Raw genomic sequence first — 57671 nt, forward strand, 5'->3', positions numbered from 1 at the left:
TTGCGATGGTTGGTACACGGGCTTCATGCCAACCTATACCGGTATTAAAAATATCGACACCTGCTTGTTCAAGAGCTAAAGCCTGTTGTTTTACTTCATCAGGCGTTGATCCATTAGGAATTAAATCCATCACTGACAAGCGAAATACTATAATGAATTTTTGACTCACTTTAGCGCGCACCGCTTTAACTATATCCAAAGCTAAGCGCATTCGATTTTCTAAACTACCACCATACTTGTCTGTTCTTTTATTGGTGTGGTTAGCCATAAACTCATTAATTAAATAACCTTCAGAACCCATGATTTCAACACCATCATAGCCTGCTTTTTCAGCTAGTTTTGCTGAGTGTGCAAAGTCTTTTATGGTCTTTTTAATTGACCCTAACGACATCTCTTTAGGTTTATAAGGATTAATAGGAGCTTGAATTGCACTTGGCGCTTGATTAAATGGATGATATGCGTAGCGACCTGCATGCAATAATTGTAAGCAAATTTTACCGCCATGTTGATGTACGGCTTCTGTATAAGCTTTGTGTTTAATCACATCATAAAATGAATTAAATGTTGATGCGAATGGTGAGAGCTTACCGCGTAAATTAGGGCTATAGCCCCCTGTAATTATCAAACCCGTGCCACCTTTGGCACGTGCTTCGTAAAATGCACGTAAGCGTTTACGGTTATGCCAGCCTTCTTCTAAGCCAGTGTGCATTGAGCCCATAACCAAACGATTACGAAGTTCGGTATGCGGTAATTGTAATTTTTGTTCTAACATTGTGTGCCCCGTTAACTGGTCGAACCTCTATTAGAAATAGATTCTGCGGCAATAACTTAGAATAATCAACTTTTCGCTATTAATTAATCTGTAGCAAATTGTGGTTTTAAACACTCTGTTACTATTTAACAGTTAATTTTAAAGTTATTCTAAGCTAAGATAAGTTCACTACTAAGCTGTACTGAATTAAGGATTTATTTTGCTAGCAAAGATATTTAAAGGCATTTGGACCGGGATTAATTTTTCCCGCCGTTTGGTCCTAAACATATTATTTTTATTACTAGTAATTCTCTTCTTTGTAGCCATCACTGGTGAAGAAGACCAAGTAAAGGTAGCAGATGGAACCGTGCTACGCCTAAACTTAAACGGCCCAATTGTTGAAGAAAAAACCTATGTTGATCCTGTAGAAGCAGCTATCAACGATGCAACAATGGGCAAAGAAGCACCATCAGAGATCCTTCTTGATGATGTTGTTGAAGTGATCAACGAAGCGACCAAAGATGATCGCATCACTGTAATGCTACTTGACCTGCAAAAAATGCCTAGCGCGCACATCAATAAGCTAAAACAGATAACCAAAGCAATTGATGCATTTAAAGCTGCTGGAAAACAAGTTATTGCTACAGGTTACTACTACACACAAGCACAATATTATATTGCTGCCCATGCTAATGAAGTATCAATGCACCCATATGGCGGTGTTAGCATTGAAGGTTACGGCATGTTCCCGCTTTACTTCAAAGATGCCCTTGAGAAATTAAAAGTAACTCAACATATTTTCCGTGTTGGTACTTATAAATCAGCTGTAGAACCGTTTATTCGTAATGACATGTCAGATGCAGCAAAAGAAGCTAACCGTGTCTGGTTAACAGCTCTTTGGAACGAGTATAAAACTGATGTTGCAGCGAGTCGTCCATTCGATGAAAGCAATTTTGATGAGGATATGGAAGTATATCTAACAAAAATGCAAGCAGTTGACGGTAACTCAGGTCAGTATGCGTTAAATAATCAATGGGTTGATTCTTTAAAAACAACACAACAAATTCGCCAGCAACTTATTGAGTTAGTGGGTGCAGAAGAAACGGGTAAAACTTTTAAACAGGTTAGCTTTCGTGAGTATTTATCACTTGTAAAACCACCCGTTGAGTTCGATAACCCAATCACTGAAAAAGTTGCCGTTGTTGTTGCTAAAGGAACGATTGTAGATGGCGAGCGCAAAGCCGGTGAAATTGGCGGTGATTCGACAGCTGCCCTACTTCGTAAAGCACGCCTAGATGACAAAGTAAAAGCTGTTGTACTTCGTATTGACTCAGGTGGTGGTAGCATGTTCGCCTCTGAAGTGATCCGCGCTGAAGTATTAGCTCTAAAAGCAGCAGGTAAACCAGTAATTGCATCAATGAGCTCAGTGGCAGCATCAGGTGGGTACTGGATTGCATCAGCTGCCAATGAAATTTGGGCTGCTCCTAGCACAATCACAGGTTCAATCGGTGTATTCGGTACTTTCATGACTTTTGAAAACACCATGGCTGAATTGGGTATTTATTCAGACGGCGTTGCAACAACGGACCTTGCTGGTTTTTCTATAGCTCGCCCTCTTGATGAGAAAATGTCAGATATCATTCAAATGAGCGTTGAAAATGCATACAAACGCTTTTTAAATGTGGTGGCTGAAGCACGTAACATGACCCCTGAACAAGTTGATAAAATTGCCCAAGGCCGTGTATGGATTGCAACTCAAGCAAAAGACCTTGGTTTAGTTGATAAGTTAGGTGATAAACAAGATGCAATTAAAGCAGCAGCCGAGCTTGCTAAGCTTAAGCATTATGATGTTAAAACCATCAAACAGTCATTAACACCTCAAGAGCAGATGCTACAAGATATCTTAGGCACAGCGGCTATTCAGAGTTTCTTTGCTAAATCTGATTCATCTACATCAGTATTGGCTACGCAAGCTAACTTACAAAGCCTAATAAATCAGTTAAGTAGTGAAATTGATAACCTAAAAGATTATAACGATCCTCAAGGCGTTTACGCTCGTTGTTTAGTATGTAACGTAATTCAATAAGTTACTTAGCAAAGCAATTTTAGGTATACTAAGCCCAGTTGTTTAACTGGGCTTTTTTTATGAAACGTAAACGTATATATATCGCCTATACAGGTGGTACTATTGGTATGAAAAAATCGAGCCGAGGCTATGTTCCGGCAGAAGGTTTTTTAACAGAAACAGTGGTCAATAATGCAGAGTTTAATCGTGATGAAATGCCTTTGTTTGATATTCACGAATATTGCCCGCTTATTGATTCTTCTGATATGTCCCCTGCCCACTGGCAATTAATCGCTGACGATATCAAAAGTAAATACCAAGACTATGATGGTTTTGTAGTGCTACATGGTACCGATACCATGGCATATACTGCTTCGGCCCTGTCTTTTATGTTCGAAAACTTAACGAAACCTGTAATTGTGACTGGCTCGCAAATACCGCTCTCTCAACTGCGTTCTGATGGCCAAGTGAACTTACTAAATGCGATGTACTTAGCAGCTAATTATCCTATTGCAGAAGTAAGCCTATTTTTCAATAACCAATTGTTTCGTGGTAACCGTGCTACAAAAGCGCATGCCGATGGCTTTGATGCATTTGCTTCACCTAATCTTGAACCACTAGCACTTTCAGGAATCAATATTCAACTGATCAAAGGTCAACTTAGCCCATACGTAGATAATGAACTACAGGTATCAAATATCACACCTCAGCCAATTGGTGTGCTTTATCTATATCCCGGGATCAGTCCAAAAGTCGTGAAAAGTTTAGTTAATGACGACATTAAAGCACTTGTTTTATTAAGTTTTGGTGTGGGTAATGCCCCACAAGATCCAGCGTTTTTAGATATACTTAATGACGCAAGTAAACGCGGCATGGTAATAGTTAATTTAACACAGTGTTTAAAAGGCCAAGTAAATATGGGCGGTTATGCAACAGGTAATGCATTATTAAATTGTGGTGTCATCAGTGGCTACGATATGACATTAGAAGCCTGTTTGACTAAATTACATTACTTATTCAGCCAAAAGCTCGAGGTTGAAACTATTCGTCACTTGATGCAAGACAACTTACGTGGTGAGTTAAGCCGTTAAAATAAAATCATCAAATACAAAAAAGGCACCAATTGGTGCCTTTTTTACGCTTTTTGATAATTAACGAACTTTTTCGTCAATCTCAACTAAGTCTGTTAAATGGCATATCTCACCACTATGCGTTTTAATACCATGTTCGCCAAAATAGTCACGTTGTGCTTGTACAAGGTGACCATTACTTGGTGTAGTTAACGTCGCGATGTAAGTTTGCGTTGCTGTTAACACAGGGAAAGCAAGACCCGAAGCAACTGCAGCACCTGTTACTTTTCGTAATGCTGCTGATTCACGCTGCATAGAATCGATAAACTCTACACCATCAGCTACATTATCTAAGTAATCAGCACGGATGATACAACCTGCACGCCATGTTTGTAGCGTTTTCGAAAGGTCAACTTTCCATTGATGAGCACGTGATGCACCTTTGATAAGTGCTAAGCCTTGACGATAAGCAAGTAAACTTGCCAGTGTGAATGCATCTTTTAACTCATCCAAATCTAAGTCAACTGAGTCAGTTGATTTAGCAGCGTAAGTCATTTCTTTAGCTGCATGTGTATCACAAGTATTTGTTAAGTGACGAGCTTGCACAGCTGCGACTAATGATGGTACTGCAATACCCAGTTCTAAAGCATTTTGTGCAGTCCATAGGCCTGTGCCTTTAGCGCCAACCTTATTGTCGATTAAATCAACTAGAGGTTCACCTTCAGTTGTTTCAAGGCTTAAGATATGGCTAGAGATTGACAGCAAGTAGCTATTTAAAGTTCCCTCTGACCATTCATTGAAAATATCAGCAACTTCTTTTGGTGAACGATTAGTACCTAAGCGAAGTAGTTGATACATTTCAGCGATTAATTGCATTAACGCATATTCGATACCGTTATGTACCATTTTCACAAAGTGGCCACTTGCAGATTGGCCTACTCGTGCAAAGCATGACTCACCTTTGTAGCTTGCAGCTACTTTTTCAAACCACGGCTCAACACGCTCCCAGCCGCCTTCTGAACCACTTGCCATCATAGCTGGACCATGACGTGCGCCCTCAGCACCACCAGAAATCCCCATAGTGGCAAATTCAAATTTGTTTTGATATTTAAGCTTACGGCTAATACCATCTTTATAGTTACTGTTGCCGCAATCTACGATAATGTCATCACAGTCAACACCTGCCTCTGCAAGCTCTGTACATACTTTATCAACCAATTCACCAGCAGGAACTAAAAGTAGAATTGAACGAGGTGGCTCTAAGCGTCTTACCATATCATTTAAATCTGACACAATGTGTAAACGGTCTGCTAAACCGAGTGTTTTTGCACAGCTTAGTAACTCGGCACCCGCATCTGGGTTTTTATCATAAGCTACTAAAGTCAGCCCTTTTTCAATCAGGTTGAGGGCAAGATTTTTACCCATAACGCCTAACCCTACTAATGCAACTTGCATTTAGTGTCCTCCTCGGTAACAACTATTGGTTAGTTAATCAAAATAATTACGCGCGCATTATACCCAAGCAGCCCAAAAATGCGAGCTTGAGAGCCAACTTGAGAGAAATCTAAGAAATCATGAAGCGACGTTTCGCTCAGTATATCAAAATTACTAAGGCATCGGACCAGATTTTTATAATACCCTTTAAAAAGGTATGTGTATTGACGCTACCTGACACCGGTGTCATAATAACGTCATTCATACTTTGTAAACTTTAAAATTCATACAAAGAGCCAGATTCTCATAAGTAAAAACAATCATTTTTTACTTATGAGTTCTACATTGTGCTTATGTATAAGCCTATAATTAAGGTTTATAGCACGACATTTTAATAGATAACCATCAATTCGCTTAATATATTTGAGCGCACAGGAGAATTTGATGCTAAGACGCACAAAAATTGTTGCGACCCTTGGACCGGCAACTGATCGCGATAACAACCTAGAAAAAATTATTCGTGCAGGTGCAAATGTGGTTCGTTTGAACTTCTCACATGGCGTTGCACAAGATCATAAAGACCGCGCAGAAGCGGTACGCAGCATTGCTAAGCGTTTAGGCAAACACGTTGCTATCCTTGCAGACTTACAAGGTCCTAAGATTCGTGTATCTACGTTTAAAGACGGCAAAGTAAACCTAGAAGTTGGCGCAAAATTTACCCTTGATGCAAAAATGGAAAAGGGCCAAGGCGACGTTAATGCAGTAGGTATCGACTATAAAGAGTTACCTAACGATGTTAAAACAGGCGATTTATTGTTATTAAACGACGGTTTAATTCAATTAACTGTTGATAGCGTTGATGGTGACCTAGTTCACACGACTGTTACTGTAGGTGGCGTACTTTCAAACAATAAAGGTATCAACCGTCTAGGTGGTGGTTTAACAGCCCCAGCTTTTACCGAGAAAGACAAAGAAGATTTAATCACAGCGACTGAAATTGGTGTTGATTATATTGCTGTTTCATTTCCGCGTAGTGGCGATGATATGCGTTATGTTCGATCTTTGGCAGAAGCTGCAGGCTCAAACGCACAACTACTTGCAAAAATCGAGCGTGCAGAAGCGGTTGAAACCGTTGAAGCAATCGACGATATCGTACTTGCTTCAGACGCAGTTATGGTTGCTCGTGGTGATTTAGGTGTAGAAATTGGTGATGCAGCCCTTGTTGGTAAACAAAAGCTAATTATTAGCCGTGCGCGTTCACTAAACCGTACTGTGGTTACAGCAACTCAAATGATGGAATCAATGATCGATAACCCAATGCCAACACGTGCTGAGGTTATGGATGTTGCAAACGCAGTTTTAGATGGCACTGATGCAGTTATGTTATCTGCAGAAACAGCGGCTGGTGACTACCCTGAAGAAACAGTAGCTACAATGGCTCGTGTTTGTTTAGGCGCAGAATCACAAAAAGAAACTCACGTTTCTAAGCACCGTTTAGACAGCCGTTTTTCATCAAATGCTGAATCAATTGCGTTATCTGCTATGTATGCAGCTAACCACCTAGATTCTGTAAAAGCGATTGTGACACTAACTGAATCAGGTAGCACAGCTAAACTAATGTCGCGTATTAGCTCTGGTTTACCAATTTATTCACTATCACGTCATGCTAACACACTTGGTCAGACAGCGCTTTACCGTGGTGTTTACCCTGTATTCTTCGATTCAACAAAATGTGAAGATGACAGTATGGTTCGTGACGCACTAAATACGCTTGTTGAGCAAGGTGCTCTTGTAGCAGGTGATACTGTGATTTTAACTCACGGTGATGCGATGGAAACAATTGGTGCTACCAACACAATGAAGATTGTAACAGTTTAAACTTTTTAATGTTCATTAAAAAAGGCGCAATAGATTGCGCCTTTTTTGTTTGTATTTAATTAGTTAACTAGCAAGTGCTGCTTTAACTTTGTCGCGGTAGCTGCGGCTTACTTTTAATTCTTGACCGTTATCTAACACTAAAAGGTATTCTCCACTTACTTGAGTAACAAGCTTGCTAATTTGCTTTGTATTCACTATTGCACTGCGATGAACACGGACAAATAATTGCGGATCAAGCTCTTGTTCAAGCTCTTTCATTGTTTTGCGCAGTATGTGAGTTTGTCCATCTTGGCAATGTAAGCACATATAATCGCCTGCTGCATCAACCCATTGAATTGTAATTACTGGCACACGGACAATTTCGCCCTGCTCTTTTACAGCTAATGATTCTGGATAACGACGATCAGCAAGGCTATCGCCCGTTGCTAACTTCTTTAGAATTTCTTCGCAATTATTGCCTGTAATACCTGCAACGAAGCTCGCTAGTTTTTTCTTATGGGCGTTATCTTGTTGCGTTTTTAAATAGGTATGCACTTTTTCTACCGCCTGTTTTAGTCTGTTGTCATCGACTGGTTTAAGAATATAATCCAACGCATGAATCTCGAATGCTTTTACTGCAAACTGGTCAAAAGCTGTTACAAACACAATAGCTGGTAATGGATTTACGCTCTCGCTAAGTGCTCTTGCTACTTCAAAACCGTTCATATTTGGCATTTGAATATCTAAGAAAACCAATTGAATGTTGCCTGATAAGCATTCTTCAATTGCTTCCTGACCATTGCTACATAAACGAATGACTTCTAAATCGTCAAACTCAGAAAGTCGAACAGCTAGGCCTTTTCTTGCTAACGGTTCATCATCAACGATCAAAGTTCTAATTTTGCTCATTTCTTAACAGCCTTTTCAAACGGAACGCGCAGATTAACTTTTAACCCACTTGGCGTATTGTCAGAGAGAACAAACGAGTAGTTGTTCTCATAAAGTGTTTTTAAGCGGTCCTGTGTATTTGCTATGCCAACGCCATGTGAATTAACTAGTTGACCATTTTTTAGCTCAGTGCCAGGACCATTATCGCCTACTTCCAATAATAGTTCATTTGCAAAAACTTGTGCTTTAATATCAATCACACCGCCTTCATTTAATTGCGCTATCGCATACTTAATCGAGTTTTCGATTATAGGCTGAAGGATTAAGCTTGGTACCAAGGCTTCTTTTGCTTGCTCGCTTACATCAACATTTACTTGTAAGCGCTCATCGAAGCGAACTTTTTCGATTTCAAGGTACAGCATCAATGCATGAATTTCTTGTTCTAACGGCACCTTTTTAATGGGGTCGGTATTAAGTGTATAACGTAAGAAATCACTCAATTTAGACACCATTAAATTCGCATCTTTATTCTCTTTTACCAAAATCAACGTGGAGATTGCATTTAAGGTATTAAATAAAAAATGTGGGTTAAGTTGATAACGCAGCATTTTAAGCTGTGCTTCATGAGCCATAGTGGTTGCTTTTAAAGCTTTTTGACGCTCACTTTGCAATAGCTGATAATACTTAATCCCAAAATACAAACCACTCCAACAAAGAATGATATAAACCGAATCTAAACCTTGCTGAAAGTAATAAAACCACTCATTTGGGCGGTAACCGTGACGGTAGATTTCCCATAAATTGAATTTTTGTACTACAGCCCAAAGTGTCCCAGTAACATATGAAGCACCAAAAACCACGAGCATCAATACCCAAGGTGAAGCATTCCACACTTTACGGTACATATAACGCAATGGTACTGTCATTAAACAGCCTGCATAGGCGTTTAACACAATAACAAATACGTAAATATCACGCATTTCAAAGACTTTTGAGCCGATATAATTAACTAACGCATACCCTATCCAGCCTGCAATTTGCAAAACCCAGAAAAAGCGTTGTCGATTATCAACTAATGATTGCCAATTCAAAATATAAGATTACCTTTCATAATTATTTTTATTATACCGATAGTCACGAGAACAAAGCACTGCCGCCTATCTTAATTTTTTATAGCCTTACCGCATTATTCAGACATTAAAAAAGCGAAGACCTTGTGAGCCTTCGCTTTTTAAACGCTTTATTTTTAAGCTAATTTATCTGAAGCAACTTTATAGTTTGGATCTTCAATTACATTAACTTCAACTAAGTCACGTGCTTTATGTAATAACTGAATACAGTCTGGGCTTAAGTGACGCAAGTGTAATTGTTTGCCTGCTTTAGCGTATTTATCAGCAAGACTATCAATTGCTTCAATTGCACTGTGATCAGCTACACGGCTGTGTTTGAATTCAATGATCACATCATCAGGGTCATTTTTAACATCAAATAACTCAGCAAAGTTCTTAACCGAGCCAAAGAATAATGGACCATGAAGCTCATACACTTTAGAGCCTTGTTCATCGATGTAGTTACTCGTGTAAATGTGTTTCGCATGCTGCCAGGCAAATACTAAAGCCGATACAATGACACCCACACATACTGCAATTGCAAGGTCTGTTACTACGGTTACACCTGATACAAGTACAATCACAAAGGCATCAGACTTAGGCACACGCTTCATCATTTTGAAGCTTGCCCACTCGAAAGTACCTAAAACAACCATAAACATAACACCAACAAGCGCAGCAAGTGGGATCATTTCAATTAAACTGGCCGCAAATATAATAAATGCTAGCAGTATTAGCGCCGCACTGATGCCTGATAAACGAGAGCGACCACCCGAGTTAATATTGATCATTGATTGACCAATCATGGCACAACCACCCATCGCTCCGAAGAAACCACAAGTAATATTTGCTGCACCTTGACCAATACACTCTTTATTACTGTGGCCACGAGTTTCTGTGATTTCATCAATCAAAGTTAATGTTAATAATGACTCAATTAAACCAATTGCCGCTAAAACTAACGCATAAGGGAAAATAATTTTAAATGTTTCTAAGTTGAACGGCACCATTGGGATATGGAACTCAGGTAAACCTCCGGCAATAGTAGCTTGCTCGTTGCCAGTCATCCCTTTTAAGAAATCAAGAACTGTACGTGCTTCTAAATCAAAGCCAATCACAATCGCGGTCACGGTTACAATCGCAGCTAACGATGAAGGAACTGCAGTGGTTAACTTAGGCAAGAAGTGAATGATAGCCATAGTTAACGCTACTAAACCAAGCATAATATATAGTGCTTGCCCTTCCATCCACTGTTGACCACCCATACCATCGGGTACTTTAAATTGACCTAGTTGGGCTAAGAAAATCACAATAGCAAGGCCGTTTACAAAGCCCAGCATTACTGGATGCGGGACCATTCGAATAAACTTTCCAAGCTTAAAAATACCCGCGAGCACTTGCAGTATTCCCATCAATAAGACGGTTGCAAATAAATACTCTACGCCATGATCTAATACTAAACTTACCATTACAACGGCTAGTGCACCGGTAGCACCAGAAATCATACCTGGACGACCACCAAAAATAGCCGTAATTAAGCCAACAATAAATGCGGCATATAAACCAACTAATGGTTCTACATTAGCAACAAAAGCAAACGCAACCGCTTCTGGTACTAACGCCAACGCAACTGTCAGGCCTGATAGAATATCGTTTTTAGCAGAGCTTGGCGCTTTGCTGAGTAGGTTAAACATTAAGATCCTCTTTATAGTGAATGCATTTCGGCAAGGCGCAGAATTCTAGCAAAATCTGCAAAAGTTAACAATTATTAACAACAAAACGGCTAGTGCCTAAAAGCACTAACCGTTTTCGAAAAAATAAAACGTAGTAGAAAAAGACTAAAGAGGTAGAGACGTACTACGCTTAACACAAGTCATTGTTACGTTCGAGTGAACCTCTTGTACAAATTCAAGGTTTAATAAGTTATCACGTACGAACTGCTCGTAACCCTCTATGCCTTTCGAAATAATTCGAAGCATAAAATCCATAGTACCTGCCATGCTGTAGCACTCAGTTACTTCATCATAGCTCATAATTAAACGCTCAAATTCAGCTAGATTTGTTCTACCGTGGTTAGATAAACGAACATGGGCGTAAACCAACATATCAAAGCCAAGCTTTTTCTCGTCAAGCAAAGCAACTTTACCTTTGATATAGCCATCTTGCTCAAGCTTAGCAATACGACGCCAACATGGAGATTGAGATAAACCAACTTTATCGGCAATTTCTGCCGTAGATAAGCTAGCATCCTGCTGTAATAATGCCAAAATTTGGCGATCTACTTGGTTCAGAGACATTTTATTTCTTTTTCTGTAAAAATACTGGTTAAATTATATAACTGATTTAAAAATCAGTCTGCCTATTTTCTACTATTTATGCAAAAAAATTGCAATTTTATACCAACCCATTTAATAAAGTACTTAGCAAATATTACGAGTTGGCATTAACCAAAACGTCCACTAATAAATGGATTTGTTTTTCGCTCATGCCCTACGGTGGTATTCGGACCGTGGCCTGGCAAAATAGCAACCTCATCTGAGAATGATAAGATCTCAGAATTAATTGATTCGATTAATTGCGCACTATCCCCTTTCGGAAAATCAGTACGACCAACAGAGCCTTGGAAAATCACATCACCCACTATCACTTGTTCTGAACCTTGGTGATAAAAAACAACATGACCAGGCGTATGCCCTGGGCAATGGCGTACTGATAATTCAAGTTCACCCACTGTGATTGTATCACCATGATTTAGCCACTTCGTTGGATAAAATGGCGAAATCGCCGTAAAACCAAACATTTGTGCTTGCATGGGTAAGGCATCAAACCAAAATTTATCATCTAAATGTGGGCCAATGATATCAACACTGAAGTGCTCTGCGAGTTGCTTTGCAGCACCCACATGGTCTAAGTGACCATGTGTTAAATAAATTGCCTCTAATTGACAATTTAAAGCTGCAAGTTCAGCTTGTAGCTTTTCTGCATCACCACCTGGGTCAACTAAAGCTGCTTTATTTGTCTGCTTACAAATAATAATTCGACAGTTTTGGGCAAAACCAGTGACAGGAACAGTTATGACTTTCATGTTATTGTCCTTTTTGTAACTGCTCAAACGTCATTAAAATTGGATATTTTAAATAGCCTTGATCATAAAATGGTGTACGCTCATAAAGCCAATGCAAACGAGCATCTGCATCTTTTGCAAAGTTTTTATCTTCACGAATTTTTTTGTCAAACTCTAAAGCTAGTGCTGGCTTATCTTTTAACATTTGTCGTGCATACGGCATTAAAGCGTAATTTTCCACATACTCGGTACGCTGAAAAATAGTATTGAACTCACCCCACGCAAAAAATGAATCAGGCGCTTCAGGATGTAACAAGTGCGTTGCCAGTTCAGAATAGGACTGATCTGTTGAGACTTTATACCAGCCTGTTATATCGATATTTTCAACTGTATTGTAATCAAATGTTGCCTCTACGCGAAAACGTCCTTCAAAAGGCGTTTTTGCAAATGAATAATCAGCAACGCTTGCTTGCGTTAATGGTTCAGAAATAGCTTCATTCAGTGTCGTTACGTCGATACCATGAAGTTTAAGCTTTGCAACCAATTGACTGTATGCAGGCGGAATATAAAACGCTGTAGGAACATTAACGGTCTTTTTAACGTCTTTTTGCCAAAAAATTGGTAATGCGTCATAGTTTTTAGCTTCACCCAAATATTTAACTTCAGGCTGCCCTGACAATGCACTTTCTGTTCTTGAATAAGCGATACCTTTAAATTCGATAGTATCTGGCTCTTTCGCATAACCACGCTCAACTACTAATTGCGTTGGCTTAAAATCAAGCTCTTTTTTAACAGCTTCATTAAGCGCTTTATCGTTTGCTGCTAAAGCATCAATCGTACCGTCAATAAAAACATAGGTACCTAAAACACGTTGCTTGTAGGGTTTTAATGAATGATTTTCAACTAAGATGGTTGGCAGTGAACGTAAATCCCCCCAGCCATTTGAAAAACGCGGAGTAGCGACCCAACCAGCTAAGCCTTTTTTAAACTCACGCTTATCCATAACGAAAACTAGCGGACCTGGAATATGGCCTGCTTTTTCAAGCTTTGCGTCTATTACTGGTTTAAAAAGGTTATCTAACGCTTCAGAAACGCTTGGTGACTCACTGGAAAAAACGGGGTTGTAACCGTAGGTCACATCATATTGATAATCAGCGCCGTCGGTTACATGGATATCCACATATAAATCGGGTTTAAATTGATTAATAGCTTTCATCACGCCACGTACTTCTGGCGTATCAAGCTTTGTGTAATCTCGATTCAAGTTTAAATTTAGAGCATTTGTCCGAAAACCCATTTCTATAGGACCACGCTGATTTATACGGTTATATTTGCTTCTACGTTCATGACCGTCAACGTTTAAAATAGGGATAAACAGAATATTTACTTTGCTCAAAATATCGCGGCGTTTACCTGTCGCAATATCGCGTAAAAGCATAAACATGGCATCTTTGCCATCAATTTCACCGCTGTGAATACCTGCTTGAATCAAAATGGTTGGTTTTGTATCTGCTACGAGTTGTTTCGCATCAAATAAGCCTTGCTCATTCGCCACTAACATCTTGACCGCACGGTCAGAGCTACTCTTTGCAATAGTCGTGACTTTGAACTGTGTTGGATTTGCCGCAACAAGGCGATCAACAAATGCCATAGTGTCAGCATAATTTGGTGATAAAGTGCCTTCACTTAATTCAAAATCTGTGGTCAATGGCCCTTTTTCTTGCATCAAAGACACACTGTCACCTTGCCATGGTAACAATGGGGGTAAGTGGCTGTCTAAAGTTACTGCAGCAGATAAAAACACTAAACTCGCAAACATATCACTCTCAAGTGCGGTACTTATTCTTTGTGGAAATTATAACAACTAATCTGAAGGGATTGCGTAAACTGCGGTGATTCAACAAAAAAATGGAGCAAACGACATACGCTATGCAGAATCGATGTTACTTATGAATATTATTTAATACCAACCCGCAATAATACTTAATCATTTTGAAGGATTAAACCTGTCGCTAACTGCGTTAAAAATTTCTCATTTAGAACAACTAAATAACGAAATTTTCGCCTTGTTATCAACGAGGTTTTATTGCCTCAAAATAGACTACTTAATTAAGCGGATTGGAATAAGATCAAAAAAAGGAGCACTAGGCTCCTTTTTAAACTTTATGAAAAGCGAAATTAAGCCGCTAGGCCTTCTTTTGCTTTAGCAACAAGCGCTGCGAATGCAACTTGGTCATAAACAGCGATATCTGCAAGAATCTTACGATCGATTTCTACAGAAGTCTTTTTAAGACCATTGATAAAACGGCTGTATGAAAGACCGTTTTGACGAGCAGCTGCATTGATACGTGCAATCCAAAGTTGACGGAAAGTACGTTTCTTAGCACGACGGTCACGGTAAGCGTATTGACCCGCTTTAGTAACTGCCTGGAAAGCTACGCGGTAAACACGTGAACGTGCTCCGTAGTAACCTTTAGCTTGCTTTAAAACTTTTTTGTGACGTGCACGTGCGATAACACCGCGTTTAACTCTTGCCATTTCTGAAGACTCCTATTAAGCGAATGGTAACATACGTGAAACTAGACCATGGTCATTCTTATGAACCATCATCTTAGGACGTAAGTGTAATTTACGCTTAGAAGTTTTCTTAGTCAGAATGTGACGAAGATGCGCTTGTTTACGCTTGAAACCGCCAGAAGCAGTTTTCTTGAAACGCTTAGCAGCGCCTCTGTGAGTTTTTAGCTTATAAGCCATTGCAATAACTCCAAATGTATTGCTTAAACATTAGCAAGCAGGCGAGAGATATAAAATAGCTCTTCTTTAAAGGCCTAACTTACTGCCATAGTCCGGTGAAGGTTCACTACAAAAGCAGTGCAACCTTACTTAAACCGGTTATTTCAGGTGAACAGAAAACTGTTACTTGCAGACCTGAAATAAAATCGGTGCGTAATATACCGCGTTTATTGCTTTTTAGCAACAGGCGCCATCATCATAACCATCTGGCGACCTTCAACACGATTTGGGAAAGACTCTACTTGTGCAACATCTTCCAAATCAGCTTTAACACGGTTTAATAATTCAATACCAATTTCTTGGTGAGCCATTTCACGACCACGGAAACGGATAGTAATTTTAGCTTTGTCACCCGCTTCTAAGAACTTGCGTAAGTTGCGAAGCTTAACCTGGTAATCACCTTCATCCGTACCCGGACGGAATTTGATTTCTTTAACCTGGATCTGCTTTTGCTTTTTCTTTTGTTCTTTTAGTTCTTTGCTTTTTTCAAAGATGAACTTACCGTAGTCCATAACCTTACAAACAGGTGGCTCAGCATTAGGACTGATTTCTACAAGATCTACACCCGCATCATCAGCCATAGCTTGTGCTTCTTTTAATGACACGATGCCAGCTTGTTCACCGTCAATGCCAATTAAACGAACTTCTTTAGCTGTAATATCTTCGTTGATACGATTTTTTTGAGCTGTTTGTTGCCCTTTCTTGCCGCCTCTAATGGTACGATCCTCCAAGAATATAAAATAAAAAGCGTGTAGTTGGCTGTTTGTTATGCCCTACACGCTCATGATTTATTGTCGATTTTTAATTTCTTCGCTTACTTTAGCGATAAAATCATCAACACTAAATTTGCCTAGGTCTTCACCTGTGCGAGTACGTACTGCCACCTCTTGCTGTTCAACTTCTTTATCGCCAACAACAAGTAAGTAAGGAATACGCTTTAACGTATGTTCACGGATTTTAAAGCCAATCTTCTCATTTCTCAAGTCAGCAGCGGCTCTAATTCCAAGTTTATTTAATTTTTGTACAATTTCTTGCACATAATCAGCTTGTTTATCCGTGATATTCATGATCACTACTTGCTTAGGAGCAAGCCATGTTGGGAACAATCCAGCATATTCTTCAGTTAAAATACCGATGAAACGCTCAATTGAACCTAAAATAGCACGGTGGATCATTACAGGTGTACGACGTTCATTGTTTTCTGCAACATAAGTTGCACCTAAACGACCCGGTAATGCAAAGTCTAGCTGCACTGTACCACATTGCCAAGCACGATCTAAACAGTCATAAAGTGTAAACTCAATCTTAGGACCGTAGAATGCACCTTCACCTGGTAGGTAATCAAACTCAATGTCGTTTGCTTTAAGTGCTTCAGCAAGCGCAAGCTCTGCTTTATCCCACATTTCGTCTTCACCGATACGCTTTTCTGGACGAGTAGAAAGTTTTACAACAATCTTCTCAAAGCCAAACGTTTCGTATGTGTCATAAACCATTTTAATACATGCAGAAACTTCATCCATGATTTGCTCTTCTGTACAGAAGATATGCGCATCATCTTGTGTAAATCCTCGCACACGCATTAAGCCATGAAGTGCTCCTGATGGTTCGTTACGGTGACAACAACCAAACTCAGCCATACGTAATGGTAAATCACGGTATGATTTTAAACCTTGATTAAAGATTTGTACGTGACCTGGGCAGTTCATAGGTTTGATTGCATACTCACGCTTTTCAGATTCAGTTGTGAACATCGCATCTGCGTATTTGTCCCAATGACCTGATTTTTCCCATAAACCACGGTCCATCATTAACGGGCCTTTTACTTCTTCGTAATCGTACTCACGTAGCTTTTCACGAACGAAGTCTTCTAGTTCACGGTAAATACTCCAGCCATCATTGTGCCAAAACACCATACCTGGAGCTTCTTCTTGCCAGTGCCATAAATCAAGTGCTTTACCAATACGACGGTGGTCACGCTTTTCAGCTTCTTCTAAGCGTTTTAAATATGCTTTAAGTTGCTTTTTATCTGCCCATGCTGTGCCGTAGATACGCTGCAGCATTTTGTTTTCTGAATCACCACGCCAATAAGCACCTGCCACTTTCATAATTTTAAAGTGTTGGCAGAATTTCATATTTGGTACGTGTGGACCACGACACATGTCGATGTATTCTTCGTGATGGTATAAACCCGGACGGTCATCTTTTGCGATGTTCTCGTCTAAGATTTCCATCTTATATGTTTCACCACGCGCTTCAAAAGTATCGCGTGCTTCTTGCCAGCTTACGGTCTTTTTAACAACGTCGTAGTTTGTTTTTGCAAGCTCAAGCATACGCTTTTCGATAGCATCTAAATCATCTTGGCTTAAAGAATGTTCCATATCGATATCGTAATAAAAACCATTATCGATGGTCGGACCGATTGCCATTTTTGCTTCAGGGAAAAGCTGCTTAACCGCATGACCAATAAGGTGCGCACACGAGTGACGGATGATCTCTAAACCATCATCATCTTTTGCTGTGATAATTTCTAATCGCGCATCGTCGGTGATTAAGTCACATGCATCAACACGGCTACCATTAACTCGACCGGCAATGGTTGCTTTGGCAAGTCCGGGACCGATATCGCTTGCTACGTCATATGTGCTTACTGGGTTTTCAAAACTACGCTGACTGCCGTCAGGGAGGGTAATAACTGGCATTATACATCCTTAATACAGTGGTGATGCCTACAATGCATCACATGTAATATTTTAAAATTAATTTTAAGTAACTCTGCAACGCTTTTACGAATAAGCATTGCTAATTAAGCTCGTATTTACTGAGTCTTCGCAAATACAAGCGACCATTGTCGCCGCTCACGTACTCAAATACAAGTAATTAGAAGACTAAATTGACAATTAGTTAACTCATTTCATACTTAATGAGTTAATACTTTTAAGGTAATCAAGATGTCAAACTCGCGTTCTTTCAAGTTTGCAACGTTTAACTTATTAAATTATACCGCGCCCCCCTACTCGTTTTATCAATTGCATGAGCGGTATAACAAAACTCAGTGGCAACAAAAACAATTGTTTGTTGCTAATTTTTTGAGTGAATCAAGCCCGGATGTGGTGGCATTTCAAGAAGTGTTTAGTCAACATGCCTTAGAAGTTCAATGTAAAGAAGCTGGCTATGACTACTTTAAAACAGTCGATAACCCATCTCATGATGCGTTGTACCCGCAAGTATTGTTCAACCCTGTGGTTGCAATTGCAAGTAAATACCCATTTAAATCAGTTGAGGCACTAGCACCTTGCCCCGAATTACTTGAGTATTTAAATAATCAAAACGAGTTCAAATTTAATCGCACACCTATTAAGTGTTTAATTGACCTTCCTGAATTTGGTGAAGTTTGCTTTTATGTGGTTCATTTTAAATCACAACGAGTGCAGTCTATGGCGCACATACTTAATATACATAACCTTGAAGATCCACTTTTGCATTTGCTACACCAGACAGTCGGCACCATGCAATCACAAATTTCACGATCACTAGAAGCATCGATTGTTTATTATGACGCCCTTAAAACCCAGCGAGAAAAACAGTGTGCAACATTAGTTATGGGTGATTTTAATGATGTACTTACCAGTCCGACATTGTCATTTATGACTCAAGGTTTTCACCCAACTCGTTGTGAACCCTGCATAGAACATAACGAACCCGTTGTTGGTTTAACAGACAGCTTTGAGTTTAGCCGCTGTTTTAATGAGAATAAATCAAAACCCTTCAGCCATTATTACCAAGGGAAAGGTAATGTGCTTGATTACATTCTCGCCTCAGCACATTTTAACCCTGATTGCCAAGTTTCTAAGGTTAAAACGCTCGACTATGAAAGTTATGACAAACATATTTCACCGACACAATTAATCGAAGATATCAGTGTCAGTGACCACAGTATTATTGCTATAAAAATTCATTTTTAAAGCAACTGTTTTTCATAACGTTACTTGCTATAATTGCGCAAATTAAGTTATTTAGAGAATGACCATGAGAACATGCGGTGTAGAAATCACAGGTAGTGACGTACTACTTTGTATTTTAACCAAAGACAATGATGTATTTGATATCCGTGACATCAGACAAACACGCTTTACTTTAGCAAATGGTAATGACACTGAGGTTATGCGTAAGTTTCAGTTTGATTTTAGAAAGCTAATGCAAGATTATCAAATTGACTCTGTTGCGATTAAAGAGCGTCAGCCAAAAGGTAAGTTCGCCGGAAGCGCGAAAGGCTTTAAAATGGAAACAGCTATTCAGCTGATTGACGAATTGGATGTACAGATTTTTTCTGCAACGACAATTAAAGAGCAGCTAAAACGTAACCCCTTACCTATCGATTTCGAAGATACAGGCCTTAAGAAGTTCCAGGAAAATGCCTTTATCAGTGCCTATGTATACCTAATGCGTAAGACATATAAGCAAGACGAACAATAACCTAACAATAAAACGTGCTTCGGCACGTTTTTTATACCCACGATTCCATTTACTTTTCTGTAATCTCAAAATCCCTCTGTACATTAGTCTTATATAGCTTTTATTTGTCGACAATCTATGTTTAGTTAATTAGGTACGCATGTTTTGAAAATCACCCACAATGTTTTTCAATTCTTTTGCATCAAGTCCACGACAACAAATTAACCGGACACGGAGATAACAATGCAGACAAAGAACACACAAAGTAATGCGCTTCCACTTTCTCATAGTTATTATAAAGGTTGCACAGACAGTCCTTTGATAGATAAAACAATCGGGCAGTATCTTGATAATATTGTCGACAATTACCCAGAACACCCCGCTATAGTGGTTCATCATCAACAGATCCGTTTAACTTATAAACAATATCAACATCAGATTAATCAGCTTGCCATGGGGTTGTTAGCTATCGGTGTTAAACCTGGTGACCGTGTAGGCATTTGGTCACCTAATAATATTGAATGGTGCTTAACCCAATTTGCCACAGCCAAGATTGGGGCAATAATGGTATGCATTAACCCTGCGTACCGACCAAACGAGTTAAAATACGCTCTGAACAGTGTTGAATGTTCAACACTTATCACAGCAAGTGAGTTTAAAGCGAGTAATTATATTAGCATGCTCAATGAACTAGCGCCTGAGCTTAGTAATTCAGAACCTGGTGAATTAAATTTAAGCGCTCTACCACATTTAAAAAACATAATTCGAATTGGTAACGAGCCAGCACCTGGGATGTTTAGTTTTAACGATATTATGCAACGCGCTACAGATGCCCATAAGCTAGAGCTTGATGCAATTGCTGCCACTTTGCATTGTGACCAAGATATCAATATTCAATTTACTTCTGGTACCACAGGTAATCCAAAAGGAGCTACTTTATCGCATAAAAACATCTTGAATAATGGTTTTTTAATGGCACAAGCGATGAAACTTACTCATATGGATAAACTTTGTATACCTGTGCCCCTTTATCATTGCTTTGGTATGGTGCTTGGTAATTTAGTATGTATAAGTAAAGGTGCCACCGCGGTTTTTCCTGGTGATTCATTTGATCCTAAAACAACCCTTGAAGTGGTTGAAAAAGAACGTTGCACTGGTTTACATGGTGTACCGACTATGTTTATTGCCGAGTTAGAACTCAAAGAATTCGCAAACTACGATTTATCTAGCCTACGTACAGGTGTTATGGCCGGTTCTACGTGTCCTGAACAAGTAATGCGTAAAGTTCATACTTTGATGCATATGACAGAAGTGGTAATTGGCTATGGTCAAACTGAATGTAGCCCTATCAATAATGTTACTGAAACCGATTCACCGCTAGAAAAACAAGTGACCACGGTAGGCCGTGCATTAGCACATACTGAAGTTAAAATCATCGACGAATTAGGCGACGTACAAAAAGTAGGTATACCCGGTGAAGTATGTAGCCGTGGCGCAGGCATTATGCGTTGTTATTGGAACGACGAAGAAAAAACTAACGCAACTATCGATAAAGAAGGCTGGTTACATTCTGGTGATCTAGGTGTAATGGATAAAGATGGATTTGTTGCAATAGTTGGTCGTATCAAAGACATGATTATCCGCGGTGGCGAAAACATATACCCAAGAGAAATTGAAGAGGTTCTGTATACCTACCCCGGCATTCAAGATGCAGCAATTTTTGGTATTAGCGATGAAAAATATGGTGAAGAAGTCTGCGCTTGGATACAACCCAAAGATGATGCAGTGCTTGATGAAAATGCCATTCGCGAATTTTTAAAAGACAAACTTGCCTATTTCAAAGTACCAAAATACATTCGCTTTGTTGAAGAATACCCAATGACAGTGACTGGTAAACTACAAAAATTCAAAATGCGCGAACAAATGCAAGAACTCCTCAGCGAAAAAGCTTTTTCGTAATCATTTGCTTGCAAAATACAACCTAATTTCAGCCAAGCTCAGCAACGCCTGAGCTTTTTTAATTTATTATGACTCCTAAATTATGAAAAGATATTTAGACACCCATTTTAATTCTAAAGAGGAAACTCAACTCTATTTCTAAAGAATAAATTTAAAAAGATAAATTTAAAAAAGACACCCAACTTAATATTTCTCACTTCTCAAAATTATGACTAAACTTAAAATGTTCAACTCATGGAGGAGAAGAGCATGGCAACACCACGGAAGAACTTAATTAGCCTTTCAAACACACCTTATTACCACTGTATTTCACGTTGCGTTCGCCGCGCTTATTTATGTGGAAAAGACCCACTTACTGGTCGCTCTTATGAGCACCGGCGCGATTGGGTTGAAACGAAATTACTTCAGCTTGGCAATATATTTTGTATTAATATTTGTGCTTATGCTGTTATGAGCAATCACACTCATTTGGTACTCCATGTTAATTTAGAAAAATCTAAGCGATTAAATAATAAAGCTATTCTTATAAGATGGCACAAGTTGTTTAAAAGCTCTTTTTTATGTCAACGGTATTTAAGTGGTGAATTACTTACACAGGCGGAGCTCCTAGCTTTAAATGCTCGAATTAATATTTATCGAGAAAGGCTAAGCAGTATTAGTTGGTTTATGCGAGTTCTTAATGAAGGTATTGCTCGAAAGGCCAATAAAGAAGATGGTTGCAAAGGGCGATTTTGGGAAGGCCGTTTCAAATCACAAGCTTTGTTAGATGAAGCTGCGCTTGCTGCTTGTCTTGCTTATGTTGACTTAAACCCGATTAGAGCCAAAGCAGCTGATTTACCAGAAAAGTCCGACTACACAAGTATTAAAATGCGAATTCAATCATCTGAAACAGGTAAGCAACCGAAAGCACTCATGCGCTTTGCTGGTGAGCAACATAAACGTACACCTAAAGGTCTGCCATTTGACCTAAAAACATACCTACAACTCGTTGATTGGACTGGCCGCTCTATACGAAATAATAAACCAGGTAAAATACCTGATGAAGCGGCCCCAATTATAGAAAGGTTAAATATAAGTGCTAGCAACTGGCTTTCACTCACGACCTCATTTACACGTTCATTTAAAAATGTAGCTGGTAAAGAGCAAGCAATTACAGCTCATGCAATACTCATGAAAAGAAAACGAAGAAGCTCAATAGCTAATAGCCAAGCTTTGTTTTGCTAAATTCTAAAACTATACAATCACTACTTTTATTTCTCTATTTTTATAAATCGTAAATGTCTACGTTCTGAATTTTATTTTAGCTAGAATTAATAACTAATACTTAAATTCAAATAGTGAAAAAGAACTAAACATCATTTGTATATAAAATGTGCTCAAACAAATGCTGTGACAACCTACTTTTTACATAAGTAAAAGTGGGTGTCTTTTTTATATTTCATTTTATATTACTAAAAAGAATATTTTTTAATTATGAAGCATTACACAACACCTTGTTTTAACATTGCATCTGCAACTCTTTCAAACCCCGCTATATTCGCACCAAGTACAAGGTCGTATTCGTTAGAATACTGTTTAGCTGTCGATGAAATAGTATCAAAAATTGACTTCATAACTTGCTGAAGCTTCTCATCAACTTGTTTCGGCCGCCATTTTTGCATACTTGCATTTTGAGCCATCTCAAATTGGCTCGTGGCAACACCGCCCGCATTTGCTGCTTTGCTTGGTCCTAAAAAGACATTGTGCTTTTTAAATACTTTAAGCGCATCGACTGTGGTTGGCATGTTTGCGCCCTCACACACGATCAAACAGTTATTTTCTACAAGTGTTAAAGCATCTTTTTCGGTAATTTCATTTTGTGTTGCACACGGAAGTGCAATGTCGGCTTCATATTGCCATACTTGATGACCTTCACTAGGGTATTGATTAACAGGCGTAAATTCAGCATCTTTATGCTTGTTCAAATAATCCCTAAGCTCAGCTCCTTTTTCTTTCTTTAAATGCTTAACTAATTTCACGTCAAGCCCATCCTTGCAATACAGTGTACCTTTTGAATCGCTACAACTTAGTATTATTGCATCATATTCATCGAGTTTTTCCATCAGATATAGCGCAACATTACCAGCTCCAGACACTAAACACCTCTTCCCCCTTAAGGACTCACCTTTAGCATCTAGCATTGCACTCAAGAAATAAACGATACCATAGCCAGTTGCTTCTGTTCTTAAAGCTGAACCACCCATAATTTCTGATTTTCCGGTAAGTACACCTTGAAATTGATTAGTGATGCGTTTGTATTGACCAAATAAGTAACCTATTTCTTTAGTGCCAACACCAATATCACCGGCAGGAACATCTGTATTTGCACCAATGTGACGATAAAGCTCTGTCATGTATGACTGGCAAAAACGCATAATTTCATTATCACTTTTACCTTTTGGATCAAAGTCAGCACCACCTTTGGCTCCTCCTAAAGGTAAATCTGTCAGTGAATTCTTTAAAACTTGCTCAAAGCCTAAAAATTTAACCACACTTTGATTAACACTCGGATGGAAACGCAAGCCACCTTTATATGGACCTAGGGTCGAGCTAAATTCAATTCTAAAACCACGGTTAACGTGGACTTTGCCATTGTCATCAAGCCAAGGTACCCTAAAAACTACCTGTCTTTCAGGCTCAACTAATCGCTCTAATATAGCATGTTCTCGATATTCACTATTAGCTTCAACTACCTGACTAATTGATGTCAACACTTCTTCAACAGCTTGATAAAACTCTTGTTCGTTTGGGTTAGACTCTTTTACAGTTTGCAGTACCTCTTCTATATATTGCATATCAAAATCCTATTTTAAGCTGTTGAAAATAATCGGTCTCTTAAAATTAAACTTAAAAAAACATAATATCGATCACTTATTTTAGCGAATACTAAACACGGATGGTTGCCTATCATCATACTGCCAATAAAAACGTAGAGGCTCATTTTGAGAGTCATAAAACCACACTTCAGCCACCAGCTGTATCGCATTGTTTGCAAGCATCACACTAGATAACAATTTGCTTTGTTTTAATGGAGCACGCAGTAAGCACTGGCTGTAATCTGCTCTATTATCATCACCTTTTAGACAAATATTTACATACGCTCTGCTATCACCCATGTTTAAATCAACATCTACGCTTAGTTCCATTTTGCTACTTAAATCAAATTCCGGTTCAATCATTAAGTCCGCCATTGTCTCTGTTTCTTCACTTATATCTGTTCCAGTTGTTTCAGTAGCTGTACTTGTGGTGGGTGTCTGTATAGCACTTTCAGTCTTAATTGATGAGTTGCTTTCGCCACCACCACATGCTGACAACATTAGGCTAAAAGTTATTAAAGTATAATATTTCATGATTATTCTCCTCGTAAAATAACATTTGCCAGCTTTGCACTATTAAACCAAAGTGTGCTTTCACGCCCAGATGACTCTGCAAATATTTTGAATTCGCTGTAAGCTAATGTTATATCAACTTTCTCTTTTGGATGTGCCCACTCAGCTCCAACCTCAATAGCCCAAGGTAAACCGGTAGGTGATTGAAAGTAATATCCAAATAGGTTATTTGATGCATCATCACTTTCAGGGTAATTAAAAAAGCTTTGGTCAAACTTTTCTGTCGGTGCTTGTTTTTTTAAATGAACTTCCCAACTTCTTGGGTCTTTTCCACTTAAAAATTGCCCATGGCTGAAACCAGCTGCTCCAAATATAAAAGGATCTAAAGTGTATTTCGGTGCATTTACTGAAGAAACACCGGTATTTAAAGAAACGCTCAAAGTAAAACCAACTTTACTACTGGTATAGCAACCATTCTCAGTACGAAAGAAACTGCACCCGCTTTGACTGCTTACATACGACCAAGTATCTGGCATTATAATGAGAATGGCATCATCAACACCTTCTTCTAACACGGTGTGTGTCTGCACTTCATTATTAATAATTAAACTAATCTCGCTCTCATTTACTTGGTTTCGTAATATTCGCTTTAAACTTCCACCTGAGGACTGAGCTAATCTAACAGCAAAACCGTTATGGTAACTTGCGCCTATTCCTACTAATTCTCCTTCAATCTTATAACCAAGCGCTTGGCCATCTTTCTCTATTAACTTTGTACGATAATTAACAACTAAATCATTAAAATCATAATCACCGGCAAATGGCCATTGATCTTCATAAGCAAGGGTTACCCAGCCATTTTCACTTGGGTATACCAAGCTACCATATGTTGTTACTGGATAATCTTCTACCTCGCCACCTGTTACCCCACCACTGGCTGTAATTGGGCTCAACTCACTGCCATCGGTCACACGAAAACGAGCCCATGTAGCCCCCATTACAGCATCACTAGGTACATCGACTAGTACACTGTTATCACCTTGATTTAAGCGATATTTACTCACTGTAATTTCATCAGAGTCAAACTGGAAGTTTTGATCCCAATCAAACCAAGCATATAAATAACCATTATCATTAGGGGCTGTTACTATTACCTGACTAGTAGAGCCAGCAACGAAATCAGTTACAAACTTAACGCCATCATCAGAGCTATCGACCGGAGATGCCTGTAAATCGGCTTCTATGTTGATATTTTCACCATCAACATATGCGCCTAGATAAACCAAATTTGATTGGTCTTCATTAGGGTCAAACAAATGACGGGCACCGCTATCAGCAAGTACTGTTTTATATGGCATGGGTGCATCGCCAAAGTCTATTGAATTATCAGTTACTTTTACTTCTGCGATAGCGCAGCGTGCACCATCATTTTGGTTTGAAGTAGGCCCCAAAGTAAATACTGAAGCGGTCGGTGTATAACCATCTACAGGGCTTTTACCTAAATCTACTTTATGGATTTTACCACTGCGGTTATTACTAAAATAAAACTGGCCTTGTACATCAAAATAACTGGCACCATTTGCACCGGTATCGCCGGCTATGTCGAGGTTTGCGACAAAAGTGGGTGTCTTATTATCTAAATCTATCTCATATAAGTCGCCATTTGACTCAACCGCATATAAAAGATTGCTATGAGGATGAAACGCAAAATCATAAATAGCTAAACCCCAATTAGCTGAGTCCGCTACTAATTCTGCTTGATACGCATCAGATGGTTCTGTTAAATCTATTCCAAACAAGCCAAATTTTGGGTGATATAGATAATAAATAGCCTGATTAGTTTCACTATTTACCTGAATATCACCAACATAAAAGTTGGTGTCTGGTAGTCCATTTACATTTAACCGCTCTAATATGTATTCGTCACCAATTCGCACAACACTTTTCGGGGATTGTTTACTAAAGCCATACATATATTGGTCTTTATAATTAAAGCCAACCGCATTGACACTTTCGTTGTTAGCTTCTGAAGTAAAATTGAGTGTTGCAGCTAGCACTGTAGATTTAGCAGATACTAGGTCAACGCCAAACATTTGCGCGGGTTTTCCCTGAATCAAAAATGCTTTACTTGGGCACTGCTGAAATGGTGCTGCACTTACGAAGCCCGTTGCAAGTGCGAATAGTAGATAAGCGGGTATGTTACTTTTCATAATGACACTCTCCTGTGGATGTGTAATTATTTAAAGCAGCAACTATTCCAAAAAATAAATAGCTTTATAACAATACCTTATGAACGAGCAATCCAAATTACTTGCAAGATGCGAGAAGGATAATTGCAAAATGCAACTCTTTTTGGTCACATAAGCGAATCATCCCCACTTAAAAGAATGGCATGCTAAACTAATGCGGAATAAATTTATAATAAACCGCACTATGAAACTTAAAACCTCTTACCTTCTGTTTTGTATCTTATACCTCAGCAGTGCTTTTGCATCAACGCTGCAAAGCAACATTGATGAAGCCATTACAATCAGCGACTATCAAAAACGTTATGAGTATTTAATAAGTATTGATAAGCACCTTATCGAAACTGCCAGCCTTGCAGAGCAAATAAGCTTTAATGTTAGATTGATACACGTTTATATACACTTAGGAAAGTTTCAACAAGCGCAAACTATTTTTGATGAACTTGAATCCATGCCCCAATATAAAAACGACTCCCCTATTTATAGCGAGTTGTATCTAGCTAAAGCGCGATTGGCATACAGACAAAATGACTTAGAGACCGCTATTCAACTGTCTCAACAAAATGTTGCCCTTTTTCAGCGTTTGCAATTTACTGATTATGAGATTGATGCCGTGGCGAGCCTTGTTAGTGCTTATCATAATTCTGGAAAGTACCAAGCAGCCTTAACCCTTTTAGAGACGTACATTCACAACGATAAACGCGAATTAACATTAAAACAAAAAGAGATACTATACCAAGGTTACTCTCGTAACCTTGAACAGTTAGATCGTTTGACCCTTGCTCTCGAATATAAATTAAAACGTCGAGAAGTAATTCAGAAAATGTCGCCGTCTATTTCACTGCAAGCTGGTATAAGTTATTCAATTGCGCAAAGTTATTTAGATTTAGAACAATTCGAAAAAGCAAAAGGCGAATTTAACACAGCCTTATATTTTGATAAGCAAACTGGAGCTCTTTCTGATATCGGACATAGCCTTGTTAAGCTATCACAATGTGAATATGGGCTAAAAAACTATACTTCAGCACTGGATTACGCTAAACAAGCACAACAGGTGTTTGCGAGTTATAACAGCACTCGAAATACTGCTTGGGCAAACCATAATATTGCTATAAATTTGCTAAAAATGGATAACCTAGAACAAGCATTAGCAATTGAAGAACAAGTGATCACTGAGCTAAAACATGACGATCACTTATATATAGATGTGTTACTCACATTAGCAAAACTATATATTGGCTCTACTGAACTTAAACAAGCTAAACATTATGCAGAGCAAGCCTACCAATTAAGTAAAACCAAGAATAAACTACAAAAACAAATCATTGCCCTTGAGCATCTGACAACAGTGGCAGAAAAACAAACAGATTATCAACAGGCATTTTTATATCAAAAAACGATTACTGAGCTTGAAAAAGGTTTTGCCCGTAACAACTACAATCAACGTTTAGCTGAGCTGCAAAACTCCATTGCTATGCGTGACCGCGACTTGGCTATTCAAGATTTAAAGCTCCAAGATAATGAAAAAAGCCAAGCTATTGCCTCTCAGCGCCAAACTATCCTATATAGTATTTTAATATTTAGCTTGCTTTTAGCTGTAATGGGCATCGCATTATTAAGAGTGAGACAGAGAAAACAACTCATTGAACAGCGTCGAAATTATCTAGATAAACAAATTAGTCAACGTAGTAAGTTATTATCACAAGTTGCTCACGAGCTAAGTGGTCCACTAACGGGTTTACGCTTACACCTTGAAACCCTTCAAGCAGGCCTAACTCAATTTAATGAGCTCACTTACGAAAAGCTCAACCAAAAAATCACCGACATGGCTACTTTAGTCAGTGATTTAAATAAAATATCACTACTTGAACAAAATAGTTTTCAGCTCAAACTAACAAAAATTAATGCTGCAGAGTATTTCCAAAGCTTACACGCAGATATGATTATTCAACTTGATAAGTTTGAAGTTGGGTTCACACAAAATATAACGGATGAATTAACACTAGAATGTGATGCAACAAGGCTTTCACAATTATTTGCAAACTTAATCAGTAATTCGATTAAGTACACGCAGCAGCCTGGGAAAATTAATTTTACGATTAGCCAAAATCAAACACGGTTATTAATCTGCTATGAAGATTCAGCCCCTGGCGTCAGCGACGAGAGTTTAGCAAAGATTTTTGACCATCTTTATAGAGTGCCAGACTTAAAAACAGTGAAACAATCAGGTTCAGGAATTGGGCTTGCGATTGTAAAACAAATTGTCGAAGCCCATAACTGGCGTATTATGGCAGCTCATAGCGAACTGGGTGGTGTTCGCTATGACTTAGCTATTCCTATTTAGTTATTTGTTTGGCCATTCGAATGCGCCAACATCACCAGGAAATACAACCGGTGATTCAATACCATCTTTGTTCACAGCAGCAACACCAAAATAGTAGTTATCTATCACGACATTTTTCAGTGTTGCTTCTGTTACTTTGCCAACATCACGGCTAAATTGCCATTGTGGTTCGCTGGTATAACGCCAATAGATTTTATAACTAACCACCGTTGGATCATCACTTTCATCCCACGCTAAGGTTGTACTTGGCTTTACAGCACCTGAAATACTAACGCCCGTTGGCGGTGCTGGAGCCCACGCTATTGAAGCCATAGTCACCGCATTTAGTGAAGTTAATTTCGCTGCATAGGCAAAATCAACATGGTCAATGGTGTCACCATAGGTAATACCATTTTCTGTACGTAAGTCTTGATGCTGTTGGTTGTAGTTTTCGTTGGTTTCCATAATACGCACAGCCGCAAAGCCAACATCATTAAATGGACGATGATGCCCTCCTCGACCAAAACGATCGAGTCGATATATCAACATGGTATCCAGATTCTCAATGTAGCGGTCTGCGATTGTATCTATGTAACGCGCAAGGTTACGACTTGCAGAGTCAACTTCACCCCCCGTAAAACGGCGTTTATGGGCTTGCTCTTTTGTTTCTATAACGCGAGTACCTTCAGAGAAGATACGTGCAGTTGTGTTATCTGTTACCCCATTAATGCCCGTTGAGTTACCAATCATGTCGTTGTTTAAAACACCATGAACACGCCAATTATGATCTTGAGCGTATTTAGCTAAAATTTTGCCGCCAAACAAGCCTTGCTCTTCACCAGATAAAGCTGCATAAACAATTGAGCCATTAAATTTATACTTTGATAAAACTCGCGCCGATTCCAGCACGCCAGCCACACCAGATGCATTATCGTTAGCCCCTGGCGCATCTGAGGTATAGTCCATTACATCAGAGGCTCTCGAATCAATATCACCCGACATCATAACCATGCGATTAGCATCAACTTGACCGCGCTGAATAGCCACAATATTGACAACTTCAACCGGGTTTGGAATACGCTTTTCACCGGAAATAGTGTCTTTTACTTCAATGATTTCTAGGCAGTTACCACAAGCTTTAGAAATCGCCTCAAACTCAGACTTGATCCAACGTCTTGCAGCACCAATACCACGCGTATCTGATTTCGTCTCAGAGAGAGTATGGCGAGTGCCAAAGTCAACCAGCGTTTGAATATCTTGCTCTATACGTGTTTTAGAAACGGCACTTGCAATTTCATGCAAAGCTTGTTGTTCTTTATATTGAGGTGTTGTGGCATGAGCCGCCGCTACCAATAACAGTGATGAGCTAAAAAAAGCACTATTTGTTATTATTTTACGCTTAAACATAGTTTCACTCCTTCAATGAATCATTCAAGGCTAACTAATATTTCATTTCGTGCAATAGTTATGAGTTAGAAAACAAATTATTAGGTTGAAACCATATACCTGCTGTAGTTTATGATACGCTAACCTGTGTTTTTAGCGCCGGGTAACTTTATTCCATCATTATAAAAAACCATACGATTCCCCCCTTCATTCTTTGCTTTGTACATGGCTTTATCGGCACACTGAATTAAATATTCAGCATCACCATAATGTTCAGGAAACAGCACGGCACCAATACTGGGTGAGTAGGTAAGCTCCGCATCATTGTAAACTAAAGGCTGACATATCTCCGCTATTAGCTCATCAACGATTTTAATAACATCACTTTTGTGTTTAATGCTATTGAGAATTACCACAAACTCATCGCCGCCTAAGCGCCCTACACTGTCTTCCTTTCTCAAAACATGACGAATGCGCATTGCAATCGTTTTTAATAGTTTGTCGCCAGCGCCATGGCCATGAACATCATTAACTTGCTTAAAACCATCTATATCGATAAAAAGTACTGCAATCACTGTTGAAATAGTATTTGCAATTGATAATGACTCTTCAAGTTGGGTAGTTAAATAACTACGATTAGGAAGATCGGTGAGGGGGTCGTGTCCCGCCATATATATCAGTTTTTGTTCGAGATTTTTTTGCTCTGTTATGTCATAAGCGATAGCCACTCTGACTTGTTTTTCTTTTGACCAATAGACAGACCACAATACATGAACCACTCTGCCATCTTTCCTTACCCAACGATTTTCAAATCGTGGATGCTGATCATTGACCACAATTTGGTTTATGGCATTAATAGTTTTGGCCCTGTCCTCTGGGTAAACAAAGTCCAGCATATTCCTATCTATAGCTTCTTCTGGTGTGTATCCGAAGATTGTTTCAAAGGCAGGATTAGTAAACAATAACGTACCTTTGGCATCAACTACGCATACAGCATCGAGTAATAGATCAATAATATCTGACAAATAATCTGAGGTATCTCTGTTCATACGCAACTTTTAGGCTTGGTCTACACTGATTATAGACGAAACCAAGCAAGTTACTGAAAGTTTAGCTCTTAGTTGGATATAACTTTTTGCAAAGCCAAGCTGAAATAGCACTGAATACTGCGATACCCGCAAAGTCAGCAATTAAATCGATAAAATCTAATGTTCTCGATTCGACAAAATACTGGCTTAGCTCTTCTAAAATCACAAACGTACTAACAATCAACACAGCTAAATAGATAGGTCGTCCCCCTACAGCCATTGTCTTAAATTTAAAGGCAAGGTTGATGAATAACGTGAGTAGACCAAATAAGCAAAAATGCCCCAACTTATCACCGTAAGGAATGACTGCAACGAGATCAAAAAATACCGACTTTTGTCCGGTATTAGCAAGGTAAATAACCCAACCTATAAAACCAAAAAAGCCAATGGCAATTAACACAAGAATACGTTGAAACATCCTTTATGGCGCCATATGAGAGGTTAAAAATAAAAATTGATAGGCAATTACTTTATTCCAATAGTGCCAGTCATGAATGCCTGGGCGTTCAATATAATCATGGCGAATACGCAGGTCTAACATAGCTTGATGTAGTGCTCTGTTTTGCTCTATAAAAAAATCATCTACACCAATATCAAGCATAATCGCTAAATTATCAGCCCCCTTCTTCCATGCGGTGTTGCCTGCAGCAATTTTGTGAAGATTATTAATTATGGCAATGTTATCCCACTTTCCTTGGTTTTCACTGAAGCTCCCAAGTACTTTTGTTAGGTCAAATTCAGCACTAAAAGGCCTTACATCGACTCCCGCTGAAATCCCTGATACTGCAGCAAACCGTGCTTGGTTATTGATAGCAATATGCAATGCGCCAAACCCTCCCATCGATAAGCCTGTGATTGCACGCCCACTTTTAGACCGATTGGTCGAATAGGTTGAGTCTATATAATTGACTAAATCTTCAGCGATGTAAGTCTCGTATTGCGAACTTTTGTCGATATCTGAATCTAGATACCAAGAGCCATAGTTACCATCAGGATTAACAATGATAACATCATATTGATCTGCTAGTTTTTCTATATCTGTAAGCTTTGTCCAATCACTATGATTGCCACTGTAGCCATGTAAGACATATATAACATTGTATTTTTTTGATTCTTGATAGCCATCCGGTATCGTCACCGTCACAGGTTTTTCTATGGCTGTTTTTTTACCTTTAAACGTATAGGTGTCGGTTTGATAAGCATAAAGCGGTAAGCTGAAAATGATCGATAACGTACAGAGAAACTTTTTCATCATAATTCCTTTTTCTTATTATATTTTCATTTATACGACTAGATGTAAATAATTGAATAGTGATAGATTTTAATATTAGTTTTTAAATTAAATGAACTGCTAAAAATACACTCAAATGGTATAGTAAGGTTATTTTGATTATTAAAAAGCGTCGTCTATGTATCGTTTATTTGAGCGGATGACCAATCCGTTTCCGAAAGAGCAACCTTCTCAACCACCTAATAGCTTATTCGCCTTTTGTCGTCATTATACACGAGGCATGGAACTCTCATTGCTATTAATGTCTTTAAGCGCAGCTGCACTCGCGATTCTAGAAGTCTCGCTTTTTAGCTATATGGGGCAATTAGTTGATTGGCTCGGTCAATACACCCCAGATACCTTATTTATTGAGCAGCAGGCTGAGCTTACAAAAATGGCAATTGTGCTGCTGGTAGTATTGCCCATAGTTGTATTTTTTCACTCAGCAGTGTTACATCAAGCGCTACTGGGTAACTACCCTATGTCTATCCGTTGGCTAGCGCACCGTTATTTGCTTCGTCAAAGTGTTAACTTTTATCAAAACGAATTTGCTGGTCGTATTGCGACAAAAGTCATGCAGACCTCATTAGCTGTTCGTGAGTCAGTGATGAAACTGCTCGATGTACTAATGTATATCGTAGTCTACTTTGGTGCCATGGTATTTTTAGTCGCTGAATCTGACTGGCGTTTGATGCTGCCATTGTTAGTTTGGTTAGTCCTTTATGCTGCAATTCAGATGTATTTTGTGCCCAAACTCAAAAAAGTAGCCAGCTCGCAGGCAGATGCGCGTTCGGAAATGACCGGACGTGTGGTTGATAGTTATACTAACATTTCAACAATCAAATTATTCTCGTATACGCAGCGTGAAGAGCAATACGCAAAAGACAGCATGGATGTGTTTTTACAGCCGGTATATAAGCAGATGCGTTTAGTTACCAGCTTGAACTTTTCTATCAATACTCTTAATTATTTGCTGGTATTTAGCATTGCCGCTTTGTCATTGTATCTGTGGTCTATTAGTGCCATCAGTGTTGGGGCTATCGCTATTGCAGTGAGTTTATCTCTTAGATTAAACGGTATGGCACAATGGATCATGTGGGAGATCAGTAGCCTGTTTGAAAACATTGGTACTGTTGCTGATGGTATGAAAACCCTATCAACGCCGATTGAAGTAGATGATAAAACAGATGCGAGCACCCTTAACGTTGATAAAGGGTCGATAAGCTTTGAGAATGTGCAATTTAACTATGGTAAAGCGGCTAACGAAACCCATCGCGGCCCTGTTATCAATGGCTTAAACCTTGATATAAAACCAGGTGAAAAAATTGGTTTAGTTGGTCGTTCTGGCGCTGGTAAGTCGACCCTAGTGAACTTATTACTGCGCTTTTATGATGTTGACTCGGGCACTATCCGTATTGATGGTCAAAACATCGCTGATGTAAGCCAAGAAAGTTTACGTAAACATATTGCGATGGTGACGCAAGATACCTCGCTGTTACATCGCTCAGTAAAAGACAACATTCTTTATGGCAGGCCAGATGCAACGGAAGAAGAAATGCTCGCTGCTGCAAAGCAAGCTAAGGCACTCGAGTTCATCGAAGACTTAGAAGATAGCAAAGGTAATAAAGGCTTTGCTGCACAAGTCGGTGAGCGAGGTGTGAAGCTTTCAGGTGGTCAGCGACAGCGTATTGCTATTGCCCGTGTACTGTTAAAAGATGCTCCAATTTTGATATTAGATGAAGCAACTAGTGCCCTTGATTCAGAGGTAGAAGCGGCAATTCAAACCAGCTTAGACGATTTAATGACGGGTAAAACGGTTATAGCAATTGCGCATCGCTTATCAACTATTGCACAAATGGATAGACTCATTGTGCTTGATGAAGGTGGCGTGGTTGAACAAGGTTCTCACCAACAATTAATTTCACAAGGTGGCATCTACGCTGCCCTGTGGTCACATCAAACCGGTGGTTTTATTGGTGTTGAGTAATTAAGTTTTTGTTGTATTTAACTAGCTAATTGGTACATGTATCTTCGAGCTAGTTATTTACAGTTTCAAATATAATTCAACCAGTTGTATGTAAATTAACAATTACGCTGCTTGATTCCACTAATACTAAACGCTAGTATCGACCCTAATATAAATACAAGAAATTAAATTATGAAAAAGTATATTTTGCTTTTACTATTTGCAGCTAGTTTTCAGACTAAGGCAGATACGTACTATCTAGGTGCTGACTATATGCTCAGTGATATTGAAATTAGTAGTGAAAGTGCTAAACCAACTGCTACCTTCATAAGAGCAGGTGCCAGCAACAATAATATGGCATTTGAGGCACAGTACTTAATATCAAGTGATGACGACAACATTTACAATTTAGAGTTTGAACTTGAAAAAAGCGCCGCACTCTTTTTTGTTATGCAATCTGATGTGGTTAACGGCTTTGGGCTTGATATTTCATTAGGCTATGCAAAAAACGAAATGATCGTTAATTCAGCATCTGAAAAGCTCCCCACAAATTATAATTATGATGGCTTTGCATGGGGAGTGGCAGTTCACCAGCAGATACCTTATATCAAAAATACACAAGTGAGATTAGCCTACCAATCTTTATTCAAAGGAGACGACGTAGAAATCAGTGGTGTAACACTTGGCCTTACTTACCATTTTTAAATAGCTAATCGAAAGGATTTTCATGAACACGCAGTTGAACGTATCAAAACTTTTCAGTATCTCATTAATTGTTAGCGCTATTTTGGGTTGCGGATCTGAAACTGACTCAACTCAGTTAGCAAAAGAAGTTGAACTTGAAAAGTTACGCCAAGAAGGCACTATCATTGAGTCACTTAGTATTGAAAACTACCAAGTTCGTTTAAAAGAAGGTGACACCCATCAATTGAAAGTAACGGGTATAGATTCAAATGGTGAGTCTAGAGACGTAACCAATGAAATAACCTGGCAAACAAGTGACGAGAGTATTGCTAAAATCAATAGTAATGGCTTGTTAACAGCTCTAAAAAATTCGCCATCTAGCCAAGGGTTAATTACTATATCCGCGACGACTATAAATGATATTAGTGATGAAAAACAAATATCTATTGCAGATGTGGCGGCAGAATCAATTAAATTAAAACAAGTCATTCCTGCAACAGACTCTATCAATACATGCACGCCTGCGAGAGTATCGGCCGATATAACCTACGTTGATGGATATACTGCATTAAATAGCTTGAGAGATATAAACCTAAGTGTCGATGAAAATACTACTGCCAAAATCAATCAGCAAGGCTTTGTATATACATCTGCTGCAGCTGTTGAAAGCACTGTAATTACAGCTGCAATTGGCAATGTTACCGATCAATTATCTGTTGTTGCAGATCCTAGCAATTTAAAAGAAATTAATGTTTCGTTTAATTCGGAACAAGACAGTGAGTTAAACATCAGCGTTGGAGATCGAATCCAACTTGCTGCCAAAGCGGTATATCAAAATGGCAATTCAGAGCAAACAGAAGACATTAGCTCAAGTATCAAGTGGTCTGCAATCAACAGTAACTTTATTGGTTTAACACCAAAAAGTATTGACGATAGTGATTCGACAGCTAGTTTTCTTGCCCTTAAGCCCGGGACCACACAACTATTAGCTGAATGTGGTAATAAGCAAAAGATTACAACAGTACAGATTGAAGGTGACGCTGAACTTGATTCTTTAGAAATTAACGATGGCGCTAGCGAGTATTCAATATCTCCTTTAGGCACTATTGAACTCAAATTGTTCGCGAACTATAGCTCAAATCCAACATCTTTAAATGTAACTGAGTTTGCTAATTGGAGTATTAATAACAGTAACCTAGTAACGACTAAAATAGTAAATGCGGGAACAGCTCAAGCCGCCTACAAGGTTACAAGTACCTCAAATACATTGGGAACAGTATTGATCACAGTTCAATATGACACAGAAATTAGCAGTGTTTTAATGAATATCGAATAGTTACTTTTTCAATTTAAACAACATCAGGTGAGGCATTTAATCTCAATACCTCACCGACCTTTTAGAGTAAACGTAAGCCTATTAACCCCAACATCACCATGTTAGCCATTGCAGCAATTAAAAAGAAATAGCTTCGTGGGCTCGGGTTCTTTTCGGTTGCTATCATATAATACAAAAGCATATGGATAATTCTGGCGATCACATACACCCATATACAAAGCGCAAATGCACTACTATTCAAGTTTAGAAAAAAACCCAGAAATACTGTCGCTAAGAACAACGGACTATTTTCTAAAGTATTCATAAATGTTCGATGCGAGCGAAACACAAAGCTATCATGACTCAAAGAATTATCTATCTTACCGGGCACTGCGTTTGGCTGCTTTGCTTTACTGACAGCCGCGATTAACCACTGAATAGTCAGCATAATTAGATAAACATACACAGCAAAATAGGCTGAAAAAGTAAGTACAGGCATTTCTTATATCCTTTTATTCAACAACAAGTAAGCCTATATCTTGCAAAAACCCGACCAAAATAACCTATTGATTTATAGATACAATTTTTATCAACTTCAAATGTATTACACCATTACTTCGTAAACTGTATAAATTTTACAATTTCAACGTGCTCTTATGTTCTGATGATATCTACAAAGATAATCATCTCTTTTACTTTACCCTAACCTTGAGTCTCTATACCCTTAAGATCTTTTTCTAAAACGTTAGCTGTTTTTCATCTTATTGTTAAAACACTAAACAAATAATAATAAAAGGTTTTATCATGCGTTTAGGTCCCGGACTTCTAGTCACCGCCGCTTTTATTGGCCCAGGAACCATCACTACTGCAAGTGTTGCAGGTGCCAATTTTGGCTTTGCTCTTATTTGGACGTTATTGTTTTCTGTCATAGCAACTATTTTGTTGCAATCAATGGCTGCCCGTCTCGGCGTAGCTACTGGGCAAGATTTAGCGTCTGCACTTAGGACAACCATTCAAACACCTATTTTTAAAGCACTCGCAGCGATATTAGTGATCAGTGCCATTGGTATTGGTAGTGCTGCCTATGAAGCGGGCAATCTGACTGGTGCAAGTTTAGGGCTGCAAGAAATTATGCCATCTGTCAGCCCAATGTTATGGACACCACTTATTGCAGTATTAAGTGCAGTGCTTTTGTACACTGGCAAGCACAAAGTAATTGAAGGTGCGTTAATTGTTTTAGTGGTGTTGATGAGCTTAGTGTTTATATCAACGCTCGTTATGGCCGCTCCACCTCTTAATCAGATATTAAAGGGCTTTATACCGAGCTTACCAAATGATTCAATTACCACGGTACTGGCCTTGATAGGCACAACAATTGTGCCCTATAACCTGTTTTTACATTCAGGAGTACTTGCTGAAAAACACGATAGTTCTAAAAACATTAACAAAGTAATTAAAGAAACGAACCTTGATACCAGTATCTCAATTACTTTAGGAGGTATAATAACCTTAGCCATTCTATCAACGGCATCAGTGGCGTTTTATGGTAGCGATGCAGGAAAAATATCAGCGGCTAATATGGCCGTGCAACTAGAGCCTCTCCTAGGTGGTATGGCACATTATTTCTTTGCTATCGGTTTATGTGCAGCTGGCCTAACTAGCGCAATTACTGCCCCACTTGCTGGTGCTTATGCTGTTTGCGGTATGCTTGGCTGGTCAACACAAATGAGTGATATGCGGTTTAAACTTGTCGCCATTATTATCCTCGTTTTTGGCTCACTTGTCGCATCACTTGGACTTGATCCTGTTGCGGTCATCATCTTTGCGCAAGCGGCTAATGGTTTATTACTCCCAATCGTTACCTGTTACCTTGTTTGGTTAGTTAATCAAAAATCTATCATGAAAGAACACACCAACTCCTTGCTTGTTAACCTTGTAGTCGCCCCGGTACTACTACTTATATTTGGCCTTAGCCTTTATAAACTCAGCAATCTAATTTTTTAAATTTTACTATTACGACATATGCATTAAAAAGGCCGCAAATGTGCGGCCTTTTTGATATCTAAAGCGCTTATTTTGTGTAAGCGCGTGGCATCGCTGAGTCAGTTGTATAACGATCGCGTAGTTTATCTTGACGCGCTTCTGTTGAAACCTCTTCACCGTTGATCCACATTTTGCTTACGTGTGAGTTAAGCTCAAATGGATCTGCCGACCACATAACTAGATTTGCACGTTTACCTTTAGCAATTGCGCCTGAGTTTAAACCAAAAACATCAGCAATGTTGCTGGTTACTGCACTAAGTGCTCCTTGTTGGCTCATACCATAAGACACTGCATTACCCGCATCAAAACGTAATTGGTAAACATTATGGCTTGAGTCACCGGCAACACCAATAATGACTTTTACACCCGCTTTTTCAAGCTTACCTGCGTTAGCAAGGTTTGCATGTAATGAATCAAAGCTACCCGGTAAGTTTGCCATTGAGCTAATAATCACAGGTACATCAGCTTTTGCTAGCGTATCAGCAACCACGACAGCATCGTCACCACCATGAATCACTAAGTTAATGCCATAGTTTTCTTTTAATTTAACAAGCTCATAAATGTCGGATGCACGCTGAACACTCGCAATCAGAGGCATATCACCAGCAAGTACAGATGCTAGGACTTTTTGCTCTGTTGATGGCTCTTTTTTGTCATCTTTTTTAGCTGACTTTTCGCCTTCAAGCTTGTCGATAAGTGTTTTCATCGACATAGCACGTGAGCCTTTGCTCTTTTCGCCTAGGTGAACAACAAGTGCAACTTGTTTTTTATTTACACTTTCAAAGCTACCAGATAAATCAACTACAGATGCAAGACCAGCAAATATACTTTCACCGCCGTTTGGTACAATCACATCTTGAGTAATGCCGCCTTTGCGTGCATAAGGGATCAAGCTACTACGTGGGTTGAATGCAAGGCTTGGATCAAAATCGATACCTGCTTTGTCGTCACCACCATCACGTGAACCTGCAACAGCACCCACTTCTACTAGACCTAATTGGTTCATAGTGCCGATAAAGCCAGCAGTCACGATTTGGCCTTTTGCATCAATGGTTGTATCAGCGTTGATAGATGCCGGGTTAATAGCAACAATTTTGCCATCTTCAATAACAACACTTGCGCCTTCTAACACACCTTGCTCTGTTGAAGTGTGTAGTGTTGCATTTACAATCGCTACCGATGCAGCACTTGCTGTCGCAGAAAATAAGCCAGCAGCAACAAGTGACAGCTTTAATGATTTAGTTAATTTTGTCATCAATGTTACTCCTATTTTTGACCTAGCATGAAATCACTTTGTGCTTGGTATTTATCATCATTACGATCATAAACTTTGGCACCATCGATAAATACTTGCTCTGCTTTAGCATAAACACTGAAAGGGTTTTGGTTCCAAATAACCACATCAGCTTGCTTACCTGCCTCAAGTGAACCAGTCTTATCATCAATACCCAGCGATTTAGCCGCGTTTGAGGTGATCCATTTGATTGCGTGTTGCTCAGAGATGTCATAACCAACATCATTCGCACGGTACATAACTTTACCAGCTTCTTGGTTTAAACGTTGGATTGTTGTATCTGAGTCTGAGTGAACCACTGCACATGAATTTTTAACTGCATCAACAATTGCTACGTTCTCTTGAACCATGTCGTAGGCTTCCATTTTAAAGCCCCACCAATCTGGCCAAAGTGCCGCACAGTTACCATTTTCGGCAAGTAAATCAGCAATTTTGTATGCTTCAACACCGTGATGGAAAGTGCCTGAGTGATAACCGAACTCTTTACCAAGGTCGATCATCATGGCCATTTCTTCTGCTTTATAACAGTGGTTATGAATTAAAATGTCACCTTCTAACACACCAGCTAAAGTATCTAGCTTAATGTCGCGATGAGGTGCAGCAGGGTTTTTACCCGCGGCATAATCACTTTCGTACTTATCCCACTCGCGTTTGTACTCAGTTGCTTCAATCCACGCTGTGCGATAACCCGCCATGTTACCCATACGCGTTGATGGTAAAACGCCTTTACGGCCATAAACACGTTTAGGGTTTTCACCACACGCCATTTTTAAACCATATGGTGCATCAGGGAATTTCATACCTTGCATTGTGTGCGAAGGAATATTTTTAAGTGTTACACCACGACCACCAATTAGGTTAGCTGAGCCAGGTAGAATTTGTAATGACGTAATACCACCTTCACGAGCACGGTTGAAACCAGGATCTTGTGGCCATACTGAATGCTCGACCCATACTTCTGCAGTAACTGGGCTGGTCATTTCGTTGCCGTCTTGGTGAGATGCCACTGATGGGGTTGGGTATGCACCTAAATGTGAGTGCACATCAATAATTCCAGGTGTTACCCATTTGCCTTCTGCATCAATCGTTTTGTCAGCTTGTACAGAAAGGTCTTTACCTACTTGCTGTACTTTGCCATCAACAAAGAAAACATCTGCGTTATCTAAACGTTCACCAGTGCCTGTTAAAACAGTTGCATTAGTGATTAAAGTACTTTGTGATGCAAGTGGCTGATAGGTGCTAGGGTATGGATTTTTATTAATTGAGACTTTTGGATCTTGTGGGCCATTGTCTTGGCAGCCCGCTAAAGCGACACCAAGCGCCATAACCAACAAGGATGGTGCAAATTTTTGCATTCTTACGTTCCTCTTTTTTATTATTAGATTACTTTAACTAATTGTTAACTTTAATGCGACTAAACGAGGCCAGTCACCAATATTCAAGACGAATAACCAGCCTCACAGGACACTATTTCTTTATGTAGTTGTTATATAGCTGCTCTAACGCACCTTCAGTCGTTAAACTAGGATCTTTGTTGATAAAATGTTTCACAGTCCGAGTTACGAAGTCAGAGTTTTGTTTATGCTGCTTCGCAAAGCTTTTGATTAGAGAATCAGCGTCATTAGCTGCTGTAACCTTTTCGTGCCTATGCCGATATTGGCTTAAAGCACGATTAAAATCACCATTATAATCCTCAACCACTAGCTTATAAAATTCAGTACGATCTACATTTAAATCATTAATGCAATAATTGAGCGCGTCTTTAAAGTCATAAAAGACTTTGCCTTGCACATCAAATTCAGCACGCTTTTCGCGAATTGTTACGTTGGCATCTTCGGTTGCATAACTATAACCTTGGAATGCAATTCGCTCTGCAGCCTCAGCGCCTAACTTCATACCAGCTTTTATGCTGTGCACAAATTCATCACTCATATCGTGAAGTTCGCTTTCATGCCACATGTGATAAATTCTTAATGCTTTAGCGTATTTTACTGAAAGTTTCTTTTTTAGTTTTGTAACTCGCCCATCAATGGTCAATACCCGCTCGTTATGCAGTAATGCAAAGCATTCATAACAAGTTGGAATTGATATAAATTCAGCCTCTTCGCCCAAATCTATAATGCTTTGCAGCATATGTAGTGGCGGACAAAAATCTCGCTCAGTTGCTTCACAACCACAATAAAAACATTGATTAAAGTGTTTTGATTCAGATGCATAGGCTTGTTGATAATAGCCTGCTAATTTTGTGGTCACTCATGCTCCTTATACTCTGATTTGCCTTTTTAAGAAAAGGTAGAGTTAATACTTAAATGTAACAGCCACGTAAAAATTAAGCCTTTAATACGAGCTAAAACACGTTTTAATAAAATAAATGAAAAAGATTTCAGCCTATTTGTGTCAAAATTCACACTTTAAAATAGCACTTATCAAGCGGTTAGTTTTGCTTGTTCACATCTACATACTTACTTACATCTTGTCGATTTTCATTAACAGCAATTGTTCTTGTTTAGCGTAATACTTTAAACGTGCCCAGCAAACAGGAAGTGTGAAGTATCCATAAAAGCGAGGTTGCACATACTAAACGTAATACGGACAACAACTGGAGAGAAAGATGAATACGTTAACTACAGCACTAGGTACAGCATTAATTTTAGGTTCTTCACTAGCAGCAACTGATGCAAGTGCAGCACAATTTGTCGCCGCAGATGACTCAGTTGGCACGCAAGCCTGTATGGCCATTACCTCTAACAAACCATTAAACGTATCAAGCACAATGCGCGATCTACGCTTGAGCAAACGCGTAATGACAGAAAAGCTACTTTGCAATGATATGTCGACAGATAAGTTTGCAAGCACTTATGGTTTTCATAACTCAGCAAAATACTTAAATTTTGAAACAGCTACAAAAACAACTATCCAGGATATCGCTAAAGTATCTGATGACACAGTGATTGTTGTTGCTGGTTCAAAATAATGATTAATTCACTGTAGCAGGTCTTTAAAGGCCTGCTACAAGCTTCTTCATTATACTAGCGCAGCGATTAGGCCAAATAAGCCACCAAACACCCCACCCCAAATCACTAACCAACCTAAATGTTCTTTGATCATGGTTTGAATGATATCTTTTACCATTGTTGGCGTAAGCTCATTCAAACGCTCATCAACTAAACGCTCAACTGTACTATGTAAAGAGCCACCAAGATGAGAGTTGGCAAATAGCTTTTCATCAAGAATCATTTTAAATTCGTCGCTTTTTGAAATATCAATTACCGCTGCTTTCATTTTATCAATGAAAGGTTCACGCATTGGCTCTAGCGCATCACGCCCACCGAACATTGAAAGCATACCGCCAAATTGTGAGTTTTCGATGACCTCAATTAAAGAATAATAAGCCGGACTGAGGTTAACTTCACTAATCACAGGCTCTAAATCAATGTTTGGTTTTGCTAAAGCCATCACCTGATCGATTTTCTCTTCAGCGAAGAATTCTGTCATCACCAAGTTGCGGATAGCGACTTTAAAAGAGGCAAACTTTAATGTTATGACCCCTGAGCCATATAAAAATGGTACTTTTTCGAATAGCATGTGTATAGCAAGCCAGTTTGTTACTGCGCCCGATAACGCAAATAAACCAACAGAAAGTACTATTGCTTGTTCAAATAAAAACCCGACTAATACTAATGCAAACGCCACTAAATTAGTAATGAGACTTTTATTCATCTGACCCCTCATAAATACTTCGATAAACTTTAATAATATTAACGCTATGGGTTTGTTAATTCATCGTCTTTTTGCCATAGTTTAACTATATGGTTAAAAGGCGAACAAAATTATGTGGAATTCAGTGAATGAACAGATTAGCCAAGCGATGCATTTTGATTTTAAGCATACCTTTAAACGCCAATTAAAATCGCCAAATAACGACAGATACTTCCAAATTGGTGATGATTTACATCATTTCTTTGTGAAAGTAGCTCATTTGAGTGATCTTGAGCGCTTCGAATGCGAAGCCTTGAACCTTAAGCTTTTAACTCAAGAAAGCCTATTTATGATCCCAGATTGCATAACAACAGGTTGCAACATAGAGTTTTCATTTATGGTGCTTGAATGGTTAGAGCTTGATAAACAGCCTCATAATAATGCTAATTGGCATGAAATGGGTGAGTATCTTGCCAATTTGCACCAAAAACATACTCAAGCCATGTTCGGCTTCGATAACGACAACTTTCTTGGCTCAACTCTACAACCTAATCGCTGGCACAAAAAATGGGATGTATTTTTTGCTGAAGAACGAATAGGTTGGCAATTACAGCTATTACAAGAAAAAGGCATAGAGCTTGTCGATCAAGATACCTTTATTGCCTTTGTTAAAGATGCTCTGCATAGCCATGTTGTTGAGCCTTCATTATTACACGGTGATTTTTGGCGCCGGAATATGGGCTTTTATAATAATGTACCTAGTGTGTTTGACCCTGCTTGTTATTATGGTGATCGGGAATGCGATATTGCAACGAGCGAGCTTTATGCCCCACTCCCCGATAGCTTTTATGATGCCTATAACGATATCTACCCACTGCAGGTAGGTTACGAGCATCGTAGAGCTATTTACCAACTATACCCAATGCTCAATAATGCCAACATATTTGCCGGGCACTATCTTACTGAAGCAAAACAACATATTCAGCAGCTACTAAAATAACCGCGAAATCACTGTAAAATGGATGTCATAAACTACTAAACGTGACTATATTTATCTTATAAGGCGTATAAACAAAGATGCTAGCCGTTTGTTGTAGCACTACGCTTATAAACAATTCGGTTAGAGAGTTATACCAATCTGATTAAATCTACATTCATTTTTTATGTTTTAGAGTTTAATTCAGATTGCAATTTAACGAACTCAGGCATGCCTGATTAAGGTAAAAGCTGATGAAAGACCATTACACACAACGGATTTCATGCCCTCATTGTGGTCACCACATTCATGTGGCACTTGATGCTAGCGACGGTGACCAAGACTATTATGAAGATTGCAGTGCATGCTGCAACCCTATCCATTTGAATATGCATATAGATTACGCACACAATAAACTTGAGTTACATGTCGATAGCGATGACGAGCAAATTTTTTAATTTGCTCGTTTTATATATCTATACTTATTTTGCTTGTTGCTCTAGATAATTTTCGACCGTATTAATAATGGTATAAGTTTGCTGATCGACTTCAATATTTAACTTATCGCCTTCGCGATAGTTATCTAGATTGGTAATAGCCAGTGTTTCTGGGATTAAGTGCAGCCAAAAGCCCAGCTCATCTACTTCACCTACGGTGAGGCTTGCACCGTTAACACTCACAAATCCCTTATACAACACGTATTTTTGCCACTCTTTTGCTAATGATAATTGCATTTTACAGTTATCTTGAAGGTGGTTAATTGACAGTATTTCGGCCATACAATGAATGTGGCCCGACACGATATGGCCTCCCAGTTCAGTACCAAAGGTCACTGAGCGCTCAAAATTCACCGTATCATTTAAAGTTAACATACCTAGGTTGGTCAACTTTAATGTTTCATCAATCACATCAAAATCAATAACACAGCTACCAAGGGAGTCAGAGTCAAACTTAACGACGGTTAAACAACAGCCATTAACGGCAATGCTTGCACCAATATTCAGATTTTCAGCAAATTGCTGCCCTACTTTTAATGATAGCCTTAGCACACCACCTTGATTATTAGCCTTAACCACAACAGCTTGCGTTTGCACAATTCCAGTGAACATCGCTTTCTCTTTTCTTCATTAAATAGATAACTGCGATTTTTATTGATCTATGAATAGATTACAATGGCTGCCTGTTTTTTTAGTCGTGTAAATTATGTCTTTTTGTAGTTGGGAAGCCAAAAGGTTAATTTCGTTAGCCATTCCAGTATTTTTGGCACAAGTAACGCTTATTTTAATGACGGTTGTTGATACCGTGATGGCTGGCCAAGTAAGTGCAACGGACTTGGCGGCGCTCTCTATTGCAACGGGTATTTGGAATCCGTTAATGCTCGCACTGCAGGGCATTTTATTGGCTTTAACTGGCATTATTGCGCAGTTTGCTGGCTCAAATGATAAACAAGGTATTAGCCACTACTTTCAACAAGGATTATATCTTGCCCTAATACTCGCTATTATTGGTTTAGGGCTAGCAAGCCTTGCTGATACCGTGCTTGTTCAACTTGATACCTCACAGTCTATTACCCATTTAGCCGAGCAATATATTCATTTTGTTAAATGGGGGATTTTCGGTTTTTTACTTTTCAGTGTATATCGCAATATTACTGAAGGTATGGGTATGACCAAACCTGCTTTTTACATTAGCTTAATTGGTTTAGCGGTAAATATTCCAGCAAATTACGTGTTTATACATGGTAAGTTAGGTTTTCAAGCCTATGGTGGCGCTGGCTGTGGTATTGCCACCGCACTAGTATTTACAGCAATGGCGCTAACTCAGGTTGTTTATTGTCACTTTAGTAAAAAGGTTGATGCCAAAGCATTGTTAGCAAATTTCGCATCTCCAAAGCCCGCTACTTTATGGACTATCACCAAAGTGGGTATCCCAATTTCTTTGGCCACGTTTTTTGAAGTAACCTTATTTGCTTGTATTCCGCTGTTTATAGCGCATCTGGGAGCAGTAGCCGTTGCGGGTCATCAAATTGCAGCAAGTGTTACTACATTACTGTTTATGATGCCGTTGAGCCTCTCAATTGCAATTAGCATACGAATAGGTAACCTATTTGGCCAACAACATTATCAACAGTTAAGAAATGCAGTTAATACCAGTTATATTTTAGCGGCGATAATCGCTTTTATGCTGGCAAGTGTGACCTTCTTTGCGCGAGATATTATTAGCCAATTGTATTCTGACAACCCTGAAGTATTGGCTCTTGCTTCTTCAATAATGGTGTTAGCTTGCATCTATCAATTACCTGATGCATTGCAAGTTTCTGCCAATGGTATTTTACGAGGGTTAAAATACACGGCACCAATTGGTTATATCACCTTTGTATCGTATTGGTTGATCGGCTTTGCGCTTGGGTTCGTACTTGCTCGTACAGGTTTAATTGTTCCAGCGATGGGCCCTCATGGCTTTTGGATAGGTATTATTGTGGGTTTAAGTGCCGCTGCAATTATGTTGATGTTCACTGTTCATAGGCGATTTAAACATGCACCTTTTTTGCAAAACCAATAGCCTTGTAAATTCTATTATCGCAATAGCGTGCACGGCACTTATTGCCTGCACGCCCTCTTCGGGCGATGTAAATCACACCTACGCACAAAGATTAGAAAACGTGCTCAAAACTGATAGTTTTAAGCTATCTAAACCGAGTACACTGAACGTTAAGCATTTCGCTTATGATAACGATGAAAAAGCAACTATTGGCATGCTCGAGCTTGCTCAGTTACGACAGTGTAAGCTATCTACACTCATCGCTGAGCATAATAACCAGCTTGGTAAAACGGCAACACCCGCTAATATTCTAAGTTATCAGATTAAATTTTTACAAAGCGCAAATGAGTGTTTAGAAAGCTTTGAAAAACAAGATGAATTGTTTGAAAAAATAAAACTCACTGCCGCACAAAAACAAGCAAACCTCCCTAACTACTTTAAAGCTATGCTGCTAAACGAAAGCGAATTTAAACAAAGCTGGCAGCTAAGTTCGACATACATCGATGAAAACTCAGCAGGTTTTAGTGAAACCGTGAGCGCGATGGAGCAGATTGCTAAATTAAACAATAAAATTAATACCGGTAGAATAAACGATATAGACCCAGAGCAAATCATTAGCCAATTAGAAGTGTTAAACCGTTTTAATTATAACAAGTTGTTAATATCGGCGGCACGCGCGCAAACACATTACAATCAGCAATTAACACAACAACTTATGCAGTACTCAAAAGATGATCTCTGCCCTGCCAATAAGAATAAACAAAAGGCACAAACGCTAAGTAATGTATTTAAAAAGTTCTATTTAGAGCAATTACAACCTTATCAATCATTCTTGGTGGGTAGATTAGAAACCCTACAACCGCTTTATCATCAAATATGGCGTGACACTGAAATGGACCACTTTGTGGATAGCGAAAGTAATGACGCAATTTTACACCGCCTTAAACAGTCAGCTAAAAGCCATGTTGCTTGGTGGCAAGATTTCTATCGAGCGTGCGAAATTAGTCCGTTATGAATAAAAAACCAGCACTTAGCACAAAAATAGCTAAAGCTGCTTGATTCACACAACTAGTCGCTATATATTAGCCTCCGTTGTTTAGCCACGCTAACAACTATTCAAATCAAAATACAACCGTAGCTCAGTTGGTTAGAGCACTACCTTGACATGGTAGGGGTCGGTGGTTCGAATCCACTCGGTTGTACCATGATTTAGGTATAACTAAAGGAAAGAGCACTACCACTCTTAATGGCCCTGTCCAAAGGTCGGTAGTTCGAATACACTCGGTTGTACCAATCTTGATTTTTATTTCAGTACGACCGTAGCTCAGTTGGTTAGAGCGCTACCTTGACATGGTAGAGGTCGGTGGTTCGAATCCACTCGGTCGTACCAATTCTATTTTTCCTTATTTAAAATATCCCGTAGCTCAGTTGATTAGAGCACTACCACTCTTAATGGCCCGGTCCAAAGGTCGGTAGTTCGAATCCACTCGGTTGTACCAATCTTGATTTTTATTTCAGTACGACCGTAGCTCAGTTGGTTAGAGCGCTACCTTGACATGGTAGAGGTCGGTGGTTCGAATCCACTCGGTCGTACCAATTCTATTTTTCCTTATTTAAAATATCCCGTAGCTCAGTTGATTAGAGTACTACCACTCTCTATGGCCCGGTCCAAAGGTCAATAGTTCAAATCTACTCGGTTGTACCAATTCTATTTTTTCTTATTTAAAATATCCTTTAGCTCAGTTTATTAGCGCATCCCTGCTCTCTGTGACCCACGTATAATTTAACAAGGCAAATAGAGGTATAAAAAAGCGAGCAACCTGCTCGCTTTTCTATACTTGGCTTTTTTCATCACCTATAAACTTACATTTAGCGACCAATTATCAGTGCGCCACCTTGGGCTAATAAGTTTAAGCTCAACTTACCACTGTTACTCACTTTTACTTTCTTGATACCAGCACTGCCATCTTTTTTATCAAACAACAGGGTGATTTTTTTGCCCGCTAACATAGGCAAATCGATATCTAATGTTTTGGCTTTATTTTCACCATTCACAGCTGCTACCCACCATGTTTGCTGATGACGCCTTGCGATAGTTGCATCTTGACCTGGCTGGCCAGCGATATAACGTGTTTCATCCCATACCGTTGGCATCGCCTTTAAAGTATCAATAACAAATTGAGGTTGTTCTGCAAGGTTATTTGGCGTCAGGCCAAAATGTTGCACTGGTGATTGATAAAGCACACCTGTTGCCAGTTCAAATGTATCTGTGGTTTTACGAATAGTGCCGACTGTTTGATCTTGAGATAAGCGTTTGTTTAAAAACACTGGGGCAAAATCCATAGCGCCAATAGCATTACGGGTGAACGGTAAAATTGTCGCGTTATAGGCATGTAAATCTAACGAATTTTGATGAAAAACAAGGTTCTCCGATGCTAGAACCGCTTCAGATGTGACGAAGTTAGGATACATTCTTTCCCAACCACGCGGAATGGTACTGCCATGAAAAGTGATCACCAAACCATATTGATTTGCATCAGTTAGAATATCTTCATAGAGTTTAATGGTTTCTTGTTTATCACCACCAAAAAAATCAACTTTAAGGCCTTTAACGCCAATGCCTTGCAGCCAAGCCATTTCATTTCTTCGTATAGGCGCGGTATTCATTCTATTCTTTGGTGTTTGTGGTGCATCATTCCACCAGCCATTTGAGTTGTACCACAATATAACATCAACGCCTTTACTATTGGCGTATTCGACTAATTTAGCCATTCTGTCACGACCAATGTTTTGATCCCAACCACTATCGATTAATACATATTCAAAATTTAGAGATGCAGCGAGATCTATAAATTTTACTTGGTCGTCATAATTAATACTTGGATCTTGCCATACGATCCAGCTCCATGTTGAGCGCCCCATAGTATATTCTTGATTTGCTTGATAAAGCGGTTTAACCAGATCAAATGCGACTGTTGACTCAACAATAGGTTTTAAACTGGTCCCTAAAGTAATAGTACGCCAAGGAGTCATTGCAGGCATAGACATAGCTGCGTAGGTTGCTCCAATACCATTATTCTCACCGGCTTGAGGAAATGAAACCCGATAAATACCGTCTTTCGTGCCTTCGCTCAATTTTGAGCCTACATAATGGCTATCTACACCAGTTTCAGAAATTAAAAGCCAACCTTTATCGCTATTTTTAAATAAAGCAGGAAAGGTATACCCCACGCCATTCGCTGACGGTGTGCCAAGAGCTTCATTAAAGGTGTAAGGCTCTTCGTAACTTGGTTTTGTTTGCATCCAGCCTGTTTCAGGTAAGGCTTGCGGGCTAATAAATGTAGTTGCATCGTCGGGTAAATTAAAAGCACTATATTCAGATAGCACCTTGATTCGGGTATCTGTTTCAACACCCGTGACTTGGTAACGAAATGCAACATCGTGATCAGAAACATTAAACTGCACACCAAGCACTCTACCATCTTTGTTTTCAAACTGTACTTTTAAGGTGTTCGCGGTGTAGTTTATTTCACTCGCCTTTGCATTATGCAGCTTATAACTCTCTTTTATAGAAGCCGTTGTATGGCTCTTATATTTTAAACTTTGTGAAAGGTCGCCAAGGTTAGTATTTAAACCAAGCTGAGATGGTTCCAAAAATACTTGCTTGCCATAAGTTACACTATAAACAATTTGGTTTTGCTGTTCTTCAAGCTTGACTGTTAATTGTCCATCAGGACTTGTAAGACTAAGCGGTAGTTGTGCGTGAGCAAGCAAAGAGCTTACTAGCAGTGAAATATAGATACTTGATTTTATCATTATTGTTGTCCTTAAGCTGCAAAAAACCCGTTAAATAATATCATAATACAAATTGATTGTTTGTTATTCTAGCCCATTTATGTGTGCAGTGATCGAAAAACGCACTAGCCTAGTAAATAATGTTACAGTTAATTGGTTGTATATTTACTACAAAAGACTAAGCTTTATTTAAATAACAAAAACTTAGACAATTTATGAAACTACTGACCGTGTTTTTATTATTTGCTTCATTTCAAGCCTTTGCAGGCCTAACGGCTGTCAGCTTTCAAAAAAATGGCGAAATAGCGACTGAAGAAGCTGTTCGTTTTAACGGTGGTTATGGTTATAACCTAGATGCAAATCATGTTTTAAAACTAGTAACCTTAGATTGGCCTCCCTATATTGATGAAAACCTATGTAACAAAGGGTGGTTATTCCAATTCACAGTGGGCTCCCTATTAGAGAAAGGCTATGGCGTACATATTAGTTTTTACCCTTGGGCACGTGCTGTTAGAGAGGCTGAATTAGGCCGAGCTGACATTCTCTTTCCGGAATACTTCATCGAAGACAATGTGGTATCTGATAATTTTCTCAACAAAACCCGCAACGATTTACTCGCTTTGAGTCATGCTATTCCTGGAGGTGATTTATCATTCGTTGCATTAAAAGGAAATCAAATTCCATTTAATGGTGATTTAAACTCAGTAAAAGACCTACCTATTGGTGTGGTCCGTTCATATAAAAACACCAAAGAATTAGATGCCATGATTGATAATAAAGAGATCGATACAATCGTCGCAAATAATGAATACCAGTTAATCCACCTCTTACTAAGTAATCGAGTCAGCTTGATTGTGGCAGACCTTGAGGTACTAAAAGCAAGCATATATAAGTCTGAATTATCAATGAATGGTAAACAGCAAATGCTAGAATCACTCGTAGCGCTAGAACCTAAACTTGAATACAAACCACTGTATTATTCTGTCAGTAAATCAACACCACACTGGCAAAAGGTTTTAAAAGACTTAAATGATGAAATTGAGTTGATGCAAGCCAGCGGCAAGTTTGACGAGTTTATACAAGGTATGAAACAACAATGCTACGCAAACGATAAAGCGGCGTAAACGCCGCTTTATTTTGAAAGTATTGTGCTCTATTGCGGCACTCTAACCCACCCTTCCATAAGCACTCGAGCACTTCGACTCATACTTGCTTTGGTAACTTGCCAATTACCATCAACAAGTGTTGCAGCAGCACCCACTTTTAATGTGCCAGAAGGGTGACCAAAGTTTACCTCCTGACGCTCACCACCACCTGCAGCAAGGTTCACCAAGGTACCAGGAATGGCAGCAGCGGTACCTATTGCAACAGCAGCCGTGCCCATCATGGCATGGTGCAATTTACCCATCGACATAGCGCGTACCACTAAATCAATATCAGTATCACTGACAACTTTACCGCTTGATGCATGATAGGTTTTTGCCGGTGCAACCCATGCTACTTTTGGTGTATGTTGGCGAGCTTTAGCTTCATCAAGATGAGAAATTAGCCCCATTTTCAACGCCCCGTAGGCGCGAATCGTTTCTAACTTTTCAAGTGCCGATGCATCACCGTTTATTGCTTCTTGCAGCTCTGTACCATCATAGCCAACTTCACTGGCGTTTATGAACACAGTTGGGATACCCGCATTGATCATCGTCGCAGACAACATACCAATACCCGGAACTTCAAGTTCATCAACTAAATTACCTGTTGGAAATAATGCGCCTTCACCGTCTGCTGGGTCCATAAATTCAAGTTTTACTTCTGCAGCAGGAAATGTCACGCCATCAAGCTCAAAATCACCGGTTTCTTGTACTTCGCCATTGGTAATTGGCACATGTACTATTATGGTTTTACTTATATTGACTTGCCATACTTTAACTTCAACAATGCCATTTTCAGGAATTTTACTGGCATCTACAAGACCATTAGATACTGCAAAAGCCCCTACTGCTGAGGTTAAATTACCGCAGTTACCACTCCAATCAACGAACGCTCTATCGATAGCAACTTGACCAAATAAATAATCAACATCGTGGTTAGGTTTATCACTTTTCGATAAAATTACAGTTTTGCTCGTACTTGAGGTTGCACCACCCATACCGTCAGTTTGTTTTTGGTAAGGATCAGGGCTACCAATCACACGTAATAACAAGTTGTCGCGTGCTTCACCTGCCACTTGGGCAGGCTCAGGTAAATCAGTTAAGTTAAAGAACACCCCTTTACTGGTACCGCCACGCATATAGGTTGCTGGCACCTTTATTTGTGGTTTAAACGTCATAGTTTAGTGCTCCTCAGATTCTAAGAAATCCTGCGCGAAACGTTGCAGCACGCCCCCTGCTGAATAGATTGATACTTCTTCAGCGGTATCTAAACGACAAGTCATAGGTACTTCTTCAGTTTCACCGTTAGAACGTGTAATAACAAGTGTAAGCGTAGCTCCAGGTGTTGGCTCACCTTTCACGCTAAAGGTCTCACTACCATCAATACCTAATGTAGTTCGTGTCGTGCCGGCTTTAAATTCTAGCGGTAATACGCCCATACCAATCAGGTTAGTGCGGTGAATACGTTCAAAACCTTCGGCTGCAATAACTTGAACACCTGCAAGGCGTACACCTTTAGCTGCCCAGTCACGTGATGAGCCTTGGCCATAATCGGCACCTGCCACAATGATAAGCGGTTGTTTACGCTGCATGTAGGTTTCGATTGCTTCCCACATACGAGTCACTTTACCTTCTGGTTCAATGCGAGCGTATGAACCTTGCTTTACTTCACCATTCTCTTTAACCATTTCATTCAGTAACTTAGGGTTGGCGAATGTAGCGCGTTGCGCTGTTAAATGGTCGCCTCGGTGAGTAGCATACGAGTTAAAATCTTCTTCAGGAAGGCCCATTTTAGCTAGGTACTCACCAGCAGCACTTGACGCTAAAATCGCATTTGAAGGCGATAAGTGGTCAGTGGTGATGTTGTCGCCTAGTACGGCTAATGCACGCATATCAGTAAGAGAACGCTCACCTGCTAACGCCCCCTCCCAATATGGTGGTCGACGAATATAAGTACTTTGTGGACGCCATTGATAAAGCGGATCGTTGTCTTCGCCATAATCAACACTTAAGTCGAACATTGGCTCATAAACCTTTTTAAACTGTTCAGGTTTAACACTTTGTTTGATCACTGCATCAATTTCTTCATCGCTTGGCCATAAATCCATTAGGCGAATTTCGTTACCTTCCTGATCATGCCCTAATACATCTTTTTCGATATCAAAACGAATAGTACCAGCAATGGCATAAGCAACAACCAGTGGAGGTGAAGCTAAGAATGCTTGTTTTGCATATGGATGAATACGACCATCAAAATTACGGTTACCCGAAAGTACAGCTGTTGCGTATAAGTCACGGTCAATTACTTCTTGCTGAATTTTTGGATCTAGCGCACCGCTCATGCCGTTACACGTCGTACATGCAAAGGCAACAATACCAAAGCCAAGTTGCTCAAGCTCAGGTAACAAATTAGCTTCTTCTAGGTAAGATTTCACCGCTTTAGAGCCCGGTGCCAGTGATGTTTTAACCCATGGCTTACGGGTTAAACCTTTGGCGTTGGCATTACGTGCAAGTAAACCTGCAGCAATAACGTTGCGTGGGTTACTTGTATTCGTACAACTTGTGATTGCTGCGATAATACACGCGCCATCAGGCATTAAGCCTTCTTCATTTTCAACAACACCAGTAATACCCGCTTTATCAAGTTCGCTGGTTGCAACACGGCGATGTGGATTAGATGGACCCGCAATATTTCGACCTACAGATGACAAATCAAAGGTTAATACACGCTCATATTCTGCCGTTTTTAGACTATCACTCCAAAGACCAGTTTCTTTTGCATAGATTTCGACTAGCTTAACTTGCTCTTCTTCACGGCCAGTCAAACGTAAGTAATCAAGCGTATTGTCATCGATGTAGAACATCGCAGCAGTTGCACCAAACTCTGGTGTCATATTTGAGATAGTTGCTCTATCACCCAGTGTCAGTGCCTCGGCACCTTCACCATAAAATTCAAGATAGGTCGAAACGACTTTTTCATTGCGTAAAAATTCGGTGATCGCTAATACAATATCGGTTGCAGTAATACCCGGTTGTGGTTTACCTGTCAGCTCAACCCCCACAATATCAGGTAAACGCATGTAAGATGCGCGGCCAAGCATCACGCTTTCAGCTTCAAGACCACCTACACCGACTGCAATAACACCTAGTGCATCCACCATTGGTGTATGGCTATCTGTACCAACCAGTGTATCTGGGAAAGCCACACCGTCACGTTTTTGGATCACAGGCGACATTTTCTCTAAATTAATTTGATGCATAATGCCGTTACCCGGCGGTATCACATCAATATTTTTAAATGCTGTTTTCGTCCAATTAATAAAGTGGAATCGGTCATCGTTCCGACGGTCTTCAATAGCACGGTTTTTTTCGAAGGCATCTGGCTCAAAACCTGCGTGTTCAACAGCTAATGAATGATCAACAATTAACTGAGTTGGTACCACAGGATTTACTTTTGCAGGATCTCCCCCTTTTGCAGCAATCGCATCACGAAGGCCGGCTAAATCAACTAACGCTGTTTGACCTAAGATATCGTGACATACTACGCGTGCAGGAAACCATGGAAAGTCTAAATCACGTTTTCTTTCAATCAATTGCGAAAGTGCATCATTAAGCATTTCAGGTTCACAACGACGCACTAAGTTTTCGGCAAGGACACGTGATGTATAAGGAAGTGTGGCATAGCTGCCCGGTTTAATTGCATCAACAGCAGCTCGAGTATCAAAATAATCGACCCCAGTCCCTGCTAATGGTTTTCTAAAATTTGTATTCATGATGATTCTACTTGTACTTGGTGACGGTGAATAAAGGTGGGCTGATTATTTTTATTATTCTTACGCCCCTTCATAAAGGGGCAGCTAAGCTACCCCTATCACTGATTTAATTAACGATTAGCGCTCTGAAATTGGCGTATAGCTTCGCGCTTCTGGTCCCGTATAATCAGCACTTGGGCGAATAATACGGTTATTAGCACGTTGCTCTTTCACGTGTGCAGTCCAACCAGTTACACGACTCATCACGAAAATTGGCGTAAATAACTTAGTTGGAATACCCATGAAGTGATACGCAGATGCATGGAAGAAATCAGCATTACAGAATAATTTCTTTTCACGCCACATAACTTCTTCACAGCGAACAGAGACAGGATAGAGAACATCATCACCCACTTCGGCAGCCAGTTTTTCAGACCATTTTTTGATGATCACGTTACGTGGATCTGATTCACGGTAAATAGCGTGACCAAAGCCCATAATCTTGTCTTTACGCTCAAGCATACCCATTAGCGCCTCTTCAGCTTGATCTGCACTTGTAAAGCCTTCAATCATATCCATAGCCGCTTCGTTCGCACCACCATGTAATGGACCACGTAAGCTACCAATAGCCCCCGTTACACAAGAGTGAATATCTGATAATGTTGATGCACACACACGCGCAGTAAATGTCGATGCATTGAACTCATGCTCTGCGTATAGAATTAATGAGACATTCATTACTTGCTCAAATAATGCCGATGGCGCTTTATCGTGCAATAAATTTAAGAAATGTGCGCCTACCGAATCATCATCAGTCTCAGTTTCAATGCGAACGCCGTCATGGCTAAAGCGATACCAATAACAAATAATACTTGGGAATACGGCAACTAGGCGGTCAATCGCATCATTCGCCTCAGAGAAATCATGCTCCATTTCTAGGTTACCTAGCATTGAACAACCAGTACGCATTACATCCATTGGATGCGCGTCTTTAGGAATGTTCTCAAGCACTGTTTTTAGTGCATCTGGTAAACCACGTAGTGATTTTAGCTTTGCTTTATATTCTGTAAGCTCAGACTCTGTTGGTAATTCACCACGCGACAGTAAAAAAGATACTTCTTCAAACTGTGCTTTCTCTGCTAATTCGCTAATATCATAACCACAATATGTTAAACCTGAACCTGATTTACCTACTGTACACAGTGCTGTTTCACCTGCTACCTGACCACGTAAACCTGCGCCGCCTAATGCTTTATCTACCATGAGTGTTCTCCTTATATGTTGTCGTTATGATTTTTTAGCTGAGAAAAGGTTATCGAGTGTGTTTTCATATGAGTG

General features: G+C 39.4%; 48 protein-coding genes and 3 tRNA genes (2 of these 51 cut by a window edge). 21 read left to right on the forward strand and 30 right to left on the reverse strand.

Annotated elements, in window-relative coordinates; translation table 11 throughout:
- Nucleotides 1–772, reverse strand: partial view of an NADPH-dependent 2,4-dienoyl-CoA reductase gene (locus EVU92_RS12875; RefSeq protein WP_130051561.1) — the 5' end (the start) only. It extends 1190 nt beyond the left edge of the window; only the first 772 of its 1962 coding nucleotides appear in the window; its start codon is at nucleotides 770–772; the stop codon falls past the left edge of the window.
- Between the two features lie 199 nt (nucleotides 773–971).
- Here EVU92_RS12875 and sppA point away from each other — a divergent pair, with 199 nt between their 5' ends.
- Together sppA and ansA are read left to right on the forward strand one after the other, a co-directional pair.
- Entirely contained in the window at nucleotides 972–2837 is a 1866-nt protein-coding gene (sppA, locus tag EVU92_RS12880) for a signal peptide peptidase SppA (RefSeq protein ID WP_130051562.1), read from the forward strand.
- Between the two features lie 59 nt (nucleotides 2838–2896).
- The gene (gene ansA, locus EVU92_RS12885; protein WP_054561413.1) at nucleotides 2897–3907 is read left to right on the forward strand and encodes an asparaginase; all 1011 of its coding nucleotides are present in this window, start codon (nucleotides 2897–2899) and stop codon (nucleotides 3905–3907) included.
- Nucleotides 3908–3967: 60 nt separating this feature from the next.
- Here the strand turns inward: ansA and gndA are convergent, their stop codons facing one another.
- Entirely contained in the window at nucleotides 3968–5341 is a 1374-nt protein-coding gene (gndA, locus tag EVU92_RS12890; RefSeq protein WP_130051563.1) for an NADP-dependent phosphogluconate dehydrogenase, read from the reverse strand.
- 423 nt (nucleotides 5342–5764) lie between these two features.
- Between gndA and pyk the strand changes: the two genes are divergently transcribed.
- Nucleotides 5765–7198, forward strand: a complete 1434-nt coding sequence (pyk, locus tag EVU92_RS12895) for a pyruvate kinase (protein WP_130051564.1) — start codon at nucleotides 5765–5767, stop codon at nucleotides 7196–7198.
- A gap of 63 nt (nucleotides 7199–7261) precedes the next feature.
- On the opposite strand, the gene EVU92_RS12900 is transcribed toward pyk, so the two are convergent.
- The 10 genes from EVU92_RS12900 to thrS form a co-directional block, all read right to left on the reverse strand.
- A complete protein-coding gene (locus tag EVU92_RS12900) occupies nucleotides 7262–8086 on the reverse strand; it encodes a LytTR family DNA-binding domain-containing protein (RefSeq protein WP_130051565.1) in 825 nt (274 codons plus the stop codon).
- The gene (locus tag EVU92_RS12905; RefSeq protein WP_130051566.1) at nucleotides 8083–9156 is read right to left on the reverse strand and encodes a histidine kinase; all 1074 of its coding nucleotides are present in this window, start codon (nucleotides 9154–9156) and stop codon (nucleotides 8083–8085) included. Before EVU92_RS12905 ends, EVU92_RS12900 begins: the two co-directional genes overlap by 4 nt.
- A 155-nt stretch (nucleotides 9157–9311) precedes the next feature.
- Nucleotides 9312–10868, reverse strand: a complete 1557-nt coding sequence (locus EVU92_RS12910) for a SulP family inorganic anion transporter (protein WP_130051567.1) — start codon at nucleotides 10866–10868, stop codon at nucleotides 9312–9314.
- 144 nt (nucleotides 10869–11012) lie between these two features.
- Entirely contained in the window at nucleotides 11013–11471 is a 459-nt protein-coding gene (locus EVU92_RS12915) for an Lrp/AsnC family transcriptional regulator (RefSeq protein WP_036968198.1), read from the reverse strand.
- A gap of 146 nt (nucleotides 11472–11617) precedes the next feature.
- Nucleotides 11618–12259: an MBL fold metallo-hydrolase gene (locus EVU92_RS12920; RefSeq protein WP_130051568.1), complete on the reverse strand. Its 642-nt coding sequence runs from the start codon at nucleotides 12257–12259 to the stop codon at nucleotides 11618–11620.
- Between the two features lies 1 nt (nucleotide 12260).
- On the reverse strand, nucleotides 12261–14057 hold the full coding sequence (locus EVU92_RS12925; protein ID WP_130051569.1) for a M14 family metallopeptidase: 1797 nt from the start codon (nucleotides 14055–14057) through the stop codon (nucleotides 12261–12263).
- Between the two features lie 359 nt (nucleotides 14058–14416).
- Nucleotides 14417–14776, reverse strand: coding sequence for a 50S ribosomal protein L20 (gene rplT / locus EVU92_RS12930; protein ID WP_036968189.1), 360 nt, complete (start codon nucleotides 14774–14776; stop codon nucleotides 14417–14419).
- 15 nt (nucleotides 14777–14791) lie between these two features.
- Entirely contained in the window at nucleotides 14792–14992 is a 201-nt protein-coding gene (rpmI, locus tag EVU92_RS12935; protein ID WP_054554888.1) for a 50S ribosomal protein L35, read from the reverse strand.
- Nucleotides 14993–15198: 206 nt separating this feature from the next.
- Entirely contained in the window at nucleotides 15199–15762 is a 564-nt protein-coding gene (gene infC / locus EVU92_RS12940; RefSeq protein ID WP_130051570.1) for a translation initiation factor IF-3, read from the reverse strand.
- A 57-nt stretch (nucleotides 15763–15819) separates the two neighbouring features.
- A complete protein-coding gene (thrS, locus tag EVU92_RS12945) occupies nucleotides 15820–17730 on the reverse strand; it encodes a threonine--tRNA ligase (RefSeq protein WP_130051571.1) in 1911 nt (636 codons plus the stop codon).
- Nucleotides 17731–17979: 249 nt separating this feature from the next.
- Between thrS and EVU92_RS12950 the strand changes: the two genes are divergently transcribed.
- The 4 genes from EVU92_RS12950 (at nucleotide 17980) to EVU92_RS12965 (ending at nucleotide 22666) form a co-directional block, all read left to right on the forward strand.
- The gene (locus tag EVU92_RS12950; protein WP_130051572.1) at nucleotides 17980–18993 is read left to right on the forward strand and encodes an endonuclease/exonuclease/phosphatase family protein; all 1014 of its coding nucleotides are present in this window, start codon (nucleotides 17980–17982) and stop codon (nucleotides 18991–18993) included.
- Between the two features lie 64 nt (nucleotides 18994–19057).
- A complete protein-coding gene (locus tag EVU92_RS12955; RefSeq protein WP_130052294.1) occupies nucleotides 19058–19504 on the forward strand; it encodes a DUF3010 family protein in 447 nt (148 codons plus the stop codon).
- Nucleotides 19505–19726: 222 nt separating this feature from the next.
- A complete protein-coding gene (locus EVU92_RS12960) occupies nucleotides 19727–21442 on the forward strand; it encodes an AMP-binding protein (protein WP_130051573.1) in 1716 nt (571 codons plus the stop codon).
- 249 nt (nucleotides 21443–21691) lie between these two features.
- Complete coding sequence (locus tag EVU92_RS12965) at nucleotides 21692–22666, forward strand: transposase (RefSeq protein WP_130051574.1); 975 nt, start codon at nucleotides 21692–21694, stop codon at nucleotides 22664–22666.
- A 257-nt stretch (nucleotides 22667–22923) separates the two neighbouring features.
- On the opposite strand, the gene gdhA is transcribed toward EVU92_RS12965, so the two are convergent.
- From gdhA to EVU92_RS12980, 3 genes are all read right to left on the reverse strand, one after another.
- Nucleotides 22924–24276, reverse strand: coding sequence for an NADP-specific glutamate dehydrogenase (gdhA, locus tag EVU92_RS12970; protein WP_130051575.1), 1353 nt, complete (start codon nucleotides 24274–24276; stop codon nucleotides 22924–22926).
- A gap of 81 nt (nucleotides 24277–24357) precedes the next feature.
- Nucleotides 24358–24831, reverse strand: coding sequence for a hypothetical protein (locus EVU92_RS12975; RefSeq protein ID WP_130051576.1), 474 nt, complete (start codon nucleotides 24829–24831; stop codon nucleotides 24358–24360).
- Nucleotides 24832–24833: 2 nt separating this feature from the next.
- Nucleotides 24834–27020, reverse strand: coding sequence for an LruC domain-containing protein (locus tag EVU92_RS12980; RefSeq protein WP_130051577.1), 2187 nt, complete (start codon nucleotides 27018–27020; stop codon nucleotides 24834–24836).
- Between the two features lie 223 nt (nucleotides 27021–27243).
- On the opposite strand from EVU92_RS12980, the gene EVU92_RS12985 reads away from it, so the two are divergent.
- Nucleotides 27244–29400, forward strand: coding sequence for an ATP-binding protein (locus EVU92_RS12985; protein ID WP_168990020.1), 2157 nt, complete (start codon nucleotides 27244–27246; stop codon nucleotides 29398–29400).
- On the opposite strand, the gene EVU92_RS12990 is transcribed toward EVU92_RS12985, so the two are convergent.
- From EVU92_RS12990 to EVU92_RS13005, 4 genes are all read right to left on the reverse strand, one after another.
- Entirely contained in the window at nucleotides 29401–30786 is a 1386-nt protein-coding gene (locus tag EVU92_RS12990) for a M28 family metallopeptidase (protein ID WP_130051579.1), read from the reverse strand. It abuts the gene before it with no gap.
- A 119-nt stretch (nucleotides 30787–30905) separates the two neighbouring features.
- Nucleotides 30906–31814 (reverse strand): diguanylate cyclase, encoded by a 909-nt coding sequence (locus EVU92_RS12995; RefSeq protein ID WP_130051580.1) that lies wholly within the window; start codon nucleotides 31812–31814, stop codon nucleotides 30906–30908.
- 61 nt (nucleotides 31815–31875) lie between these two features.
- Entirely contained in the window at nucleotides 31876–32271 is a 396-nt protein-coding gene (locus tag EVU92_RS13000; protein ID WP_130051581.1) for a VanZ family protein, read from the reverse strand.
- Between the two features lie 3 nt (nucleotides 32272–32274).
- Nucleotides 32275–33105: an alpha/beta hydrolase family protein gene (locus EVU92_RS13005; protein ID WP_240701314.1), complete on the reverse strand. Its 831-nt coding sequence runs from the start codon at nucleotides 33103–33105 to the stop codon at nucleotides 32275–32277.
- A 157-nt stretch (nucleotides 33106–33262) separates the two neighbouring features.
- Here EVU92_RS13005 and EVU92_RS13010 point away from each other — a divergent pair, with 157 nt between their 5' ends.
- The 3 genes from EVU92_RS13010 to EVU92_RS13020 all read left to right on the forward strand — a co-directional run bounded on the left by EVU92_RS13010 (nucleotide 33263) and on the right by EVU92_RS13020 (nucleotide 37109).
- The gene (locus EVU92_RS13010; RefSeq protein WP_130051583.1) at nucleotides 33263–35110 is read left to right on the forward strand and encodes an ABC transporter ATP-binding protein; all 1848 of its coding nucleotides are present in this window, start codon (nucleotides 33263–33265) and stop codon (nucleotides 35108–35110) included.
- A gap of 171 nt (nucleotides 35111–35281) precedes the next feature.
- Nucleotides 35282–35794, forward strand: a complete 513-nt coding sequence (locus EVU92_RS13015) for an outer membrane beta-barrel protein (RefSeq protein WP_130051584.1) — start codon at nucleotides 35282–35284, stop codon at nucleotides 35792–35794.
- A gap of 22 nt (nucleotides 35795–35816) precedes the next feature.
- Nucleotides 35817–37109, forward strand: coding sequence for an Ig-like domain-containing protein (locus EVU92_RS13020; protein WP_130051585.1), 1293 nt, complete (start codon nucleotides 35817–35819; stop codon nucleotides 37107–37109).
- A 61-nt stretch (nucleotides 37110–37170) separates the two neighbouring features.
- On the opposite strand, the gene EVU92_RS13025 is transcribed toward EVU92_RS13020, so the two are convergent.
- Nucleotides 37171–37587 (reverse strand): MAPEG family protein, encoded by a 417-nt coding sequence (locus tag EVU92_RS13025; RefSeq protein ID WP_130051586.1) that lies wholly within the window; start codon nucleotides 37585–37587, stop codon nucleotides 37171–37173.
- Between the two features lie 305 nt (nucleotides 37588–37892).
- Here EVU92_RS13025 and EVU92_RS13030 point away from each other — a divergent pair, with 305 nt between their 5' ends.
- Nucleotides 37893–39092 carry an Nramp family divalent metal transporter gene (locus tag EVU92_RS13030; RefSeq protein WP_130051587.1) on the forward strand — a complete coding sequence of 400 codons (1200 nt, stop codon included), beginning with the start codon at nucleotides 37893–37895 and terminating at the stop codon, nucleotides 39090–39092.
- Nucleotides 39093–39159: 67 nt separating this feature from the next.
- On the opposite strand, the gene EVU92_RS13035 is transcribed toward EVU92_RS13030, so the two are convergent.
- From EVU92_RS13035 to EVU92_RS13045, 3 genes are all read right to left on the reverse strand, one after another.
- Nucleotides 39160–40386 carry an amidohydrolase family protein gene (locus tag EVU92_RS13035; RefSeq protein ID WP_130051588.1) on the reverse strand — a complete coding sequence of 409 codons (1227 nt, stop codon included), beginning with the start codon at nucleotides 40384–40386 and terminating at the stop codon, nucleotides 39160–39162.
- 11 nt (nucleotides 40387–40397) lie between these two features.
- Nucleotides 40398–41780 carry an amidohydrolase gene (locus EVU92_RS13040; RefSeq protein WP_130051589.1) on the reverse strand — a complete coding sequence of 461 codons (1383 nt, stop codon included), beginning with the start codon at nucleotides 41778–41780 and terminating at the stop codon, nucleotides 40398–40400.
- Between the two features lie 112 nt (nucleotides 41781–41892).
- Nucleotides 41893–42678, reverse strand: a complete 786-nt coding sequence (locus EVU92_RS13045; protein WP_130051590.1) for a hypothetical protein — start codon at nucleotides 42676–42678, stop codon at nucleotides 41893–41895.
- Nucleotides 42679–43036: 358 nt separating this feature from the next.
- Between EVU92_RS13045 and EVU92_RS13050 the strand changes: the two genes are divergently transcribed.
- Nucleotides 43037–43399, forward strand: a complete 363-nt coding sequence (locus EVU92_RS13050) for a DUF3718 domain-containing protein (protein WP_130051591.1) — start codon at nucleotides 43037–43039, stop codon at nucleotides 43397–43399.
- Between the two features lie 50 nt (nucleotides 43400–43449).
- Here EVU92_RS13050 and EVU92_RS13055 read toward each other — a convergent pair whose 3' ends face one another.
- Complete coding sequence (locus EVU92_RS13055; RefSeq protein ID WP_130051592.1) at nucleotides 43450–44145, reverse strand: DUF445 domain-containing protein; 696 nt, start codon at nucleotides 44143–44145, stop codon at nucleotides 43450–43452.
- A 112-nt stretch (nucleotides 44146–44257) separates the two neighbouring features.
- Between EVU92_RS13055 and EVU92_RS13060 the strand changes: the two genes are divergently transcribed.
- Both EVU92_RS13060 and EVU92_RS13065 read left to right on the forward strand, forming a co-directional pair.
- Nucleotides 44258–45124: a fructosamine kinase family protein gene (locus EVU92_RS13060; RefSeq protein WP_130051593.1), complete on the forward strand. Its 867-nt coding sequence runs from the start codon at nucleotides 44258–44260 to the stop codon at nucleotides 45122–45124.
- 230 nt (nucleotides 45125–45354) lie between these two features.
- Nucleotides 45355–45558: a CPXCG motif-containing cysteine-rich protein gene (locus tag EVU92_RS13065; RefSeq protein ID WP_130051594.1), complete on the forward strand. Its 204-nt coding sequence runs from the start codon at nucleotides 45355–45357 to the stop codon at nucleotides 45556–45558.
- 24 nt (nucleotides 45559–45582) lie between these two features.
- On the opposite strand, the gene EVU92_RS13070 is transcribed toward EVU92_RS13065, so the two are convergent.
- Entirely contained in the window at nucleotides 45583–46209 is a 627-nt protein-coding gene (locus tag EVU92_RS13070) for a riboflavin synthase subunit alpha (RefSeq protein ID WP_130051595.1), read from the reverse strand.
- Nucleotides 46210–46303: 94 nt separating this feature from the next.
- Between EVU92_RS13070 and EVU92_RS13075 the strand changes: the two genes are divergently transcribed.
- From EVU92_RS13075 to EVU92_RS13100, 5 genes are all read left to right on the forward strand, one after another.
- Nucleotides 46304–47662 carry an MATE family efflux transporter gene (locus tag EVU92_RS13075; RefSeq protein WP_130051596.1) on the forward strand — a complete coding sequence of 453 codons (1359 nt, stop codon included), beginning with the start codon at nucleotides 46304–46306 and terminating at the stop codon, nucleotides 47660–47662.
- On the forward strand, nucleotides 47637–48656 hold the full coding sequence (locus EVU92_RS13080; RefSeq protein ID WP_130051597.1) for a DUF3080 family protein: 1020 nt from the start codon (nucleotides 47637–47639) through the stop codon (nucleotides 48654–48656). The genes EVU92_RS13075 and EVU92_RS13080 overlap by 26 nt, the downstream gene beginning before the upstream one ends.
- A 113-nt stretch (nucleotides 48657–48769) precedes the next feature.
- Nucleotides 48770–48846, forward strand: a tRNA-Val gene (locus tag EVU92_RS13085).
- A gap of 108 nt (nucleotides 48847–48954) precedes the next feature.
- Nucleotides 48955–49031 (forward strand) — tRNA-Val (locus tag EVU92_RS13090).
- Nucleotides 49032–49160: 129 nt separating this feature from the next.
- Nucleotides 49161–49237 (forward strand) — tRNA-Val (locus EVU92_RS13100).
- 273 nt (nucleotides 49238–49510) lie between these two features.
- Here the strand turns inward: EVU92_RS13100 and EVU92_RS13105 are convergent.
- Nucleotides 49511–51457 carry a glycoside hydrolase family 97 protein gene (locus EVU92_RS13105; RefSeq protein WP_130051598.1) on the reverse strand — a complete coding sequence of 649 codons (1947 nt, stop codon included), beginning with the start codon at nucleotides 51455–51457 and terminating at the stop codon, nucleotides 49511–49513.
- Nucleotides 51458–51651: 194 nt separating this feature from the next.
- On the opposite strand from EVU92_RS13105, the gene EVU92_RS13110 reads away from it, so the two are divergent.
- Nucleotides 51652–52560 (forward strand): transporter substrate-binding domain-containing protein, encoded by a 909-nt coding sequence (locus tag EVU92_RS13110; protein WP_130051599.1) that lies wholly within the window; start codon nucleotides 51652–51654, stop codon nucleotides 52558–52560.
- Between the two features lie 29 nt (nucleotides 52561–52589).
- Here the strand turns inward: EVU92_RS13110 and prpF are convergent, their stop codons facing one another.
- The 4 genes from prpF to prpB all read right to left on the reverse strand — a co-directional run.
- Nucleotides 52590–53759 carry a 2-methylaconitate cis-trans isomerase PrpF gene (gene prpF / locus EVU92_RS13115; RefSeq protein WP_130051600.1) on the reverse strand — a complete coding sequence of 390 codons (1170 nt, stop codon included), beginning with the start codon at nucleotides 53757–53759 and terminating at the stop codon, nucleotides 52590–52592.
- Between the two features lie 3 nt (nucleotides 53760–53762).
- A complete protein-coding gene (gene acnD / locus EVU92_RS13120) occupies nucleotides 53763–56354 on the reverse strand; it encodes a Fe/S-dependent 2-methylisocitrate dehydratase AcnD (protein WP_130051601.1) in 2592 nt (863 codons plus the stop codon).
- Nucleotides 56355–56471: 117 nt separating this feature from the next.
- Nucleotides 56472–57596, reverse strand: coding sequence for a 2-methylcitrate synthase (gene prpC / locus EVU92_RS13125; RefSeq protein WP_130051602.1), 1125 nt, complete (start codon nucleotides 57594–57596; stop codon nucleotides 56472–56474).
- Between the two features lie 24 nt (nucleotides 57597–57620).
- Nucleotides 57621–57671, reverse strand: partial view of a methylisocitrate lyase gene (gene prpB, locus EVU92_RS13130; RefSeq protein ID WP_130051603.1) — the end only. Its footprint extends 825 nt past the window's final position; the window shows 51 of its 876 coding nt (coding positions 826–876); the start codon falls outside the window, past its right edge; the stop codon is at nucleotides 57621–57623.

The sequence above is a fragment of the Pseudoalteromonas sp. MEBiC 03485 genome (assembly GCF_004195145.1).
Classification (GTDB): domain Bacteria; phylum Pseudomonadota; class Gammaproteobacteria; order Enterobacterales; family Alteromonadaceae; genus Pseudoalteromonas; species Pseudoalteromonas apostichopi.

Excerpts from the sequence above, each read along its gene's own strand:
- rpmI (WP_054554888.1), bottom strand. The coding sequence starts at position 14,992 with ATGGCTTATAAGCTAAAAACTCACAGAGGCGCTGCTAAGCGTTTCAAG.
- EVU92_RS12980 (WP_130051577.1), bottom strand. The coding sequence starts at position 27,020 with ATGAAAAGTAACATACCCGCTTATCTACTATTCGCACTTGCAACGGGC.
- gdhA (WP_130051575.1), bottom strand. The coding sequence starts at position 24,276 with ATGCAATATATAGAAGAGGTACTGCAAACTGTAAAAGAGTCTAACCCA.
- EVU92_RS13060 (WP_130051593.1), top strand. The coding sequence starts at position 44,258 with ATGTGGAATTCAGTGAATGAACAGATTAGCCAAGCGATGCATTTTGAT.
- gndA (WP_130051563.1), bottom strand. The coding sequence starts at position 5,341 with ATGCAAGTTGCATTAGTAGGGTTAGGCGTTATGGGTAAAAATCTTGCC.
- EVU92_RS12955 (WP_130052294.1), top strand. The coding sequence starts at position 19,058 with ATGAGAACATGCGGTGTAGAAATCACAGGTAGTGACGTACTACTTTGT.
- EVU92_RS12900 (WP_130051565.1), bottom strand. The coding sequence starts at position 8,086 with ATGAGCAAAATTAGAACTTTGATCGTTGATGATGAACCGTTAGCAAGA.
- EVU92_RS12915 (WP_036968198.1), bottom strand. The coding sequence starts at position 11,471 with ATGTCTCTGAACCAAGTAGATCGCCAAATTTTGGCATTATTACAGCAG.
- EVU92_RS12990 (WP_130051579.1), bottom strand. The coding sequence starts at position 30,786 with ATGTTTAAGCGTAAAATAATAACAAATAGTGCTTTTTTTAGCTCATCA.
- EVU92_RS12960 (WP_130051573.1), top strand. The coding sequence starts at position 19,727 with ATGCAGACAAAGAACACACAAAGTAATGCGCTTCCACTTTCTCATAGT.
- EVU92_RS13110 (WP_130051599.1), top strand. The coding sequence starts at position 51,652 with ATGAAACTACTGACCGTGTTTTTATTATTTGCTTCATTTCAAGCCTTT.
- pyk (WP_130051564.1), top strand. The coding sequence starts at position 5,765 with ATGCTAAGACGCACAAAAATTGTTGCGACCCTTGGACCGGCAACTGAT.
- EVU92_RS13015 (WP_130051584.1), top strand. The coding sequence starts at position 35,282 with ATGAAAAAGTATATTTTGCTTTTACTATTTGCAGCTAGTTTTCAGACT.
- EVU92_RS12925 (WP_130051569.1), bottom strand. The coding sequence starts at position 14,057 with ATGTTTGCGAGTTTAGTGTTTTTATCTGCTGCAGTAACTTTAGACAGC.
- EVU92_RS12920 (WP_130051568.1), bottom strand. The coding sequence starts at position 12,259 with ATGAAAGTCATAACTGTTCCTGTCACTGGTTTTGCCCAAAACTGTCGA.
- EVU92_RS13010 (WP_130051583.1), top strand. The coding sequence starts at position 33,263 with ATGTATCGTTTATTTGAGCGGATGACCAATCCGTTTCCGAAAGAGCAA.
- thrS (WP_130051571.1), bottom strand. The coding sequence starts at position 17,730 with ATGCCAGTTATTACCCTCCCTGACGGCAGTCAGCGTAGTTTTGAAAAC.
- rplT (WP_036968189.1), bottom strand. The coding sequence starts at position 14,776 with ATGGCAAGAGTTAAACGCGGTGTTATCGCACGTGCACGTCACAAAAAA.
- EVU92_RS13050 (WP_130051591.1), top strand. The coding sequence starts at position 43,037 with ATGAATACGTTAACTACAGCACTAGGTACAGCATTAATTTTAGGTTCT.
- acnD (WP_130051601.1), bottom strand. The coding sequence starts at position 56,354 with ATGAATACAAATTTTAGAAAACCATTAGCAGGGACTGGGGTCGATTAT.
- EVU92_RS12950 (WP_130051572.1), top strand. The coding sequence starts at position 17,980 with ATGTCAAACTCGCGTTCTTTCAAGTTTGCAACGTTTAACTTATTAAAT.
- EVU92_RS13005 (WP_240701314.1), bottom strand. The coding sequence starts at position 33,105 with ATGAAAAAGTTTCTCTGTACGTTATCGATCATTTTCAGCTTACCGCTT.
- EVU92_RS13065 (WP_130051594.1), top strand. The coding sequence starts at position 45,355 with ATGAAAGACCATTACACACAACGGATTTCATGCCCTCATTGTGGTCAC.
- EVU92_RS13105 (WP_130051598.1), bottom strand. The coding sequence starts at position 51,457 with ATGATAAAATCAAGTATCTATATTTCACTGCTAGTAAGCTCTTTGCTT.
- EVU92_RS13070 (WP_130051595.1), bottom strand. The coding sequence starts at position 46,209 with ATGTTCACTGGAATTGTGCAAACGCAAGCTGTTGTGGTTAAGGCTAAT.
- EVU92_RS12995 (WP_130051580.1), bottom strand. The coding sequence starts at position 31,814 with ATGAACAGAGATACCTCAGATTATTTGTCAGATATTATTGATCTATTA.
- EVU92_RS13035 (WP_130051588.1), bottom strand. The coding sequence starts at position 40,386 with ATGACAAAATTAACTAAATCATTAAAGCTGTCACTTGTTGCTGCTGGC.
- EVU92_RS12985 (WP_168990020.1), top strand. The coding sequence starts at position 27,244 with ATGAAACTTAAAACCTCTTACCTTCTGTTTTGTATCTTATACCTCAGC.
- EVU92_RS13030 (WP_130051587.1), top strand. The coding sequence starts at position 37,893 with ATGCGTTTAGGTCCCGGACTTCTAGTCACCGCCGCTTTTATTGGCCCA.
- EVU92_RS13000 (WP_130051581.1), bottom strand. The coding sequence starts at position 32,271 with ATGTTTCAACGTATTCTTGTGTTAATTGCCATTGGCTTTTTTGGTTTT.
- EVU92_RS13075 (WP_130051596.1), top strand. The coding sequence starts at position 46,304 with ATGTCTTTTTGTAGTTGGGAAGCCAAAAGGTTAATTTCGTTAGCCATT.
- EVU92_RS13080 (WP_130051597.1), top strand. The coding sequence starts at position 47,637 with ATGCACCTTTTTTGCAAAACCAATAGCCTTGTAAATTCTATTATCGCA.
- EVU92_RS13040 (WP_130051589.1), bottom strand. The coding sequence starts at position 41,780 with ATGCAAAAATTTGCACCATCCTTGTTGGTTATGGCGCTTGGTGTCGCT.
- ansA (WP_054561413.1), top strand. The coding sequence starts at position 2,897 with ATGAAACGTAAACGTATATATATCGCCTATACAGGTGGTACTATTGGT.
- EVU92_RS12965 (WP_130051574.1), top strand. The coding sequence starts at position 21,692 with ATGGCAACACCACGGAAGAACTTAATTAGCCTTTCAAACACACCTTAT.
- EVU92_RS13055 (WP_130051592.1), bottom strand. The coding sequence starts at position 44,145 with ATGAATAAAAGTCTCATTACTAATTTAGTGGCGTTTGCATTAGTATTA.
- EVU92_RS12975 (WP_130051576.1), bottom strand. The coding sequence starts at position 24,831 with ATGAAATATTATACTTTAATAACTTTTAGCCTAATGTTGTCAGCATGT.
- EVU92_RS12910 (WP_130051567.1), bottom strand. The coding sequence starts at position 10,868 with ATGTTTAACCTACTCAGCAAAGCGCCAAGCTCTGCTAAAAACGATATT.
- EVU92_RS13020 (WP_130051585.1), top strand. The coding sequence starts at position 35,817 with ATGAACACGCAGTTGAACGTATCAAAACTTTTCAGTATCTCATTAATT.
- EVU92_RS13025 (WP_130051586.1), bottom strand. The coding sequence starts at position 37,587 with ATGCCTGTACTTACTTTTTCAGCCTATTTTGCTGTGTATGTTTATCTA.
- prpC (WP_130051602.1), bottom strand. The coding sequence starts at position 57,596 with ATGGTAGATAAAGCATTAGGCGGCGCAGGTTTACGTGGTCAGGTAGCA.
- prpF (WP_130051600.1), bottom strand. The coding sequence starts at position 53,759 with ATGACGTTTAAACCACAAATAAAGGTGCCAGCAACCTATATGCGTGGC.